Here is a 51,974-nt window from a genome sequence, read left to right as displayed (position 1 = left end):
TACTTAACTCATTGAATCTCAAGGAGTTTTCCGTTTCGACTGCGCCGGAAGTGGGGCGAATTATAGACGTCTGGGATCTGCCGTCAACGTCTATTTTCATATTTCTGTCACATTGGTCAAAAAAGCCCGCAAACACGAAGGCCGACCCCAAGGGGTCGGCCTTCGTTGCCCTGCCCTTCTACTTACAAGCTAGGGAAGGCGAACTGCGAAGCCTCGTGGCTCGCACGTTGCGGCCAGCGCTGGGTGATCGCTTTGCGACGGGTGTAGAAGCGCACGCCGTCCGGACCATAAGCGTGGAGGTCGCCAAACAGCGAACGCTTCCAGCCGCCGAAGCTGTGGTAAGCCACCGGTACTGGAAGCGGCACGTTGACGCCGACCATGCCGACTTCGATCTCGTCGCAGAACAGACGCGCCGCTTCACCGTCACGGGTAAAGATGCAGGTGCCGTTGCCGTATTCGTGATCGTTGATCAGTTGCATGGCCTCTTCCAGGCTGTTCACGCGAACGATGCACAGTACCGGGCCGAAGATCTCTTCTTTATAGATGCGCATTTCCGGAGTGACGTTGTCGAACAGGCAGCCACCGAGGAAGAAGCCTTCTTCATGACCGGCCACGCTGAAACCACGGCCGTCGACCACCAGGGTCGCGCCCGCTGCCACGCCGTCATCTACGTAACCGCTGACTTTGTCGCGCGCCTGACCGGTGACCAGTGGGCCCATGTCCAGACCGCACGAAGTGCCGGCACCGATTTTCAGCGCCTGAATCTGTGGCACCAGTTTCGCCACCAGCGCATCCGCAACCTGGTCGCCAACACACACGGCAACAGAAATCGCCATGCAACGCTCGCCGCACGAACCGTACGCCGCGCCCATCAGTGCGCTGACCGCGTTATCCAGATCGGCATCCGGCATCAGCACTGCATGGTTCTTCGCGCCGCCCAGTGCCTGCACGCGTTTGCCGCGCTTGGTGCCTTCGGCGTAAATGTACTCAGCAATCGGCGTCGAACCGACGAAGCTCAGCGCTTTGACTTCCGGCGCTTCGATCAACGCGTCCACGGCAGTCTTGTCACCGTGCACCACGCTCATCACGCCTTTCGGCAAACCGGCTTCCAGCAGCAACTGAGCGATCAGCAATGTCGAGCTCGGGTCGCGCTCGGACGGCTTGAGGATGAAGCAGTTGCCGCAGACGATCGCCAGCGGGTACATCCACAGCGGCACCATGGCCGGGAAGTTGAACGGGGTGATACCGGCTACGATGCCCAGCGGCTGGAAGTCCGACCATGCGTCGATGTTCGGGCCGACGTTGCGGCTGTACTCGCCCTTGAGGATTTCCGGGGCGGCGCAGGCGAACTCGACGTTCTCGATGCCGCGCTTCAGTTCACCGGCGGCGTCTTCGAGGGTCTTGCCGTGTTCTTCGCTGATCAGTTGCGAGATGCGCGCTTCGTTCTGCTCGAGCAGTTGCTTGAAGCGGAACATCACCTGGGCACGTTTGGCCGGTGGCGTGTTGCGCCAGGCCGGGAAGGCAGCCTTGGCGGCATCGATGGCTTTCTGGATGGTTTCGCGGGTGGCCAATGGCAGCTTGTGGATAGCCTGACCGGTGGACGGGTTGAACACATCAACCGCGCGACCGTTCTCGGTCACCAGTTCGCCATTGATCAAATGCGGGATAACGCTCATCGAAAACTCCTGATTTTTTGTTCAGCGGGCGCCCATTGAAGGGCGCCTTCTATATATAGGTAGCTTTGTGGGGGAGCCGGATGTCTTTGGCGCTCTTCAGAACGCCTTCGCGAGCAAGCTCGGCTCCCACAGGTTCTGCGTGGAATCAGTCGAGCTTGTTCAGCACTTCGCCGACCGCGTCGAACAGACGATCGAGGTCTTGCGGCTTGCTGTTGAAGGTTGGGCCGAACTGCAGGGTGTCGCCGCCGAAACGTACGTAGAACCCGGCTTTCCACAGAGCCATGCCCGCTTCGAACGGACGCACGATGGCGTCGCCGTCACGACCGGCAATCTGGATCGCACCGGCCAGGCCGAAGTTACGGATGTCGATGACGTGCTTGGAGCCTTTCAGACCATGCAGCGCGTTTTCGAAATGCGGCGCGACTTCAGCGACGCTCTGCACCAGGTTTTCTTTTTGCAGCAGGTCGAGTGCTGCCAGGCCAGCGGCGCAAGCCACCGGGTGCGCCGAGTAGGTGTAGCCGTGCGGGAATTCCACGGCGTATTCCGGCGTCGGCTGATTCATGAACGTCTGATAAATCTCGGAGCTGGCAATCACCGCGCCCATCGGGATCGCGCCGTTGGTGACTTGCTTGGCGATGCACATCAGATCCGGGGTCACGCCGAAGGTGTCGGCGCCGAACATGTTGCCGGTACGGCCGAAACCGGTGATCACTTCGTCGAACACCAGCAGGATGTTGTGCTGATCGCAGATCTCGCGCAGACGTTTCAGGTAACCCTGTGGCGGTACCAGCACGCCAGCGGAACCGGCCATCGGTTCAACGAATACCGCAGCGATGTTCGAAGCATCGTGCAGTTCGATCAGCTTCAGCAGCTCATCGGCCAAAGCGATACCGCCCTGCTCCGGCATGCCACGGGAGAACGCATTGCTCGCCAGCAACGTGTGCGGCAGGTGATCGACGTCCATCATCGCCTGACCGAACAGCTTGCGGTTGCCATTAACGCCGCCGAGGCTGGTGCCGGCGATGTTCACGCCGTGGTAACCACGGGCACGGCCGATCATTTTGGTTTTGGTCGCCTGACCTTTCAGGCGCCAGTAGGCACGCACCATTTTCACCGCGGTGTCGGCGCACTCGGAGCCCGAGTCGGTGAAGAACACGTGATTCAGATTGCCCGGGGTCAGCTCGGTGATTTTCTCGGCCAGTTGGAACGACAGCGGGTGACCGTACTGGAAGCCCGGCGAGTAATCGAGGGTGCCCAACTGTTTGGAGACCGCTTCCTGAATTTCCTTACGGGTGTGTCCAGCGCCGCACGTCCACAGACCGGACAGCGAGTCATATACCTTGCGGCCTTTGTCGTCGATCAGCCAGCTACCTTCGGCGCCAACGATCAAACGCGGGTCGCGCTGAAAGTTACGGTTGGCGGTGTACGGCATCCAGTGCGCGTCCAGCTTCAGTTGGCTGGCCAGTGGCGACTGAGCGTTTTCAGGCATGTTCATCGGGCAAAACCTCGCAGGGCATAAGCGTCAGGGAGATAAAAAGCGTTGTTGCAGCTAAATTGCCACGGCGATAAAGTCGGTGAAATCCAACTCTTCTAACCTTCAGTTAGAACTTTGCTAAACAATGAGAACAATAAAATGAGCAGCCGCCGCCCCGATCCGCTGGCCCAGGTCAGTGACTTTGATATTCGCCTGCTACGGATTTTTCGCAGCGTGGTCGAGTGCGGCGGCTTCTCGGCGGCGGAAACCGTGCTCGGTATCGGTCGCTCGGCGATCAGCCAACAGATGAGTGATCTGGAGCAGCGCCTCGGTTTGCGTCTATGCCAGCGTGGTCGCGCCGGGTTCTCGCTGACCGAAGAAGGTCGTGAGGTCTATCAATCGGCGCTGCAACTATTAAGTGCGCTGGAAAGTTTTCGCACCGAGGTCAACGGCCTGCACCAGCATTTGCGCGGTGAGCTGATCATTGGCCTGACCGACAACCTCGTCACCCTCCCCCACATGCGCATCACCCACGCCCTCGCGCAGTTGAAGGAACGCGGGCCGGATGTGCAGATCCAGATCCGCATGATTGCGCCGAACGAAGTCGAGCAAGGTGTGCTAGACGGGCGTCTGCATGTTGGCGTGGTGCCGCAGGCCAGTGCGTTATCGGGCCTGGAATATCAGCCGCTGTACAGCGAGCGTTCGCTGCTTTATTGCGCGGTGGGGCATCCGTTGTTTTATGTCGATGACAAGCAATTGGATGACGAGCGTCTTAACAGCCAGGACGCGATTGCGCCGACGTTTCGTTTGCCGGCGGATATTCAGGCGCATTACCAGGCGCTCAATTGCACGGCCAGTGCTTCTGACCGGGAAGGCATGGCGTTTTTGATTTTGACCGGGCGTTACATTGGTTATCTGCCGGATCATTACGCCAGTCTTTGGGTGCAGCAGGGGCGTTTGCGTGCTTTGAAAGCAGGGACGCGGTTTTACGATTTGAGTCTGGCATCGGTCACGCGCAAGGGGCGGCGCCCTCATTTGGTGCTGGAGAGCTTTTTGGAGAGTTTGGCGGCGACGCGTTGATCGGGATTGCGATGTTGGTGAAGTACAGCAAGATCAAGGGATCGCAGCCTTCGGCAGCTCCTACAGAGAAAATAAGTTGAGCAAGTGGACAGGTTTTTGCAGAGGGGGAGTTACTTCGTTCCTTTGATAAGAAGCCTTAAGCCATGCAGCCAGATTCCGCACCGTCCAGTGACTTGATCTACGGCCTCAACGACCGGCCAAAACCACTCGCCGCAACGCTCGCAGCGCTGCAACACGTGCTCGCCAGTTTCGTCGGCATCATCACTCCGCCGCTGGTGATTGGTTCGGCGCTCAGGCTGACCGCGTATTTGCCGTACTTGATCAGCATGGCGTTGATGGTGTCGGGCGTCGGCACCTTTATTCAGGCGCGGCGGCCGTTCGGGATTGGCGCCGGGATGATCTGTCTGCAAGGCACCAGTTTCGCCTTTCTCGGCGCGGTGCTGTCGGCCGGGTTTCTGGTCAAGCAACGTGGCGGCAGCCCGGAAGACATTCTGGCGATGATCTTCGGCGTGTGCTTTTTCGGCGCGATCGTGCAGATCGTCCTCAGCCGTTTCATCGGGCAATTGCGTCGAGTCGTTACGCCGCTGGTGACCGGGATCGTTATCACCCTGATTGGCATCAGTCTGATCAAAGTCGGTATCACTGATCTCGGCGGCGGCTTCAACGCGCCGGACTTCGGTGCGCCGGGCAATCTGGCGTTGGGCGTGTTCGTGCTGCTGACGATCATTTTGCTCAACCGCTCCAATACGCCGTGGGTGCGCTTGTCGGCGATCATCATCGGATTGGTGCTGGGCAGTCTGGCCGCGTGGTTCAGTGGGAAACTGGTGCCGCAGCCGTTGCCTGACTTGCCGCTGGTGAGTTTTCCTACCCCGTTCAAGTTCGGACTCAGCTTCGACTGGACAGCTTTCCTGCCGGTCGCGCTGATTTATCTGATCAGCACCATCGAAACTGTCGGAGATCTCACCGCCAACTGCATGCTCGCCCGTCAACCTATCAGCGGCCCTTCTTATATAAGTCGCCTGCGCGGTGGCGTACTCGGTGATGGCGTGAGCTGCATGATCGCCGCGACCTTCAGCGCTTTCCCCAACACCACGTTCGCGCAGAACAACGGCGTGATCCAGTTGACCGGCGTCGCCAGCCGTTATGTCGGCCTGTACATCGGCGCGATCCTGTTTTGTCTCGGCTTGTTTCCGATGATCGGCGCGGTGCTGCAACAGATTCCGAAACCAGTACTCGGCGGCGCGACTCTGGTGATGTTCGGCGCGGTGGCTGCGGCCGGGGTGCGCATCCTCGCGCAGTCGTCGCTGGATCGGCGCAGCATGTTGATCATCGCCACTTCGTTCGGCGTTGGTCTGGGCATCGCCGCGCAACCGAACCTGTTGCACCTGCTGCCGAAACTGGTGCAGAACCTGTTCGACTCGGCGATCACCAGCGGTGGCCTGACCGCAATCATCCTGTGCCTGTTGCTGCCGGAGTCGAAAACCGAAGCCACTGAAACCCACGCGCCGCTGAACAAGATCGAACAGGCGTAACGGTTTTATCATTTCAGGACTTGTCGGATCTCTGTGGGTGCGCTATCAACGCAACTGGTTGCACCCACAGACAAACCCGGAAGTGCCTATGACCTTTGAAGTCCCAGCCCATGGCGGCAAACCCGCCAGCCGCATTCGTCAGAAAAACGAAGAGACCATTCTCAAAGCCGCCGAAGACGAGTTCGCCCGTCACGGGTACAAAGGCACCAGCATGAACACCATCGCGCAGAATGCCGGGCTGCCCAAGGCGAACCTGCATTACTACTTCACCAACAAACTCGGTTTGTACGTGGCGGTGCTGAGCAACATCATCGAGCTGTGGGACAGCACCTTCAATACGCTCACGGCCGAAGACGACCCGGCCGAAGCGTTGACTCGTTATATTCGCGCGAAAATGGAATTCTCCCGACGACAGCCGCAAGCCTCGCGGATCTTTGCGATGGAAGTGATCAGCGGCGGCGAATGCCTGACCGAATATTTCAATCAGGATTACCGCGCCTGGTTCACTGGCCGCGCGGCAGTGTTTCAGGCGTGGATCGATGCCGGCAAAATGGACGCGGTTGATCCGGTGCACCTGATCTTTCTGTTGTGGGGCAGCACTCAGCATTACGCCGACTTCGCCACGCAGATCTGTCGCGTCAGCGGTCGCAGCAAGTTGACCAAGCAGGACATGGAAGACGCCGGCAACAACCTGATCCGCATCATTCTCAAAGGCTGCGGCCTCACTCCTTCTCTATAAGACGTTTATGCCTTTCACCCTCAGCGGTTTTTGCGAGTACCGCGAAGAGATTCGCAAAAGCCGCTTTATCACCTTCGCCACGCCGATCGGCAGCCCTGCTGATGCGCAGGCGTTCTTTGAACAGCACAGCGATTTGAACGCTTCGCACAATTGCTGGGCTTGGAAACTCGGCGATCAATATCGCAGCAATGACGATGGCGAACCGGGCGGTACTGCGGGGCGCCCGATTCTGGCGGCGATTGAAGCGCAGGATTGCGATCAGGTCGCGGTGTTGGTGATTCGTTGGTACGGCGGAATTCAACTGGGGACTGGCGGGTTGGCTCGGGCGTATGGCGGTGGTGCGAACAAGTGTTTGCAGACGGCGGCCAAGGTTGAGTTGATCAGTCGGGTGCCGTTGAGTTGTGCTTGCGGGTTTGCCGAGTTGGCGTTGGTGAAGTTACGCGTGGCGGATTTGGCTGGGTTGGTTGTTGAGGAGAATTTTACGGCGAATGGCGTTGAGTTGAAGTTGGCGGTGGGTGAGGCGCAGATTGCGGTGTTACAGGGGCAGTTGGCGGATTTGAGTCGTGGGCGGATTTTGTTGGAGCGGTAGAGCAAGATCGAAAGATCGCAGCGTGCCGCAGCTCCTACAGATCGATGGTTGTCGTTAATTTTGTGTCACGGCGTTTTTATGTAGGAGTTGCCGAAGGCTGCGATCTTTTGGGGCGACCCCGAAATTTCATATTCCACGAACTTGCCCACATCTGCTGTGCACCCGACTGTGGATAACCTGAGCACATAACGCTGTAACCCTTCTGTAACGTGGCTTTGCGCGGTTTGTTCACTTTTCGTTCAATTTGCCCGACGAAATGTAATTTCCAAGCAGAAACAATCAGTTAGCCGCGTTTATCACCATTAGAAGAAAGCACCACAGTGCTTATGCCCGGCGTTTCGGCTTGCGCACAATAACTGTGGAGCAACCTGTGGATAACCCGTTCATGACCGCCGCAGTTGCAGGTTCTGCCTAGCTCCCAAGGGTTTGCTCGTTTTTTGATCAGTTGCCGCCGGGCAAAACTAGAGCCCGATCAACACCTTTGCTCCGATTTGGTGCTGCAAATCCCGCCGATTTTCACCGCAATGCTCTACGCCGAGCGCTGCCACCCGCAGCCCGCTCGGGTTCCTGACTCAATGGCCAGGAAATTGCTTTATCCACAGGCACAACTCCAAGCAAGTCGAGCCTGTCATGCCAATTGCTTCTACTCCTGCGCGCCTGCAACTGCGCCACATCAGCAAACGCTACCCCGGTTGTCTGGCCAACGATGCCATCGACCTGAGCATCGCGCCCGGTGAAATTCACGCACTGCTCGGGGAAAACGGTGCGGGCAAAAGTACGTTGATGAAGATCATCTACGGCGTCACCCAGGCCGACGCCGGGGAAATGCTCTGGCAAGGCCAACGCGTCAACATTCGCAATCCGGCGCAGGCACGGCAGTTGGGCATCGGCATGGTGTTCCAGCACTTCTCGCTGTTCGAAACCCTCAGCGTCGCGCAGAACATCGCGCTGGCGATGGGCGCCAAGGCTGGCACGCCGAAACAACTGGAACCGAAAATTCGCGAAGTGTCGCGCCGTTATGGCATGGCGCTGGAGCCGGAGCGACTTGTCCACAGCCTGTCGATCGGCGAGCGGCAGCGCGTGGAAATCATCCGTTGCCTGATGCAGGACATTCGTCTGCTGATCCTCGACGAACCGACGTCGGTACTGACGCCGCAGGAGGCCGACGAATTGTTCATCACCCTGCGCCGTCTCGCCGCCGAGGGCTGCAGCATTCTGTTTATCAGCCACAAACTCGGCGAAGTTCGCGCGCTGTGTCATAGCGCGACGGTTCTGCGCGGCGGGCGCGTGGCCGGGCATTGCGTACCGGCCGAATGTTCCGATCAGCAATTGGCGCAGTTGATGGTTGGCGAAGCGGCGGCGTTGATTGGCGACTATCCGAAGGTCAGCGGTGGCGCGGCGTTTTTGCAGGTGGAGGGCTTGAGCTGGCACAACCCGGATCCGTTTGGTTGCTCGCTGACTGACATTGATGTGCAGGTGCGCAGCGGTGAAATCGTCGGCATCGCCGGAGTTGCGGGCAACGGCCAGGATGAGTTGCTGGCCCTGCTCAGCGGCGAACAAACCTTGCCTCGGGCGGAAGCTGCAACCATTCGATTCGCCGAGCAACACGTCGCCGATCTGCGCCCGGACGCGCGACGCAAATTGGGCCTGGCGTTCGTCCCCGCCGAGCGTCTCGGCCATGGTGCGGTGCCGGAATTGAGTCTGGCCGATAACGCTCTGCTCACCGCGTTCCAACAAGGCTTGGTCAGCCACGGTTTGATTGAACGCGGCAAAGTCGAAGCCCTTGCCCAACAAATCATTCAGCGCTTCGGCGTGAAAACCCCGGACGCGCAAACCGCTGCGCGCAGCCTGTCCGGCGGCAACTTGCAGAAATTCATCCTCGGCCGGGAAATCCTTCAGCAACCGAAACTGCTGATCGCGGCGCACCCGACCTGGGGCGTCGATGTCGGCGCCGCCGCGACCATCCACCGTGCGTTGATCGCGTTGCGCGATGCCGGCGCGGCGATTCTGGTGATTTCCGAAGACCTCGACGAACTGTTCCAGATCAGCGACCGCCTCGGCGCGTTGTGCGGCGGACGCCTGTCGGCGTTGCACAACACCGGCGACACGCAACTCAGTGATGTCGGCGGCTGGATGGCCGGCCAGTTCAACAACCCACCTTCTGCCGCCACGGTTTAACGGAGTTTTACTCATGCTGCTTTCCCTCGAACCCCGTGGCCAGCAATCGCGCGTGATGCTGTGGTGCTCGCCGCTATTGGCGGCGGCGCTGACGCTCGGTTGCGGCTCGCTGCTGTTTATCGCCCTCGGCCACGACCCGCTGCAAACCTTGCACACGCTACTGATCGCGCCGGTCAGCGATTTGTATGGTGTCTCCGAATTGCTGGTCAAAGCGCTGCCGATTCTGCTCTGCGCACTGGGCTTGGCAGTGGCCTATCAGGCGCGGATCTGGAACATCGGCGCTGAGGGGCAATTGCTCCTCGGCGCACTCGCCGGCAGTGCGTTGGCGGTGAACATCATCGACATGCAAAGCCGTTGGGCGCTGGTGTTGATTCTGCTTACCGGCACCCTCGCCGGCGCGGCGTGGGCCGGGCTGACGGCGTGGTTGCGCACACGCTTCAACGCCAACGAAATCCTCACCAGCATCATGCTCAATTACATCGCCCTGAACCTGCTGCTGTTCTGCGTGCACGGGCCGCTGAAGGATCCGGCCGGATTCAACTTTCCCGAGTCGGCGATGTTCGGCGACGCCAGCCGTTTGCCGTTGTTGATGGAGGATGGCCGCGTGCACGCCGGGGTGTATTTCGCCCTGCTCGCACTGGTCGCGGTGTGGGTGTTGTTGCAGAAAAGTTTTGTCGGGTTCCAGATCAAAGTGCTTGGGCTGGACAAGCGTGCGGCGGGGTTTGTCGGCTTTCGCGAGAAGCGTTTGATCTGGTTGGCGCTGTTGATCAGCGGCGGTTTGGCCGGGCTTGCCGGTGTCTGCGAAGTCACCGGGCCGATAGGTCAATTGGTGCCGCAGGTTTCGCCGGGGTACGGCTATGCGGCGATCACCGTGGCGTTTCTCGGACGCCTCAATCCAATCGGGATTCTGTTTTCCAGCCTGTTGATGGCGCTGCTGTACATCGGCGGTGAGAGCGCGCAAATGACGATGAACCTGCCGCAAGCGATCACCCAGTTGTTCCAGGGAATGATGCTGTTTTTCCTGCTCGCCTGTGACGTGCTGATCCTCTATCGGCCACGCCTGAATCTGCGCTGGGTGAAGCGCACGTCGACCACCGCCGTAACCGCTGGAGCGCTGTAATGGATATCGATCTGTTGAGCAATATTTTCTACGCCATGGTGCGTTGCGGCACGCCGCTGTTGCTAGTGGCGCTGGGTGAGCTGATTTGCGAGAAGAGCGGCGTGCTCAACCTCGGGCAGGAAGGGATGATGCTGTTTGGCGCGGTGATCGGTTTTATCGTCGCGCTGAACAGCGGCAACCTGTGGTTGGGCGTGTTGCTGGCGATGTTGGCCGGGATGCTGTTGTCGTCGCTGTTTGCGCTGGTGGCGCTGGTGTTCAACGCCAATCAGGTGGCGACCGGGCTGGCGCTGACGATTTTTGGTGTCGGGCTGTCGACGTTTGTCGGCGCGGCCTGGGTGGGTAAACCGCTGGCCGGTTTTGAGCCGTTGGCGATTCCTTATCTGAGTGAGATTCCGCTGATCGGGCGGATGCTGTTTGCGCAGGATCTGCTGGTGTATCTGTCGTTCGCGCTGTTTGCGCTGGTGGCGTGGGTGATCATCAAAAGTCGTGTCGGGTTGATCATTCAAGCCGTGGGTGAGAACCCGGATGCGGCCAGTGCGATGGGCTTGCCGGTCTTGACCGTGCGAACCTTGGCGGTGCTGTTTGGCGGGGCGATGGCCGGGTTGGCGGGAGCATACCTGTCGCTCGCGTACACGCCGATGTGGGCGGAAAACATGACCGCCGGGCGTGGCTGGATTGCTTTGGCGCTGGTGGTGTTTGCCAGTTGGCGGGTGTGGCGGTTGTTGCTGGGGGCTTATTTGTTTGGGCTCGCCAGCATCCTGCATTTGGTCGCGCAGGGGTTGGGGCTGGCGATTCCGTCGAGTTTGCTGGCGATGCTGCCGTATGTGGCGACGATTTTGGTGCTGGTATTGTTGTCGCGGGATGCGGTGCGGACGCGGTTGTATGCACCGGTTTCGTTGGGGCAGCCTTGGCAGGCGGGGCATTAGTGCGGTGATTTCAATGGCCCTATCGCTGGCAAGCCAGCTCCCACAGGTTCAGTGGTGATCACAAATTTTGTGCACGGCACAGACACTGTGGGAGCTGGCTTGCCAGCGATGAGGCCCTGACAGGCAACACCTGAGCAATGCCCCACGCCAGTTCGAAGACCAGAAAAACCAGCAGGATCGAACTGGCGCCATGGGCCAATGCGTACGCTTGCCAAGCCGCAAAAAGAAATCTTGCCACCGCGTCATACCGTCCATAAAGCGCCTGCGGATCACGAATCCGCAGCACCGCCCACACGCACACCACCGACCCCAACAGATTCGCCATCAACATATGTACAGTCTGAAACGCAGGCAGTTCGCCAGGCAAATCCAGCGCGCTCAACAACCCATGCACAAGCGCAAAACTCCACGGTGTGGCAAACGCCGCCGTGACGACCAAGTCATACCAGGCGCTGCCGCGCACCACGTGGCGATACTGCGTTGAAGTCCACATCATCCTTGCTCCAGAAATTCAGGGAGCAACCACGGTAAAGCCTGGAGTATGCTCCAAGGTCAATAGCCCTTTTGAGAGTCGCCATGCGCATCGGTGAATTAGCCCTGGCCAGCGCCGTCAGCCGTGACACCCTGCGTTTCTATGAGCAACGCGGGTTGATTGCGGCGCAGCGTAGCGCCAACGGTTACCGCGACTATCCACCGGAGATGGTGCAACTGGTGCTCTATATCAAAACCGCGCAGCGCCTGGGATTTACCCTCGGCGAGATCGGTGACAGTGTCGCGGCGTTGTGGAACGCGCCCGATCCAGACAACGCCGTGGCGCAACTTCTGCGCGACAAACTGCAACTGATCGAAACCCGCATGGGTGAGCTCGACGAGTTGCGGCAAGAGCTGCAACTTCGGCTCGGTCAGGCCTGTCCATTGAATCCATGATCCTCATTCATCAAGGAAGCCCCTCATGTCTGCAAAAAACGCACTGATCATCGGCGCCTCCCGGGGCCTTGGCCTCGGTCTGGTGAAAACCCTGCTGGCCGACGGCTGGCAAGTCACCGCCACCGTGCGCAATCCTGCCAATGCCGATGCGCTTCAAGCATTAGGCAAGGTGCGGATCGAGAAGCTCGACATGGACGATCAGCAAGCGGTGATCGCATTGAGCCAACAGCTCAAGGGCGAAACCTTTGATCTGCTGTTCGTCAACGCCGGGGTCAAAGGCCCGGCCGATCAGACCCCGGGCGGCGCGACATTGGCCGAAGTCGGTCAGTTGTTTTTCACCAACGCGGTGGCGCCGATCAATCTGGCGCAGCGGTTTGTCGGGCAGATCCGTGATGGCAGTGGCGTGCTGGCGTTCATGAGTTCCGGGCTCGGCAGCGTGACGGTTCCGGACGCGCCGGAGCTGGCGTTGTACAAAGCGAGCAAGGCTGCGCTGAATTCGATGACCAACAGTTTTATCACGCAGTTGGGCGAGCAGAAGATGACCGTGTTGTCGTTGCATCCGGGTTGGGTGAAGACGGACATGGGTGGCGAAGGCGCGGATCTGGATGTGGAAACCAGCACCCGTGGCTTGGTTGATCAGGTGAATGCGTACACCGGCAAGGGCGGGCATCACTTTATCAATTACAAGGGCGAAACCATTCCCTGGTAAAAACCGGTTTATGAATTCCCAGCAATACCTGTAGGAGCCGAGCTTGCTCGCGAAAGCGTCCTGTCAGCCACTGCAACTTTGCCTGACACGGCCTCTTCGCGAGCAAGCTCGGCTCCTACAAGGACTGCGGTGTGGTCTGGTGAGTGGTCGGGTTGGGCTTGCTCGATGCAACAATTTGTTTGAAACTGCGCACCTCGTCCCCGCGGCGACCCTGGATCAGCAGACAGGGCATCACTGAGCTGGCAACCCTGAACCCAATTTTCAGAGGAGCCGGCAACATGCCCGCGACCCGTACCTGGTTAAAAAATCCCCTCGCTATTTTCACCTCCAACGAGCTCGATGCCCGTGGCGGTCTAGTCGTGCAAGACGGTGTCATCGTCGAAGTGCTGGCTGCCGGCCAACAGCCGTCGGCGCCGTGCAATGAAGTGTTCGATGCCCGCGAGCATGTGATCCTGCCGGGCCTGATCAACACCCATCATCATTTCTATCAAACCCTCACCCGCGCCTGGGCGCCGGTGGTCAACCAGCCGTTGTTCCCGTGGCTGAAAACCCTGTACCCGGTGTGGGCGCGTCTGACGCCTGAGAAACTCGCCCTCGCCACCAAAGTCGCTTTGGCCGAGCTGCTGCTGTCCGGCTGCACCACCGCTGCCGACCATCACTATCTGTTCCCGGACGGTCTGGAAAACGCCATCGACGTGCAAGTCGAAACCGTGCGTGAACTGGGCATGCGCGCCATGCTCACGCGCGGTTCGATGAGCCTCGGCGAGAAGGACGGCGGCCTGCCACCGCAGCAGACCGTGCAGGAAGGTCAGGTGATTCTCGACGACAGTCAGCGCCTGATTCACGAGTACCACGAACGCGGCGATGGCGCGCAGATCCAGATCGCGCTGGCACCGTGCTCGCCGTTCTCGGTGACCCCGGAAATCATGTCGGCGAGTGCTGAACTGGCGAACAAGCTCGACGTGCGCCTGCACACACATTTGGCTGAAACCCTCGATGAAGAAGATTTCTGCCTGCAGCGTTTCGGCCTGCGCACCGTCGATTATCTCGACAGCGTCGGCTGGCTCGGCCCGCGCACCTGGCTGGCGCACGGTATTCACTTCAACCCGGACGAAATCGCGCGTCTCGGCGAGGCTGGTACCGGTATCTGCCATTGCCCGAGTTCGAACATGCGTCTGGCTTCCGGCATCTGCCCGAGTATTGATCTGACTGACGCCGGTGCGTTGTTTGGTTTGGGCGTGGATGGTTCGGCGTCCAACGATGCCTCGAACATGATTCTGGAAGCGCGTCAGGCGCTGTACATCCAGCGTCTGCGTTACGGCGCCGAGAAGATCACCCCGGAACGCGTGCTGGGTTGGGCGACCAAGGGTTCGGCGAGCTTGTTGGGCCGTACCGATATCGGTGAGATTGCCGTGGGCAAGCAGGCGGATCTGGCGTTGTTCAAGCTCGATGAGCTGCGTTTCTCCGGCAGCCATGATCCGATTTCGGCGCTGCTGTTATGCGGCGCGGATCGTGCGGATCGGGTGATGATTGGTGGCAAGTGGCGCGTAGTGGATGGGCAGGTTGAAGGCCTTGACCTCAAAGGCCTGATCGCCGATCACAGCCAGGCGGCACGCCAACTGATCGCCGGTACCTGATCCCCCTCCCCATATGATCGTTCCCACGCTCTGCGTGGGAATGCATCTCGGGACGCTCCGCGTCCCAGCAGCGGACGCAGAGCGTCCATGGCGGCATTCCCACGCGGAGCGTGGGAACGATCAATATCAAAGGCCGAGCAGGGACAGCATGATGAACGTCGCAAACAGCACAAAGTGCGTCATGCCTTCGATGGCATTGGTTTCGCCGTCATTGAGGTTGATCGCGCTGACGATCAACGTCAGGAAAATCATCACCGTCTGCACCGGCGTCATCGCCATTTGAAACGGCTGGCCGGTGTACAGCGCCATCGCTTCCATCACCGGCACCGTCAGAATCACCGTCGACAGTGACGCGCCCATCGCAATGTTCACCACCGACTGCATGCGGTTGGCCAACGCTGCGCGCAACGCGGTCAAAATCTCCGGCGCTGCTGAAATGGCCGCCACCAGAATCGCCGTGATCACCGGCGGCGCGCCCGTGCCTTCCAGGCCCAGATCGAGGGTCTTCGACATCACCTCGGCCAACGCGCCGATCACCACAATGCCAAACACCAGAATGCCGATCGACAGGCCGATGCTCGGTGCTTTCGCCTGCGCGTCCTGCGGTTCTTTCTTGCGGCGTTTATCCGGATAGCTGTAGCTGAAAAAGTAACTGTGCGGGCCGACCTGCATGCGCAGAAACAGCGCGTAAAGCACCACCATCGCACCGATGGTGAACGCCGAATAAATCTTCCAGTTGGCCTCGGGAATAAACTCCGGCACCACCATCGACACGCCCATGGCGGTGAGGATCATCACGCTGTAGCTGCGCGCGGAATCGTCGTTGTAGGACTGTTCGCCGTGTTTGATCCCGCCCATCAGCGCGGCGAGGCCGAGGATGCCGTTGATGTCGAGCATCACCGCCGAATAGATCGTGTCGCGCACCAACGTGGGCGACGCTTCGTTGCTCATCATGATCGCCAGAATCACCACTTCGACCAGCACGGCGGCGAGTGTGAGGATCATCGTGCCGTAAGGGTCGCCGACCTTTTCGGCGAGCAATTCGGCGTGATGGGCGACGCGCATCGAGGCGGCGACGATGAAGGCGATCAGTACCAGGCCGGCAGTCAGCGCGACGATCTGGCCGCTGTGCAACATCCAGTGTTCCAACGGATAGGCGACGCACGCGGCGATGACGGCCAGTAGCAGAAAACTTTCTTGCTTGAGGATGGTGAGCATGGACGGGCCTTTTACCGAAGAGTGCGAATGAGCTACTGACTGCGGGGCGGCGCTAACGTTTCGTTACACATTAGCGCACCAACTGATAGCGGTACTTTGCCCGGTGCACTTTTATTGGCCTTGAGGGCGCTATCGCGAGCAGGCTCACTCCTACAGGGGAACGCATTCCAAATGTAGGAGTGAGCCTGCTCGCGATGGCCGTTACGCGGTTTCGGAAAGTTTGTTGTCCTGTTGGTCAGCAATTTGCATTGGCCCTGACCACACACAACAAAATGGAGTTCGAATTCATGCAAATACGTCCGCTGCACAAACTGCTGTGCGCCGCCCTCGGTCTGGGGATCAGCCTGAGCGCCAGCGCTGCCGATCCGCTCAAGGTCGGTTTCGTTTACATCGGCCCGATCGGTGACCACGGCTGGACGTATCAGCATGAACAGGGGCGCAAGGCTCTCGCCGAGAAATTCGGCAATCAGATCACCACTAACTACGTCGAGAACGTCGCCGAAGGCGCCGACGCCGAGCGGGTGATCCGCAACATGGCCAAGGACAAATACGATCTGATCTTCACCACCTCGTTCGGCTACATGAACCCGACGCTGAAAGTCGCCAAGCAGTTTCCCAAGGTGACCTTCGAACACGCCACCGGCTACAAACAGGATAAGAACCTCGGCACCTATCTGGCGCGCACCTATGAAGGTCGCTACGTCGGCGGCTTCCTCGCGGCGAAGATGACCAAGACCAAAAAAATCGGTTACGTCGCTTCGTTCCCGATCCCCGAAGTGATCCGCGACATCAACTCGATTCAACTGGCGCTGAACAAATACAACCCGGGCACCGAGATCAAAGTGGTGTGGGTCAACTCGTGGTTCGATCCGGGCAAAGAGGCCGACGCGGCCAACGCGCTGATCGATCAGGGCGTCGATGTGGTGTTCCAGCACACCGACAGCCCGGCGCCGATTCAAGCCGCCGAACGTCGTGGCGTGTACGCGGTGGGTTATGCCTCGGACATGGCGCACTTCGGCCCGAAAGCGGTGCTGACCTCGATCGTCAACGACTGGGCGCCGCACTATATTCAGGCGACGCAAAGCGTGATCGACCACACCTGGAAGTCGCAGGATTACTGGGGCGGGCTGAAGGAAGGCACGATTGAACTGCCGATCAGCGATCTGGTGCCAGCGCCGGTGAAAGCCGAAGCCGAGCAGATCATTGCTGACATCAAGAGTGGTGTGTTCCAGCCGTTCACCGGGCCGATCAAGGATCAGGCCGGCGTGGAGAAAATCCCTGCGGGTGTGAGCGCGACCAATGCGGAACTGGCGTCGATGAACTACTACGTTGAAGGCATGAAGGCCGAGATGCCGAAGTAATCCATTTGACCCGAATCGTTCCCACGCTCTGCGGGGGAATGCCGCCCGGGACGCTCCGCGTCCCTGCCAAAAACAGACGCAGAGCGTCCATTGAGGCATTCCCACGCGGAGCGTGGGAACGATCTCCCGTATTTTTCAAGGATTATGTATGGATCAGCTTCCGATCATCGACATCAGCCCGCTCTATTCCGACGACGAAAACGCCTGGCCTGGGGTGGCCGAGCAGATCGACCTGGCCTGCCGCGAATGGGGCTTTTTCTACATCAAGGGCCATCCGATTTCAGCGCAGCGCATCGACGCTGTGCTCGATCACACCCAACGCTTCTTCGCCCTGCCCACCGCAGAAAAACTCAAGATCGACATCACCCAGACTCGCCACCATCGCGGCTACGGCGCCATCGCCACCGAGCAACTCGACCCGAGCAAACCCAGCGACCTCAAAGAAACCTTCGACATGGGCCTGCACCTGCCGGCCAACCATCCCGACGTGCTCGCCGAAAAACCGCTGCGCGGGCCGAACCGGCATCCGTCACAACCGGGCTGGGAAGCGCTGATGGAGCAGCATTACCTCGACATGCAAGCCCTCGCGCAAACCCTGCTGCGCGCTATGACTATCGCGCTGAACATCGAACGCGACTTCTTCGACAGCCGCTTCATTGATCCGGTCAGCGTGCTGCGCATGATCCATTACCCACCGCGCCACACCGCCAGTTCGGCCGAGCAACAAGGCGCCGGTGCGCACACCGATTACGGTTGCATCACCCTGCTCTATCAGGACAGCGCCGGCGGCCTGCAGGTGAAAAACGTCAAGGGTCAATGGATCGACGCGCCACCGATCGACGGCACTTTCGTGGTCAACCTCGGCGACATGATGGCGCGCTGGAGCAACGACCGTTATCGCTCGACGCCGCACCGGGTGATCAGCCCGCTCGGGGTGGATCGCTATTCGATGCCGTTCTTCGCCGAGCCGCACCCGGACACACGCATCGAATGCCTGCCCGGTTGTCAGGACGCACAGCATCCGGCGAAATATCCGACGACCACTTGCGCCGAATTCCTGCTGTCGCGCTTCGCCGATACCTACGCTTATCGCCGCGAGCAGGAAGCCGTTTGATGGATCGCTTGGTCAGGTTTTGCCAATTGTTTCGGCGAGCATCTGTAGAATGCCGTCATTGCACCTGATGAGAAAAGAATATGTACGACTGGCTCAACGCCTTGCCCAAGGCTGAACTGCACCTGCACCTGGAAGGCTCGCTGGAGCCCGAGCTGCTGTTCGCCCTGGCCGAGCGCAACAAGATCGCCCTGCCGTGGAACGACGTGGAAACCCTGCGCAAGGCTTATGCCTTCAACAACCTGCAGGAATTCCTCGACCTCTATTACCAGGGCGCTGATGTACTGCGCACTTCGCAGGATTTCTACGACCTGACCTGGGCGTACCTGCTGCGCTGCAAAGCACAGAACGTGATTCACACCGAACCGTTCTTCGACCCGCAGACCCACACCGACCGGGGCATTCCGTTCGAAGTGGTGCTCAACGGCATCGCCGCGGCATTGAAGGATGGCGAGCAGCAACTGGGCATCACCAGCGGTTTGATCCTCAGCTTCCTGCGCCACCTCAGCGAAGAAGAAGCCGAGAAAACCCTCGACCAGGCGCTGCCGTTCCGTGACGCGTTTGTCGCTGTCGGCCTCGACAGTTCCGAGATGGGCCACCCGCCGAGCAAGTTCCAGCGCGTGTTCGATCGTGCCCGTCACGAAGGCTTCCTGACCGTTGCCCACGCTGGCGAAGAAGGCCCGCCGGAGTACATCTGGGAAGCCATCGACCTGCTGAAAATCCAGCGCATCGACCATGGCGTGCGCGCCATCGAAGACGAGCGCCTGATGCAGCGGATCATCGACGAGCAGATCCCGCTGACCGTGTGCCCGTTGTCGAACACCAAGCTTTGCGTGTTTGATCACATGTCGCAGCACAACATTCTCGACATGCTTGAGCGTGGCGTGAAGGTCACGGTGAACTCCGATGACCCGGCGTATTTCGGTGGTTATGTGACCGAGAACTTCTACGCGCTGCATGAGCATTTGGGCATGACCCAAGATCAGGCCAAGCGTTTGGCGCAAAACAGCCTGGATGCGCGACTGGTAAAACCGTAAGCAACAGCGCAAAACCCTTGTAGGAGTGAGCCTGCTCGCGATAGCGGAGTGTCAGACACCGATGTGTTAGCTGACAGAACGCAATCGCGAGCAGGCTCACTCCTACATTGGATCGGTGTTAGCCGTTGGATTGGGTTTCGGTCAGCTCTTCGAGGGTTTTACCGCGCGTCTCCATCCCGAACAACCACACCACCCCCGCCGCAATCGCGAAGCACGCCGCGCCCAGCGCGAATACCCCGCCCTGCCCGGTTATCGGAAACACCAGCCCGGTCACCAATGGCCCGAGCAACGAACCCACACGGCCAATAGCCGAGGCGAAGCCCGAGCCGGTTGCCCGCGCCGACGTCGGATAAAGCTCCGGCGTGTAGGTGTAGAGCACCGCCCACATACCGAACAGGAAAAACTGCATCAACAACCCGGTGCCGATCAGCAGCGCCACGTTGCCGCCGAACACCGCGCTCTGCCCATACAGAAACGCCATCACCCCGCCGCCGAGCAGCGTAACGATGCACACCGGTTTACGCCCCCAGCGCTCGACCAGCCACGCCGCCATCAGAAACCCGGGAATCCCGCCCAACGAAATCAGCACCGTGTAATACACCGACTGCGTCACGGCAAAACCCGACTGTTGCAGCAGCGCACTCAGCCACGACGTCAACCCGTAAAAGCCCAGCAGGGCGAAAAACCACAGACTCCAGATCATCGTCGTGCGCTGGCGATACTGCGGTGACCAGATTTGCTTGAGCGCCGAAAAGAAGTTGCCCGGCGGCGTCACGGTACGCGGCAAGCGAATCGGTTCCGGCAGCGCCGCACCGCCGAGGGAGGATCGCACGCGCGCTTCGATGCCGTTCAACACCTTGTCCGCCGCTTCATCATGTCCAGCCTGTTCCAGCCATCGCGGTGATTCAGGAATGAAAAAACGAATGGCCAACACAAACACCGCCGGTATCGCCAACACCAGAAAGATGTCGCGCCAGCCAATCAACGGCAGCAGGAAGTACGAGAGCACGCCCGCCGCAACAAACCCCAGTGGCCAGAAGCCGTCCATCAAGGCGATATAACGCCCGCGCCGCTGTGCCGGAATCAGCTCAGAGAGCATCGACTGCGCGATAGGAAACTCCATGCCCATGCCGATTCCCAACAGGATGCGGAACAGCGTCAGCGCCTCGACCGTTTGCGCCGTCGAGCACAGATAACTGGCCACGCCCCACAAGACGATGCTCCACTGGAACACCGGTTTACGCCCGAAACGGTCGGCGAGCATGCCCGACAACGACGCGCCCAGCACCATGCCGAAAAAGCTCGAACTGGCGAGCAACCCGGCCTGCGCACTGCTCAGTCCGAACTCGGCCTTAATTGAGCCGAGCAAAAACGTCATCATCGCCAGATCCATCGAATCGAAGAAAAACGCCAAGGCAATGATGATGAAAATGATCCGGTGATAACCGCTGATCGGCAGGCGTTCCAGCCGCTCTGCCGCACTGAAGTGTCGAGTGTCCATGCCGCCTCCGCCCATCCGAAAAGTCCCCGGATCGAGTGTGCGCGATCGCGTTCAGGCGTTCGTGCTGGATGCGACCTGTTCGCAGCCGTGGGCGACGCGGCGACTGCTCTACAACGCCATTTCCAGCTCGGTCTCCCTGGCGAAGCGATGGATTTCGCGCTGCCCGGTGGCGGTCAATTGCAAGGCGCGGGAGTCGTGGGGCAAGGTCAGCCAGCCGGATTGCATGAACAACTGCAACAGCGCCGCGCCGAGGGTGCCGCCCATGTGCGGACGTCTTTCGCTCCAGTCCGGGCAGGCGCAGGCGACTTGCACGTTGCGATGGGCCAGCGCCTGAATGAAAACCCCGCGCTTGGCCAATTGTGTCGAACCTTTGTGCGTGACCACCACGCGCTGTTCGATCTGCTCGATCCAGCCGGCATCGAGCAAACGCTGATACAAATCGGCAGCGAGCGTGCCGCCGAGGTGGTCGTCGCAGAAACGTGCGCGCAGCAGTGAAGACGGCGCCGTCTGCGGTTTGGCAATCGGCGTTGCGCGTTTGAACACGGCGGGAATGTCGCGCGGTGCGCTGGCGATGGTGGCGCTGGCCAGCGCTTCGATCGCTGCGCCGACCTCGGGCGCCGACAGACGGAAAAAGCGCTTGCGCCCACGCACTTCGACTTTCAACAGGCCGCCAGTGGAGAGTCGCGCCAGATGAGCGCTGGCCGAGGACGGCGATAACCCCGCCAGCAACGCCAGCTCTTCGGTTTGCCGCGCCGAGCCATCCATCAAGGCCCACATCATCGCACTGCGCTTGGGGTCAGCCAGCAACGTGGCGATCTGGCTGATGCAAGGTGCATGTTCCATATATTCACTCCCTGTTGAATCGTATCGTCTACTGCTCGCAGACATCTTGACCACTAATGAGTCGTCGGCCAAGACGCGAAATACGCCATGTACCGGGGCCATGCTGGCCACTGACGCAATCTGCCTGGGCACTGAATCAGTCGCCGTTGCGCGCCCGTCACCCGTTCCCGGCGACGGGCGGTGAAGGTCTGTGGATCGGGGTGTCGGTACGGCATGAGGCGGCCGCTAGTATAAGCGGGTTACAGGCTGCGTCCCGCGCCGGGGCCTGCACGGGTGGTGATTGTTGCTGAGAGAAATTTCTCTATTTACCTGCGACTAATGATCAACTTTCGAGAAAGCGGGAAATTGACTACTCAATTCAGCGCATCGGCTGGCGAGCATTTCCCTCAGAAGGTTCACTGGCTTACTCAATTGAGCGCGATGGGCGCACAACAAATTCAGCGGAGCGCGCTCACATAACAGCTCCGGAAGCAGCACTTTGAGGCGTCCGGCGAGGACATCGGCGCCGACGTCGAGCCAGGATTTGTAGGCGATGCCTGCGCCGGCCACTGCCCACAGGCGCACGACATCGGCGTCGTCACTGAAACGGTCGCCACTGACCGTCAGCCCGACTTCGCGCTTGCCGTCGTGAAAACTCCAGTGGTCGTGAACCCGGCTGCCGAGCATGTACAGCAGGCAATTGTGTTGCGCCAGTTGTTCAAGCTGACGCGGTTCGCCGTGTCGGGCCAGGTACGCCGGGGAGGCGCAGAGTACGCGCCGGTTGTGCGGGGCGATCGGCATGGCGACCAGACTGGAATCTTCCGGTTCGCCATAGCGCAAGGCGATGTCCACGGGTTGACGGAACAGGTCGGCGATGCGATCACCGAGCAGCAAGCGCACGGTCAGTTTCGGGTGCTCGCGCTGAAACTCATCCAGCCACGGCAGCAACAAATTGCGACCGAAATCCGAGGGTGCCGATAACTGCAAGATCCCGCTGACCTGATCCTGCCCGCTGGCCAGCAAGCGCCGCCCTTCATCGAGGTTGCTCAACGCCGCCCGCGCGTATTCGAGAAAACCCTCGCCCTCGGCGGTCAGGCGCAAACTGCGGGTCGAACGCGCCAGCAGACGCGCGCCGAGTTGCTGTTCGATGCGCTTCAACGCCGCGCTGGCCACGGCGGCGGACATGTCCATCACCCGTGCCGCCGCCGACAGGCTGCCCAGATCCGCCGCCCGGACAAACAACTGCAAGTCATCGAAACGCAGCATTCCCAGCTCCGATTATCAAAAAAATATTGAAAGAGACTGCTGTTTTAGCCGGTTTTATCCCACAGAGAAATAGCTAATCATCCGCTCATCGAATTCATCCCGCTTCTCTGGAGCAGCGCATGTCCCAGCCATTCACCGCCATCGCTACCCTGATCGCCAAACCCGGCCAGCAGGACGCCCTCGAACAAGCCCTGCGCGCCTTGGTTGAACCGAGCCGCGCCGAGGACGGTTGCAGCCAGTACGACTTGCACCGCGACCTCGCCGACCCACAGGTTTTTTATGTGATCGAACATTGGGCCAGCGAGGAAATCCTCCAGACGCACAACGCCAGCGCGCATTTCCAGAATTTTCAGGCCACGGCCGGGCAGACCATCGAACACTTCGAGCTCAAGCGCCTCGGCGCGATTGCCTGATTCCTTCTTCTATTACCTGTACGGAGCCACTCATGAAAGCCATCGCCTATTACGTGTCCCTGCCGATCAGCGACGCCAAGTCCCTGCAAGACATCGAACTGCCAGAACCGGTCGCCGGCCCGCGCGACCTGCTGGTTGAAGTCAAAGCCATCTCGGTCAATCCGGTCGACACCAAAGTGCGGCAAAACGTGGCGCCGGAACACGGCGCGGCGAAAGTGTTGGGCTGGGACGTCGCCGGTGTGGTCAAGGCTGTCGGCAGCGACGTGACGCTGTTCAAGGCTGGCGACAAGGTTTTCTACGCCGGTTCCATTGCTCGGGCTGGCGGCAACAGTGAACTGCACACAGTAGATGAGCGCATCGTCGGCCATATGCCGAAATCCCTCGGTTTCGCCGAAGCCGCAGCGTTGCCGCTGACCGCGATCACCGCGTGGGAATTGCTCTTCGAACGTCTGCAAATCCGCGAAGGCAAAACCGATGAAGGCCAGAGCCTGCTGATCGTTGGCGCGGCCGGCGGTGTCGGTTCGATCCTTACTCAGTTGGCCAAGCAACTGACCGGTCTGAAAGTGATTGGCACCGCGTCCCGTCAGCAGACCAGCGATTGGGTGAAAGAACTGGGCGCCGATCTGGTGATCGATCACAGCAAGCCGTTGAGCGAAGAACTGAAACGCGCCGGGATCGACAACGTCACCCACGTCGCCAGCCTGACCCAGACCGATCAGCATCTGGATCAACTGGTCGAGGCACTGGCGCCGCAAGGCAAGCTGGCGCTGATTGACGATCCGAAGTCGCTCGACGTGAGCAAGCTCAAGCGCAAGAGCCTGTCGCTGCACTGGGAGTTCATGTACACCCGCTCGCTGTTTGAAACGCCGGACATGATCGAGCAGCACAACCTGCTCAATCGTGTGGCTGAGCTGATTGATGCGGGGACGTTGAAGACCACGGTGGGCGAGCATTTCGGTGTGATCAATGCGGCCAATCTGCGTCGGGCGCATGAGTTGCTGGAGAGTGGCAAAGCCAAGGGGAAAATTGTTTTAGAAAGTTTCTAAGAGCGAAAGATCGCAGCCTTCGGCAGCTCCTACAGTGGCTGGCGGGGGCTGCGCGCCCCTTTTTGCCGTCAGTCAGATGGCTGACCCTTGTCACAATTGCGATGGTATTCAGGACTACAATCGAAGCCTCTGCGGTACATCTTTTACGCAAAGGAGGTCAGCAATGAAGATCCTGATAAAAGAAGTGGCAAAGTCTCAATGGCAGGTTCGTCTCGACCAGCACGCCGTGACATTCCGCAGTGAAGCCGAAGCCCTGGCCTTCACCCGCACCCTCGAAGCGCGAATATTTGCGCCCCATCAGATTCCCGACCGCAGCCAGCAGCGCGCCGCCGGCTGAGTGTTTCAGACCTCGGCTTGAGCCTGCGCCAGCGCCCGGGCGTTTTGCAGACGCCGGGTCAGCATCGCGACGCACACCACCAGCAAACCGCAAACGCTGATGACAATCGCCATCGGCACGGCGGTGCCGTCGTGCAACACACCGACCAGAGCCGAAGCCCCGGCGGCGACGCTGAATTGCATGCAACCGAGCAACGCCGACGCACTGCCGGCGCGCCCGCCCTGCCCGTTCATCGCGCAAGCGGCGGCGTTGGGGCTGATGCAGCCGAGGCTCGACACGCAGATAAACAATGGAATCAGCAGCGGCCACAACGATTCGGTGTGCAAGGCGCTGACCGCCAATAACGTCAGGCCCGCTGCCAGATAAACCCAGACTGCACGCGCCAGCAGGAATGCCGGGCCACGCTTGGCCAATAGCCGCGCGTTGACCTGCGCTACCAGAATGAAGCCCGCCGCGTTGGTGCCGAACAGCCAGCCGAAATGCTCGGCGGGCACGCCATACAGTTTGATGAAGATAAACGGTGAGCCGGCGATGTAGGCGAACATCCCGGCGATGGCGATGCCGCCGGTCAGCGCGTGGCCGAGGTAAACGCGATCACTCAGCAGGCGTGCGTACTGGCGAAAGGCACCGGACAACGGTTGGCGCGGCATGCTCGCTGGCATGCTTTCCGGCAGACCGAGCGCGACCGCGAGGCCGGCCAGGGCGCTGAAACCGGTCAGCACCAGGAAGATCGACTGCCAGCCGGTGGTGTTGACCAGCAAACCGCCGAGCATTGGCGCCAGAATCGGTGCCAGCCCCATCACCAGCATCAGCTGCGAAAACACCTTCGCCGAGCCGACGGCGTCGCATTTGTCGCTGACCACGGCGCGGGAAATCACCATGCCCGCACAGCCGCCCAACGCCTGCACGAAGCGCGCGCCGATCAGCCATTCGAGGTTCGGCGCGTAGGCGCAGGCCAGTGAAGCGAGGGTGAACAGGGTCAAACCGACGAGCAGCGGAATGCGCCGCCCAAAGCGATCCGCCACCGGGCCGTAGGCCAATTGGCCGAGGGACAAACCGGCGAAATAGGCGGCCAGGGTCATCTGCACGTGTTTCTCGTCGGTGGCGAACGCCAGCGCCATCGCGGGAAATGCAGGTAAATAAAAGTCGATCGCCAAGGGCCCGAAGGCGGTCAAGGCACCGAGAATCAAAATGGTACGGAAGTTCATCAGGCATCCAGTCAGGCAAGTCGGCAGCCCGACAGTCTAGCTGCGGCTGGACGCCTTGAACATTCCGATAGCTCGCTAACTATAAAAACGGCAAAAGATCGCAGCCTTCGGCAGCTCCTACATGAATGCGTCCCCTGTAGGAGCCGATCTTTTTGTTTCTAGGCGAGTTTGACGGCGTAGCCCTCTTCGCTGATGACCTCGATCACCTGCTCGGCACTCAGCGCACTTTCAACGCCCACTTCTTTCGCCGCCAGATCGACGCGCACGCTGGCCGCCGGGTCTTTGGCCTGCACGGCGTTGGTGATGGCTTTGACGCAGTGGCCGCAGGACATGCCTTGAACGTTGAACACTTGCATGGAATGACTCCTTTGAGTGAGGTTGCCGGCAGTGTCGAGCTTGCCATGATGGCAAGGTCAAGTTCTGCAATCATCTGCCGGGCTGGCAATCGGCGCCGCGCTCGGCCAAGCTGCGTGCATCAATGACTTAAATTCAGGAGATTCAGCCATGCGCTGGTCAGCTTTCAGCCTGTTTGGCTTGCTCAGCCTCTTTGCCGCCGTCCCTCAAGTGCAAGCCGCCGGGGAGGATTACGCGGTGCTGATCATCTCCCGCGAGCGTCTGGAAGTGTCGACCTCCTGCGAGATTGGCGTGTATATCCAGGATCAGCTCTCGGCGCGGCTGCTGCAGGAGCAAAGTATTTCCTTCAACCTGCCGCCGGGCACCGTGTCGCTGCGCTTGAAGTTGCTGCCGGGGCAAGTCGCCGGTTGCAATCCGGGCATGCTTGCGCCGGGTTCGCAGGAGATCAAACTGCGTGCAGGGGATGTGCTGAAGTATCGCTTGGCGATGAATTCGGAAGGCGTCTACCTGAAACGCGCCGATCTCGAATACTGATTTATGCGCGTGATCGTTCCCACGCTCCGCGTGGGAATGCAGCCATGGACGCTCCGCGTCCCGATGCGTGACGCAGAGCGTCACAGGAGGCATTCCCACGCGGAGCGTGGGAACGATCACGGTAGGAAGATTGGCGCTTGACCTTGCCCGCATGGCAAGGTTGATCCTTGTAGGCATCTACTACAGGGAGTACGACCGATGTCCGATTCCATCACTTTCGATCTGCCGATTGCCGGCATGACCTGCGCCAGTTGCGCCGGGCGTGTCGAGCGGGCTTTGAGCAAAGTCAGCGGCGCCAGTGCCGTCAGCGTCAACCTCGCCACCGAGCAGGCCCGTGTGCAGGCGCCGGGCGACAGCCTTGCGGCCTTGATGGAAGCGGTCGAACGCGCCGGTTACAGCGTCCCGCAGCAAACTCTCGAACTGAACATCGAAGGCATGACCTGCGCTTCCTGCGTCGGTCGCGTCGAGCGCGCCCTGAACAAAGTCTCTGGGGTGAAAAGCGTCAGCGTCAATCTGGCCAACGAACGCGCCCACCTTGAATTGCTCGGTCACGTCGACTCACAGACGCTGCTCGACGCCGTCAGCAAGGCCGGCTACTCGGCCAGCGTCTGGCAAGCCGAACACCCGCAAACCGATAGCCAACAGCAGAAGCTCAAGCACGAACGCTGGTCGCTGATCTGCGCGATCGCCCTCGCCTTGCCGTTGGTGGCGCCGATGTTGCTGCAACCGTTCGGCATTCACTGGATGCTGCCGGCCTGGGCGCAATTCGCCCTCGCCACGCCGGTGCAATTTATCTTCGGTGCACGGTTTTACGTGGCTGCGTGGAAAGCCGTGCGCGCGGGCGCCGGCAACATGGACTTGCTCGTCGCCCTCGGCACCAGCGCCGGTTACGGTTTGAGTCTCTACGAATGGGCCACCGCTGCCGGGCGCATGCCGCATCTGTATTTCGAAGCGTCGGCAGTGGTGATTGCCTTGGTACTGCTCGGCAAATACCTCGAGAGCCGCGCCAAACGCCAGACCGCCAGCGCCATCCGCGCCCTCGAAGCCTTGCGGCCGGAACGGGCGATTCAAGTGCTCGACGGCCGCGAACAAGACGTCGCCATCAGCGCCCTGCGCCTCAATGATCTGGTGCTGGTCAAACCCGGCGAACGCTTCCCGGTCGATGGCGAAATCATCGAAGGCCAGAGCCACGCCGACGAAGCGCTGATCAGCGGCGAGAGCCTGCCCGTGCCGAAACAACCGGGCGACAAAGTCACCGGCGGCGCAATCAACGGTGAAGGTCGCTTGTTGGTGCGCACTCAGGCACTCGGTGCCGAGACAGTGTTGGCGCGGATCATTCGCTTGGTCGAGGACGCCCAAGCGGCGAAAGCACCGATCCAGAAACTGGTGGATAAGGTCAGTCAGATTTTCGTGCCGACCGTGTTGCTGATTGCCCTGGCCACGTTGATGGGCTGGTGGCTGTACGGCGCGCCGCTGGAAACCGCGCTGATCAACGCGGTCGCCGTTTTGGTTATCGCTTGCCCTTGCGCACTTGGCCTCGCCACCCCGACCGCGATCATGGCCGGCACCGGCGTCGCCGCACGTCATGGCATTCTGATCAAGGACGCCGAAGCGCTGGAACGTGCCCATGAAGTCAGCACTGTGGTGTTCGACAAGACCGGCACACTGACCTCAGGCACGCCGCGTATCGCCCATTTCAGCGCGGTAGATGGTGACGAAAATACCCTGCTGACACTGGCCGGCGCCCTGCAACGCGGCAGTGAACACCCGCTGGCCAAAGCGGTGCTCGACGCCGCTGCTGAACGCAATCTGCAGGTGCCGGATGTCAGCGACAGCCAGTCGCTGACCGGTCGCGGCATCGCCGGTAATCTCGCTGGCCGACGTCTGGCCTTGGGCAATCGGCGCATGCTCGACGAAAGTGGTTTGAGCGCCGGCAACCTGAGCGAATCCGCCCAAGCCTGGGAAGCCGAAGGCCGCACATTGTCGTGGTTGATCGAACAAAGTCCGGAACCGAAAGTGCTCGGATTGTTCGCCTTCGGTGACACCTTGAAACCCGGCGCGCTGGAAGCCGTGCAGCAACTCGCCGCACGAGATATCCACAGCCATTTGCTGACCGGCGACAACCGTGGCAGCGCTCGCGTGGTCGCCGAAGCGCTGGGCATCAGCAATGTTCACGCCGAAGTGCTGCCCGCCGACAAAGCCGCCACCGTCGCCGAATTGAAAAAAACCGGCGTGGTCGCGATGGTCGGCGACGGCATCAACGACGCCCCGGCACTCGCCGCTGCCGACATCGGCATCGCCATGGGCGGCGGCACCGACGTCGCCATGCACGCGGCGGGTATCACTCTGATGCGCGGCGATCCACGGCTGGTGCCGGCGGCGCTGGAAATCAGCCGCAAGACCTACGCGAAAATTCGTCAGAACCTGTTCTGGGCCTTCGTCTACAACCTGATCGGCATTCCGTTGGCGGCGTTCGGCTTCCTCAATCCGGTATTGGCCGGGGCGGCGATGGCGCTGTCCAGCGTCAGCGTGGTGAGCAATGCGCTACTGTTGAAAACCTGGAAACCCAAGGATCTGGAGGAGCACCGATGAACATCGGTCAAGCGGCCAAACACAGTGGCCTGAGCGCGAAAATGATCCGCTATTACGAATCGATCGGCCTGCTTAAAGCGGCCCATCGCACCGACAGCGGCTATCGCGTCTACGGCGACGATGACCTGCACACCCTCGCCTTCATCAAGCGTTCGCGTGACCTCGGCTTTTCTCTAGAAGAGGTCGGCAAACTGCTGACCCTCTGGCAGGATCGCCAACGCGCCAGCGCCGATGTGAAGGCGTTGGCGCGTCAGCACATCGACGAGCTGAATCAGAAGATCCGCGAACTCGGCGAGTTGCGCGACACCCTGCAAGACCTGGTCGAACACTGCAATGGCGACCATCGCCCCGACTGCCCGATCCTCAAGGAGCTGGCGTCGGGCTGCTGCGCACAACCCGCGCGCGCTTCAGCGCCAACAGTTTCACCGTGAGCAATGTGCAAAGCGGAATGCCGTGGAACAACATGACCACGGCACCCGGCGTCCACCACGCGTAGAAAGGCGCGGCGATGAGCATGCCGATGCCGAAACCGGTCATTTGCAGCAGGGTCAGCACGCTGAAAATTGGCAGGCGCAAGTGCTCGGGCTCGCGTTGCAGACGCGACATCAACCCAACTTCGGAAAAACCGTCGCCCAGCCCCGCCGGCAATGAAAACAGCAGCAATCCGTAGAGGCTGTGCTGCTGAAACATCAGGATGAAACCGCAAGACATCAACGCCACACCGAAGAAAAACCGCCGCTCCAGATGGATATTGTCCGAGCCTTTGAGGCGACTGGCGATGCGCGCGCCGAGCAGTTTGCCGCTGGCCCACACGGCGAGCATCAGGCCCAGCGTGGTGCTCGCCGACTCGGGTGTTAGCAGTTTTGAGATGATCGGGAAACCGACGTTGTGCGCGGCGCTGCCCAAGGTGTCGGCCATCGTTACCGCGAGCATCGCAGCAATCACCGGCGCACTGCGCAAACCGTGTTTGAGCGCAGACCATTCGCCGCGTTCGGGTTCTTCGTTGTCCGTCGGTGTCTCGAAGCGCAACGGTACGATCAACAGCGCCGCGAGCAGATAGGTCACGGCATTCAGGGCGAATACCGTTTCAAATCCGAATGCAGCTACCAGCAAACCCGATACGAGACTGCCGCCGACCATCGCTGCTGATGAGGCCGAAGTGATCCAGGCGTTCGCTTTGAGCAGTTGGTTGGCGGGGATCAAACGCGGCAGCTGACTGTTGAGGCCGATGGCGAACATCGAATTGCCCAGGCCGAGGCCGAAGGCAATGAGCGGCAATAACCAGACCTGCTGGCTGACCGGCACGATTAATAGCAAACCGAGCACGCTGGCGCGCAACAGGTCGAAGGCAATCAGCGGCGCGCGACCGCTCCAGCGCCGGTAAAACGCAGTGCCGATGAGGCTGGCAAAAATCCCGCCGCCGACGCGACTGGCGAGGAAGATGCCGACGCTCATGGCGCTGTTGCTGAGCAGGTAGACGTAGGTGGCCAGCGCGACCATGTTGAGGAATGCGCCGAAATCGGAGATCAACCGGGCGGTGATGATCAGTTGGGTGTTGCGTTGGGTACTCACATACGATCCTTGTAGGAGCTGCCGAAGGCTGCGATCTTTTGATCCTGTTCTGATCGATCGCCAAGATCAAAAGATCGCAGCCTTCTGCAGCTCCTACAAGGGATTGGTGGTGTGCTGAAGACAAAAAACCCGGCCGAAGCCGGGTTTCTGTTCAAACGATCACTGCATCCACGGGGGTGGCGGTGGTTCTTCTGATTTGCCCTTAGGCTCGTCATCCGCCGCACGGATCGCTTGCTTGCGCTCTTCATCAAGCCGCGCCGCTTCGATCTCGCGGATAACCCCGCCGACATCGGCCAGCTCTTCCGGCTCGTCGAACTCACCGGTCAGCACACTGTTCGGGTGCAAGGTGCCGGCTTCGTACAGCGCCCACATTTCTTTCGCGTACTTGGTCTTCTTCAACTCCGGCGCAAAGCGACCGAAGTACGAAGCCATGTTGCCAACGTCACGTTCAAGCATGCTGAACGCGTGGTTGTTGCCGGCAGCATCGACCGCTTGTGGCAGGTCGATGATCACCGGGCCGGTCGGTGTCAGCAGCACGTTGAACTCGGAAAGGTCACCGTGCACCAGACCGGTACACAACATCAGCACGATCTGCGAAATCAGGAACGCGTGATATTCACGGGCCTGATCGGCTTCCAGTACCACGTCATTAAGACGCGGCGCCGCATCGCCGTATTCATCGGCCACCAGTTCCATCAGCAGCACGCCTTCGAGGAAGTCGAACGGCTTGGGCACGCGCACACCGGCGCCAGCCAGACGGAACAGCGCCGCCACTTCGGCGTTCTGCCAGGCGTCTTCGGTCTCTTTGCGACCGAATTTCGAGCCCTTGGCCATCGCGCGCGCCTGACGGCTGTTACGCACCTTGCGGCCTTCCTGATACTCGGCTGCCTGGCGGAAACTACGTTTGTTTGCCTCCTTGTAGACCTTGGCGCAACGTAACTCGTTGCCGCAGCGCACCACATAAACAGCTGCTTCTTTACCACTCATGAGTGGTCGCAGCACCTCGTCAACCAGACCGTCTTCGATCAGCGGTTCAATGCGTTTTGGAGTCTTCATCAGCTTTTATTGTGGGTCCTTTATTACCAAACACGCGAATGTCACTCGTTATACGGCAATCCTCGCAGTACGGGGAGGGGTTGCCGACCTGTGAACGTTGTCGATGCACACACTGTGCCGGATTATTCAGGGCCAACCTGCGTAGACCGCAGCGAATCATAGCTGACAGCGTGGTACTTGTTGGTATCGGCCGGTGAGGGCATTTGCGACAGAATCTGACATTTGTGGTTTCGCCTTTTTACCCTCACCCCAGCCCTCTCCCGGAGGGAGAGGGGGCCGACCGAGTTGTCTGGCGTTATACATCGACCTGAAACACCGCGTCGATTATGGATTGGGCAAACTGAAACATATGGATTCGGCTAACTGAATAACCGCGTCGAATTTTGGATTCGGTAAAGCACTATCAGGTCGGCGTACCTCGCAAGCATCCCCCAATCAGTCCCCTCTCCCTTTGGGAGAGGGCTAGGGTGAGGGGCTCTTCTAGCGTTCGATGATCGCGGTAACACCTTGCCCGCCAGCGGCACAAATCGAAATCAGACCGCGCCCCTTACCCGCCGCCTCCAGCAGTTTGGCCAGGTTGGCGACGATGCGTCCACCGGTTGCGGCAAACGGATGCCCCGCCGCCAGCGAGCTGCCCTTCACATTCAGCCGACTACGATCAATCGGCCCCAACGGCGCATCCAGCCCCAACCGGGATTTGCAGTATTCGGGATCCTCCCAAGCCTTGAGCGTACACAACACCTGCGCCGCAAACGCTTCATGAATTTCGTAGTAATCAAAATCCTGCAAGCTCAGCCCGTTGCGCGCCAGCAAGCGTGGCACCGCATACACCGGCGCCATCAACAAGCCCTCGGCACCGTTGACGAAATCTACCGCCGCCGCTTCACCATCGCGCAGGTAGGCAAGGATCGGCAAGCCGCGCTCCTTCGCCCACTCTTCACTGCCGAGCAGCACCACCGAGGCGCCATCGGTGAGCGGTGTGGAGTTGCCTGCCGTCAGCGTGCCTTTGGCGCTTTTCTCGAACGCGGGTTTCAGCGCGGCGAGTTTTTCCAGGGTCAGATCCGGGCGCAGATTGTTGTCGCGGGTCAGGCCAAGGAACGGTGTCATCAGATCGTTGTGCCAGCCTTCGCTGTAGGACGCCGCCAGTTTCTGGTGACTTTCGAGGGCCAGTTGATCCTGCTCTTCACGCGGAATGTTCCAGGTCTGCGCCATCAATTCGCAGTGCTGGCCCATCGACAGGCCGGTGCGAGGTTCGCCGTTGCGCGGGAATTCCGGGATCAGGTGTTGGGGCCGCAGTTGCAAAAAGGTTTTCAGTTTGTCGCCGGTGGTTTTCGCGCGGTTGGCTTGCAGGAGGATTTTGCGCAGGCCTTCGCTGACGCTGATCGGCGCGTCCGACGTGGTGTCGACGCCGCCAGCGATGCCGCAATCGATCTGGCCGAGGGCGATTTTGTTGGCGACCAGCAATGCGGCTTCCAGACCGGTGCCGCAAGCTTGCTGGATATCGTAGGCCGGAGTGGCTGGCGACAAACGCGAGCCGAGGACGCATTCGCGGGTCAGGTTCATATCCCGTGACAATTTAAGCACCGCGCCCGCCACCACTTCGCCGATGCGCAGGCCGTGGAGGTTGTAGCGTTCGATCAGGCCTTCGAGCGCGGCAGTGAGCATCACCTGATTGCTGGCCGTGGCGTACGGCCCGTTGGAACGGGCGAAAGGGATACGGTTACCGCCAATGATCGCGACGCGGCGCAGCTGACTCATGAATAACTCCTTTTGACTGATCAAGAAAACACACAGAACCCTGTGGGAGCGAGCTTGCTCGCGAAGAGTCCGGCACATTCACTATGTGCAGGGGCTGACCGGACGCTTTCGCGAGCAAGCTCGCTCCCACAGTTTCCGCATTTATCTGCCAGACCTGCTAAACCTCAGTGTTCTAGCGTAGGCCCTATTGCGTGGATCGAACGATTGATTGCCATCGGTAGTCCACACTTTGAACCCCAACTTTTGGAGAGCGTTCCATGTCTGACCGCTATATCGACTTCGCCAACTCGTCCTTCGGCCATCGTCTGGTCGGGGCGCTGGGCCTGCCGTCGCCGGTGCGACTGGAGCGCTGGCAGGCTGGACGCCTGCGGCCGGTGGAAGGTGCGCTGCTGATCGGTGGCGGGCCGCTGGCCGAGCGCGTCAGCACGTTCGCCAACCGTCTGACCGAAAGCATTTACCGCTACGGCGAGCAACCGGCGACCGCCACCGAATGGATTCCCGGCCATGGCCCGAAACTCAAAGCGGTGGTGTTCGACGCCAGCGAATTGCAGCACACCGACCAGCTCAAGCAACTGCGCGAATTCTTTCAGCCGCTGATGAAGAATCTTGAGAGCAGCGCGCATCTGGTGATTCTGGGCCGCGCCCCGGAAACTCTCCGCGATCCATTCGCCTCCAGTGCACAACGCGCGCTCGAAGGTTTTTCGCGTTCGCTGGCCAAAGAACTGCGCAGCGGCGGCACGTTGCAACTGATCTATGTCGGCGAAGGTGCCGAGGATCAACTGGAAGGCCCGCTGCGGTTTTTCCTCTCGCCGAAAAGCGCCTTTGTCTCCGGACAAGTGATTCGCCTGACTGCGTGCGCCACACAAGTCACTGACTGGACACGTCCGCTGGCCGGTCGCAAAGCGCTGGTCACCGGTGCGGCACGCGGTATCGGCGCATCGATCGCTGAAACCCTCGCCCGCGATGGCGCGGAAGTGATTCTGCTCGACGTGCCGCCAGCGAAAACCGATCTCGAAGCCCTCGCCGCCCGCCTCGGTGGCCGCGCGATCACCCTCGATATCTGCGCCGAAGACGCCGCCGCACAGTTGACCGAACGCCTGCCGGACGGCCTCGACATTCTGGTGCACAACGCTGGCATTACCCGCGATAAAACCCTGGCCAACATGACCCCGGAATTCTGGGACGCGGTGCTCGCGGTCAATCTCAACGCGCCGCAAGTACTGACCAAAGCGCTGCTCGACAACGGCACGCTGCACGACAATGCGCGAGTGATTCTGCTCGCCTCGATCAGCGGCATCGCCGGCAACCGCGGGCAAACCAACTACGCCGCGAGCAAGGCCGGTTTGATCGGTCTGGCCCAAGCGTGGGCGCCGACGTTGCTGGAGCGTGGCATCAGCATCAACGCGGTCGCCCCCGGTTTTATCGAAACGCAGATGACTGCGCACATCCCGTTTGGTCTGCGTGAAGCCGGGCGGCGCATGAGTTCGCTGGGCCAGGGCGGCTTGCCACAAGACGTCGCCGAAGCCGTCGCATGGCTGGCGCAACCGGGCACCGGCGCGTTCACCGGTCAGGCGTTGCGGGTTTGTGGGCAAAGTGTTTTGGGGGCTTAAGGCATGAGCATCAAATGGCACACGCTGGAACGCGAACCGAGCCTGCCGGGGCTTTACGCACGGGCCGCGACGCGACGCAAAATCACCGGCACCACCCTGCCCGACAGCGGTTTGCGCTGTTGGGTCGATGTCGATGGCAAGCGCCTGGCGGACTATCGCAAGGTCTGCGGCTTTGCCGATGACGGGCTGTTGCCGCCGACTTATCCACACATCCTCGCGTTCGCGTTGCAGATGCAATTGCTCACGGCAAAAGAGTTTCCGTTTCCGCTGCTGGGGCTGATTCATCTGAGCAATCGCATTCGCGTGTTGCGGCCAATGGGCGGGATCAGCCGCGCGCAGGTCAGCGTGCGTGTGCACAACTTGCAACCGCATCCCAAAGGCGCAACGTTCGATGTGCTGACCACGCTGGACGATCAACTAGGGCCGTTGTGGGAAGCGGAAAGCCAAATGCTTTGTCGCGGAGTGAAACTTGAGGGCGAACCGGTGGAACAGCACTGGGAGCCTGCGCAAGCATTAAGCGAAGTGGCGCAGTGGAAAGCGCCGGCGGACATTGGCCGGCAGTACGCCAAGGTTTCCGGTGACTACAACCCGATTCACTTGAGCGCGGCGAGTGCCAAGCTGTTTGGTTTTCCTACGGCCATTGCTCATGGCTTGTGGAACAAGGCACGGACATTGGCGGCGCTGGCCGATCATTTGCCCAAGGCCAATCTGGAAATCACTGTGCACTTTCGCAAGCCCGTAAGACTGCCTAGTGAGGTGACGTTGCTGGCGAGTGCGGCGGGGTCGAGTGGTGAGTTGCGATTGGTGGGTGCGGAAGATCTGGAGCATATGGTTGGCCTGTGGCAACCGATCGCGCAATAAACGCAGAACCCTTGTGGTGAGGGGATTTATCCCCGTTCGGCTGCGAAGCAGTCGTGAGTCCATTCAATGCGGTGTATCAGAAAGAAACTGATTGCTGATCTTGGGGCGGCTGCGCCACCCAACGGGGATAAATCCCCTCACCACAGGGTTGAGGTGGCACAGAGGGTTGTGTCGATCCCGGAAACGGGGAAATTTGACCTGTTAATTGTGTATATATCACTTAAGTTTTCGCGCCTCCCCTCCCGCCCAATGAAAAAACCCAAGCCTTGATTTTCAAGGCTTTTTTTTGCGCGTTTATCACCTCGGTATTAGTCCTAAGGCGCAGCAAACGGCCCTCTATATAAAGGCGTTAATACCAACTTGAGAATGGCGAGAACCCGCGCCTGGACTGAGATTGCAGCAACGGGCGAAGACATTGCCGGCGACATGAATCGGCGAGTCATCGAAGGCAACGAACGTTGTGACAGGTGCAAGGAATCTCGATCATGAAAACTCAAGTCTGGTCAAAATCTGCAATCGCTTTGGCAGTGGTTCTCTCTCTCGGTCTCGCCGGTTGCAGCAGCGGCGGTGGCGGCCATCACAGCAGCTCCGGCAGTTCTGCGCCGGCCAGTGGCTCCGCCGGTACTGACGGGGCTGCGGGTGGTTCCGGCAGCGGCACCGATGGTACGGCCGGCAGCGGTGGTACCGGTGGAACCGGGACTGACGGCACGGCCGGCACAGGTGGTACTAACGGCACTGGCGGAACTGGCGGTACAAACGGCAACAACGGCACGGACGGTACGGCTGGCACTGGCGGAACCAACGGCACAGGCACCACCGGCCCAGCGGGTCCGACCGGCCCTGCAGGTCCCGCCGGCCCTACCGGACCAACGGGTTCTACTGGCGAAACCGGTTCCACTGGCCCAACCGGGCCTACGGGTCCAACCGGACCTACCGGCCCGACCAATCCAACTGACCCGACTAATCCGACCACTACGCCTTTGGTCACCACCAACCTGATTCAGGATGTCGGCAAAACCGTCTCCGGCGTCGGCGATGGCGTTGGCCAGGTGGGCGATTCGCTGAGTAAAGTGCCGGTTGTCGGCGGTGTGGTTCAAAGCGCAGTCAACACCACCGGCAATGTGGTCAGCACGCTCGGCGATGGTGTGGCCAACGGCATCGGCAAACTGGGCACCACTGACAATGGTCTGGGCGTTACCGCCGCATCGGTCGGTGGAGTAGTTTCAGATGTCGGCAATGGTGTTAAGGATCTTGACGGCAAATTGGTGACCGCCACCAGCAGCGTTCCAGTCGTCGGTGGCGTGGTGACCAAAGTCGCACCGATTCTCGGTAGCGTTGGTGACAAAGTGACCATGATTGGCGACACCCTCAGTGCCGCTACCACCACCGGCCCGCTTGGCTCGCTGACCAAAGGCGTCGGCGACAAACTGGTACCGGTGATTGCCATGACTGAAAGCATCACCACCAAAGTCGGCGGCGCAACCGGCCTCGGCTCGCCACTCAATGGCCTGACCCAGCAACTCGGCGCAACTGTAACCGGCCTCGGCAGCAAAGTGACTGCCACCGGTAATGGCAACCCCGTCACTAACACCGTCGGCGGCGCGCTGAGCAATGTCGGCAGCGCAGTGGGCAAGGCCGGTGGCCTGGTATCAAGCGGCACCGGTGGTGGCGATTCCGGCGGCATCGGTGGCGGACTTGGCGGCATCGGCGGCGCGCTCGGCGGCACCGGCCTGCTGCAAACCGTCGGCGGCGCGGTGGCCAATGTTGGCAGCGGCTTGAGCACTGGCAACAGCGCACTGGCAGCTCCGGGCGGCACCGTCGTCTCGGTCGGCAATACCGTCGCCTCGCTCAACACGGCTCTGGGCGGTTCGGGCACACCGATCACCGCACCGACCGCAACCCTGGCAACCATCACCAACACCGTCAGTACAGGCATTGCTCCGGTCACGGCAGCCGTCACCAGCCTGACGCAAAATGTCGGCGCAGCGACCGGCCTTGGCAGCCCGGTCTCCAGCCTCACCGCACAAGTGGGCGGCGCAGTCAGCAATCTGGGTGGCGGCATCGCCGGTGCCACAAGCAACCCGGTTCTCAGCGCCGTCGGTGGCACCGTCGCCAGCGTGGGCACCACCGTCGGCGCTGTCGGAGGCCTGGTCAACGCCGGCACGGCGGGCGGAGGTACTGGCGCGACAAACCCGGTCACTTCACTGGTCAGTAACGTCGGCGCCACCGTCGGCAATACGGTCAACACTGTCGGCGGCACTGTCGGCGGCGTACTCAACACAGTCACCAGCACCGCTTCCGGCGCTGGCGGCACCGCCACCGGTGGTGGTCTGGGTGGCGTACTCGGTGGTCTGACCGGCGCCCTGGGCGGCAACAAACGCTAAATTGCACCTGGCCGATTCGACGGCCTCACCTACAGCGCCTACGCTTGGTTGAGGGCGGAAGATTCCTACGAGTCTTCCGCTTTTTTCTTAGGAAAAATCAGCCCGGTGCTGTGATGACCACGGAGTGTCCTATGCGCGTAATGGCGTCTTTGCTGTTCCTCAGCCTCAGTTCCACTGCCCTCGCCGACACCCTGCCGACCTTCCTCAACTCCAACGAAACCATCCGCAACCTGCCCGTGCCCAACCTGCCGGCCGATGCCTATCGCCCGAACGCCGCGCCCGTGCAAGTCCCGGATCCCGGCGCTGCCGCCGCGCAGCCGTTGATGATGAGCACCAAGATCAACCTGAAAACCGTGCAGATCGAAGGCGGCACGATCTACCCGCTCACTGAACTGGCAGAAAACTACAAGCCCCTGATCGGCCGCGAAACCAGCCTCGCCGATCTGATCGAAGCCACGCGCAACATCACCCGCCGTTATCAACAGGACGGCTACCTGTTGTCCTACGCGTTCCTGCCGCAACAGAAATTCGACGACGGCGTGGCGCGGGTGGTGTTGGTGGAAGGTTACGTACGCGACGTACAAGTCGAAGGCGACGTCGGCCGCGTCAGAGGTCTGCTGGATAAATTCATCACCAAAATCCAGGCCGAACGCCCGCTGACCCGCAAGACTTTCGAACGCTACACCACGCTGATGACACGCATCCCCGGCGTCACCATTCAGGCGCAAGTGCCGCCACCGGGCACCACCGACGGCGCCACCACCCTGATCGCCCAGGCCAGCCGCAAGCCGTTCACCAGCACACTCAGCACCACCGAAGACAACCGCAACGGCACGCAGGCGTTGCTCGGTGTCAGCAGCAATTCGCAAACCTCGATGGGCGAACAACTGACCCTCAGCGGCCTGTTCCCGCCAGGTGACGATGACGAACATTACTACCGCGCCGACTACAGCCAATTCCTCGGATCCGAGGGCACACAACTGGCCCTGTCCGCCTCACGCTACCGCGCCGACCCCGGCACCAACCTGCGACTGGACAACGGCCTGGAACTCAAACCGCACCGCGAAAACGACCGCTACTCGGTCGGCTTCACCGTTCCCCTGATCGCCGCCTCCAACGAACTGCTAACAGCCGGCTCGCGCCTCTACGCCGTCAACGACAAAACCCGCTACAACGTCGTCGGCTACCCGCTGAGCGTCGAAGAACGCACCGACATCCGCGCCCTCGCCTTCGAAGGCGACTGGCGCAAAGCCGATGCCCAACAACTGCGCATCCTCAGCGCCGGCCTCTACCAGGGCCTCGACAGCATGGGCGCAAAAACCAACAACACCGCCATCGACCTCGACTTCTTCCGCGCACGACTGTCCGGGGTGCAGAGCGATAAATTCTTCGACAACTGGCAAGGCGTGCTCTCGGCCGCCCTGTACTGGAGCGACGACAGCGTGCCCGACAGCGAACGCGCGGTATTTGGCGGACAGAATTTCGGTCGCGGCTATCCCGATGACCAAGCGTCCGGCGACAAGGGATGGGGCGTGGCGTACGAGGTCAACTACAGCTACAACCGCGAAGGAAGCTGGGTGCGGATACTGCAACCGTATGTAGTGCTGGATCGCTCGCGCAGCTGGTTCAATCAACTGCCGGTGCAGGCGAACAGCTTGTCCTCGGCGGCGCTGGGATTACGGTTTGGCGATGCCAAGTACTACAACATCGCGCTGGAAGCGGCGAAGGCAATGTCGGATGAAGCACTCGATACGTTTAACCGGCGGACGCGATATAGCATCAGTTTTAGTTATCAGTTGTAGGGGGCGGTGCTTAGGAGGGCGTTTTCGCGAGCAGGTTCGTAGAGCCTGTTTTTGTTCGCAATCAATACCGGTCTTGAGGCAAAAAAAACGCCATCCTCATCTTTCGGACGGCGTTTTTCTTTCCAGACGTCAGTCAACCGTATCTACCGACACAGGTGTCAGTTGAATCTCGAACTGGAAAAGCCTTGAGGATGGGCCGACGTTACCGACTCGGTCTTCATATATGTAATAAAAGAAAAAAGCCCCATCACCGTTGTCTTCAACTGACGCCCTTGGAATCTTTATTTGAATCGGTGCAGAGGTATCATCATCTACAACATGTCTGTCGACATAAATTCCGGAGTTACGGCTTCCGTAATAACCCATGCAGACATCGCCCTGCTTAACATCTGCAGGGGTGGGAATGATCATAGTGATATCCCCAAGAGCATCCAGAATTTTGCGCGTGACAACACCCTTGATGATCTCAGATGGCGGAACCGCCGCAATACCAGGATTACCGTAATTGGGGGCAACTCTGTCAATTACAAACTCTGAAGTATCAGATTTGTGGGCATTACCCAAATAGTGAACCATATAAGACAAACGAAATAATCCCATCGTATCCGTGAAAGCACCCGCCAGTGTCATTTCAAATTTGACTGGAGGCGGAATGGGTACGTCCATCCAATGAGAAACCAGTTCGGAACCGTTTTTTAACAAGACCATAAATGCGTCACCCTGCGCTAGCCCCGGAGGTAGCCACAGATCCTCCACAATCACCCTGCAATCCTTGCCCTGACGACTCCTTTGTAATTTAGTCGCCTTATCACCCGGCAGTGCTGGCAACAGGTTTTCAACCACAGGCGCCTTACGGGCTTGTTGACTGACGGGCACGGACACCACATCCAATTCTCTTAGAACGGCCTCAGCGTCGGATAACAACTTCTGCTCAGACATCACTTGATTTCCTTTTCAAAGAATTTACCAAGCCTTCCAGGACTAATTCCCTGCAGAAAAGCTGGCGAAAACAGATCTCAGTGAATACCAAACGCAGGCGACTGCCTACTGTCAGAAATTACAGGTCTAACTACCGCTCGTCGTAGTTCACGTTTGTGCGCTAAAGAAAATTACGATACCCACCTACTGAATGGAGCCCCCCCCTGTGAGCTGCCGAACGCTGCGATCTTTTGATGTTGTTTTTAAGAGCAAGATCAAAAGATCGCAGCCTTCGGCAGCTCCTACAGGTTGGGGATATTCAGGTAAAGATTAGTCGGCTCTCAGGCCGCCTTCGCGATCAAGCTCGGCTCCTACGAAGATCAAAAGCCGAACGTGCCGTGCTTCTCACCACTCAATAAGCCGAGTGTCCGCTCGCCTGCTTTTGATCTTGAGCTCGGAGCCCGTCGGCAGGCTGAGTGGAGGGATTGATCCGGGGTGGGAGCGCAGCGACCGTTTGGCGCAGCCAAACACATCGAGAGGAGGTGCAGCGAAGCAAACCGTAGGCGATGAACCCCGGATCAATCCCGCAGCGAAGGAACCCGAGCCCAAGCGAGGGCCGAACGTCAGGGCAAAGCGTTTTGGTTACTTTTGGGCGTCTGCAAAAGTGACCCGCCGTAAGGGCGGAACCGTACTAAGCCCCACCCCCACCAACGGATATACCCCCAAAAACTCACCCCCGCCCAACCCCCCTAGGCTTGGGAAACAAATTATCCAAAGTCTCAAACAACCTCACGTGATAAATCGGCTTGCGAAACAGATCCACCACCTGCAACCGCAGCAAATCACTGACATCCTCCATATCCGCATGCCCCGACATCACAATCACCGGCAAATGCGCCCGCGACGTATGCTCACGCAAGCGCTTGATCAACGACATCCCCGACTCCTCAGGCATGCGCAAATCGGTAATCACCAACGCAATATCCGGATGCCGCGTCAAATGATGCAACGCCAACTTCACCGACGTCGCCGTATGACACACAAACCCCTCACCCTCCAGCAACTCAGCCAGCTCCAGCAACGCATCCTCCTCATCGTCAACCAGAAGCAACTGTTGGCGCGGCAGCGAGGAAGCAGTCATGGGCAATCCCTGAAAAACCGAAAGTGAACCCGAGTGTAGCGCGTCATTCGCCCATCATCGCGATCAAGGCGTCTGCACCGGAGCCGCTGGCGGGGTTCCGCCCAAGGACGTCAGCACACTGCTGAAAATGGCATAGACCTTCGCTCCTATCGGCGTAACGAACACCACAACCACCACAGCAACCATCGCCACCACAATCGCATACTCGATGGCCGACGCCGCCTCGGTGCTCCCCAGGAACGAGCGCACACGAGCAATCACATATTCAAGCAACATGGCTATTCTCCTTCGCGCCAACCACTGGCCGGACACGGAAAATCCAACAGCCTCGTCAAAGCCTGAGCCCGCTATTCGTCAGCGCGCACAGGCCATGAAAAAGGAAGAGTGAGTTCGATCAGATACCGGGCTTGGTCTGCGCCGTACCGCCAAGCTTGGTCAGAATGACGTTGAAAATCGCCAGTACCTTATCGCCGACAGGTGTCACAAATACCACGACAACCACGGCGACCATCGCCACAACAATCGCGTATTCAATAGCCGACGCCGCTTCGTCGCTTTTGCAGAATGTCCGGGCATGCGCCCGCAGATAGTCGAGAGTCATACGAAACATACGTCCACTCCTTCGCGCCTTTGGCGCCGATGTCACGCTACAGCGGCAAGGTTCCACCGTGCCATTTGAGCATTGTCAACAAACCCCCTCCCAACAACTGTAAGAACGGATTAATCACAAAGGATTAGTCCATTGGTGATCGGCCGTTTCCTGCTGTTAATTGGCCAACACCCCTACTTTAGTCAGTTATTTGTCTGTCACTAATGGCGTTTTGGCTTGGATCAGCTAGCGTGGAAATAGCGAAATAGTTGAATGTTCATAGCTGCCGGATTGCGAAATCTCTCGTTGAAAAATGCGGTGGGTCGTGCAGCAGGAAAGGGAGAGCCGTCATGAACAGTCGCGTCACCATGGGCCTTGCAGCAGTGTTGTTGCTCGGCGCCGTTTTTGTCGGTTACTGGGGGCTGGTGCTCAGCCGTCAACCGGCCCCTGTTGCCGAGGCGCCAGCCGCGCCGAACGTCACCGTTGAAAAAACTGTCGCGATCGCCGAAGACCAGACCCGCCAACCGGTGGTGGTTCTGCTCCACGACGTGCCGCCATTCACGCCGCTGAGCGCCGCCGACGTCACCGTGGAAAAACTGCGCAGCGCCCCGGCCGGCAGCTTGAGCAGCGTCGATCAAGCGGTCGGCCGCACACCGTGGCGGCACCTCAGCGCCGGCACCTGGCTGAATGATGAAAGCTTCTCCGCCGGTGGCTCACTGGCACGCATGATCCACAGCGATGAACGCGCGCTCACCGTGGCCGTCGATGAAGTCATCAGCGCTGCCGGGCAATTGCTTCCCGGTGACTACGTCGATGTCCTCCTCTACCTGCGCCAGGACGGCAGCAACTTGCAGCAGTCGGCGCAGATTGTTTTACCGGCCATGCGCGTGCTCGGCGTCGGTGATCAATACGGCCTGACCAACGACGGCCAACCCGCCTCCCCCGCGCTGAGCGCCGACGAAAAAATCAAACAGGATCAGCGCCGCATCGCCGCACGCACCGTGGTGCTGGCGGTACCGGAACAACTGCTCAGCCGGATGATGCTCGCCACCCAGGTCGGCACGTTGCGTCTGGCCGTGCGCAGCAGCGAAGAACAACGTCTGGCGAAATACTGGGCTGGCGAAAGTCAGGCACCCGGCCACATCGACAACGCCAACAGCCAACTCTTCCAGTTCACCCAACTGGCCCTCGGCGCGGCGCCAAAAGTGCCGTCCAGCGGTGGCTCCGGCACAGTTGCACGGCCGGCGGTGGAGATCATTCGCGGCAACCAGATCACTCAACAAACCCCATGATTGCGCAAGGATCCAAGTGCATGCCGAGTCGTTGCTGGCCGACCTTAAAACCAATGCTGCAGGCCATGTTGTTGATGGGCCTGTCGATGGACGCCGTGTGGGCGGCCACCGGTAATTGCTCGGCACTCGGGCGCATGCCGCCGGTGATCGAGATCGGCGAGGGCTTTCAACAGGATGTGCAATCACCGGTGGCGATCACGCGGCTGGCGATTGGCGACCCGAAGATCGCTGACGTGCACGCCAACGGCAGCTCGTCTTTTCTGCTCACCGGCGTCGCGCCCGGCGCCACCAGCCTGATGGTCTGGACGTCGTGCTCCAGCGAACCGCGCCAGAGCATGGTGTTCGTGCAAGGCGCCGCCACCGCCGCACTCACCGGTGCCAGCCTGCCGCCGTCAGAAGATCCGACCCTGCCGTCGCAAGTGCAGACCGACATTCGTTTCGTCGAAGTCAGCCGCACCAAACTCAAGGAAGCCACCGCCTCGTTGATCGGCGTACGCGGTAACTTCCTGTTCGGCTCGCCCGGCACATTGCCGAATATTGATGGTGTGCCGCAGCCACGCTTGCCGGTGAACAACGGTCTGTTCAACTTCTCGTGGATCGGCGGCAAGACCATGGCGATCATCAATGCGCTGGAAGGCAGCGGCTTCGCTTACACCCTCGCGCGGCCAAGTCTGGTAGCGCTGAGCGGGCAAAGCGCAAGCTTCCTTGCCGGCGGCGAAATCCCGATTCCGGTGCCCAGCTCCGGCAGCGACACAGTGACCATCGAATACAAGGAATTCGGTATTCGTCTGACGCTGACGCCGACCGTGATCGACCGTAATCGTGTCACCCTCAAAGTCGCACCAGAAGTCAGCGAACTGGATTACGCCAACGCCATCAACATCGGCGGCACCCCAGTGCCCGCGCTGACCGTGCGCCGCACAGACACCAGTGTGTCGCTGGCCGACGGCGAAAGTTTCGTCATCAGCGGTTTGATCAGCACCACCAACACTTCGCAGGTGAACAAGTTTCCGGGCCTGGGCGACATCCCGGTGCTGGGCGCGTTTTTCCGTGATTCGCAGATCAAACGCGAAGAGCGCGAACTGCTGATGATCGTCACCCCGCACTTGGTGCAGCCGCTGGCCGCCGACGCGCAACTGCCGTCGTTGCCGGGGGAAAAACTGCGCAACTACGACCCGAATTTCTATCGCATGTTCTTCCTCGAAAACGGCAACTTCGACAAGCGCAGTGGGTTGTCCCAATGAGCCAGAGCCTGAGCCAGACGTTCCTCGCCATCACCCGCAACAGCACCGATCTGGAATGGCTGCAAAGCGCCCTCGCGCCGCTCGGCCAAGTGGTCAGCGCCGGTGGCGGCAGCCTCGATGAATTGCTCGCACTGGTCGATGTCACCTTCGCCAACCTGGTGTTCGTCGGCCTCGATCGCGAACACGTCGTGGCGCAGAGCGCGCTGATCGAAGGTGCGCTGGAAGCCAAACCGATGCTGGCGATCGTCGCCCTCGGCGATGGCATGGACAATCAGTTGGTGCTGAATGCGATGCGCGCCGGCGCACGGGATTTCGTCGCCTACGGTTCGCGCTCCAGCGAAGTCGCAGGATTGGTGCGGCGCCTGAGCAAACGTCTGCCGCCGGTGGCACCGAACACGCAACTGGGTGGCCTGACCGTGATGTATGGCGTGCAGAGCAGCTCCGACGGCGCACTGCTGGCCAATCACATGGCGATGGTCGTGCAAAAGAGCGGTCAGCAAACCTTGCTCCTCGACCTCGGTCTGCCCCGTGGTGACAGCCTCGCGTTGCTGGGGCTGGAGAGCTCTTTCCACTTCGGTGATGCCCTGCGCCACCTAAGACGCCTCGACGCCACGCTGATCGACAGCGCTTTCACCAGCGCCGAAGCCGGGCTGCGCATCCTCGCTTACGCCAGCAGTGACGAGCCGCTGGAAACCACCAGCGCGGCCGAACTGTTCATGCTCCTCAGCGCCCTGCGTCAGCACTTCCAGCACATCGTGGTGAACCTCACCGGGCAAGCCGACAGCGAAGCCTTGCGCACTTTTGTCAGCCATTGCGACAAGCTGCTCTGGTACACCGATCAGAACGTGCTCAACTGCCGACGCAACCTCGCCGTGCTCAATAACTGGCGCGAGAAAGGCATGAAACTCGACCACGGCCGACTGCTGATCGACCGCTATTTAAGCAACGTCGCGCCGGATGCGGAAACCCTCGGCAAGACCTACAACCTGGAAGTTATCGCGGTTCTGGCGGCCAACGCCGAAGTCCGCCTCAACGCAAAAAATCAGGGCGTCAGCCTGTTCGAACTGGCGCCGCGAGAAAAACTCACGCAAAGCCTGCGCGCCCTCGGCGAACGTCTGGCGAAACGCTCCGAAGGGCTGGCGAAACCGAAAGTCACCTGGTTCGGGCGTCTGCGAGGCAACACATGAGCAGCGAAAAACTCTTCGGCTCGCCGCAACGCGGGGCGGTGGGCAACACCGATCACGAAGGCCTGAAACTGGTGCTGCACCGCTACATCATCGATGCCATCGAAGAGTCGGGGAAAAACCTGCTGGAGGGTTCGCGCCAGCAACTCGCGCAATTCGTCACCGACAAAGTCGCCGAATACATCGCCCGTTTGCACCTGGCGATCTCGCGTTATGAGATGGAGCGGCTGGGCGAAGAAATCGTCGACGAGCTCACCGGGTTCGGCCCGCTGGAAGTGCTGCTGCGCGATCCAACGGTGACGGAAATTCTGGTCAACGGCCCGCACCGGGTGTTCATCGAACGCGACGGCGTGCTGCATCAAAGTGACCTGCGTTTTATCGATGCGCATCACGTTGAACGGGTGATGCAGCGGATTCTCGCGCCGCTCGGTCGGCGTCTCGATGAGTCGTCGCCAATGGTCGATGCGCGCCTGCCGGATGGCAGCCGGGTCAACGCGATCATTCCGCCAATTGCCCTCGACGGCCCGTGCCTGTCGATTCGGAAATTTCGAAAGGACATGCTGAAAAGCAGCGACCTGATGGCCATGCAAACCATTGATCTGCAGATCTTCGAATTCCTCCAGGACGCTGTCGGCAAGCGCTGCAATATTTTAATCAGCGGCGGTACCGGCACCGGCAAAACCACGCTGCTGAACATCCTCAGCCAATTGATCAACCCGCACGAACGTCTGGTGACCATCGAAGACGTCGCCGAATTGCAGCTCGGCCACCCGCACGTGGTGCGCCTCGAAACCCGTCCGCCGAATGCCGAGGGCCACGGCGAAGTGAAGGCCAGCGACCTGATCCGCAACGCCCTGCGGATGCGCCCCGACCGCATCATCCTCGGCGAGATTCGTGGGGTCGAAGTGGTCGATGTGTTGACCGCGATGAACACTGGCCACGACGGTTCGATGAGCACCGTCCACGCCAACAATGCGCAGGATGCGCTGCTGCGTCTGGAGACGCTGGTCGGCCTGACCGGTCGCGCCATCGCCGAGCGCACCTTGCGCCAGATGATCTGCGCGGCGCTCGACGTGATCATCCAGTTGACGCGCATGCCCGATGGGCGCCGCTGCGTCAGCGAAGTGGTGGAAGTGGTCGGCATCCGCGAAGACGTCTACGTCACCAACACCCTGTTCCGCCTCGACCGCCGCACCGGTTTCGGCTTCCTCCGTGAAGCGGTCAATCCGGCGGGCGACAAGTTGCGCCACGAGACTCATCTGGGCTGACGGCAAGGAGCACGGAGCATGCTGGGATCGGTCATTCTCATCACCTTGTGTCTGGTTTTGCTCGGGCTGTCGATCCGTTTGTTTCTGCACGGCATACGCAAAACCGCCAACGAAAAAGTCCTCGGTCGACTGGCCGCCGGGCAACCGCAACTGGCCGAAGAAAAACCGAAATGGGTGGGCCTTGAGCGGATGTTTTTGCGCGCAGGTTTAGGCCGTCCGACCGAGCGTTTTGGTTTGTGGATGAGTCTGTGGGCGGTCTCCATTGGTCTCGGTTATCTGTTGTTCGACTGGGTTGGTTTGCTGGTGATGCTGGTCGCTCCGCCACTTATTTTGCGCCTATACATCGCCTTCCTTTATCGGCGCCGAATCAAGCGCATGATCGAGCAGCTGCCGCAGTTACTTGATCACACCGTGCGCAGTTTGAAGTCCGGGCGCACCTTGAGCGACGCGGTCATGGGCGGCATCGAAGCCAGTGATGATCCGCTGAAAAAAGCCATGGGCCGGGTGCAGCGCAACGTACAACTGGGGGTCAATCTGCCTGACGCCGTCAGCGACTTTGCCGAGCTCTACGAGCAGGACGAACTGCGCATGTTCGCCCTCGGCCTCAAGGTCAATCACCGCTACGGCGGCAACGCCAGCGAGCTGCTGGAGAACCTGATCAAACTGATCCGCGAACGCGATCAGGGCGCCCGCCAATTGCGCGCCCTCACCGGAGAAACACGGATGACTGCGTGGGTGCTCGGCTCGCTGCCGATCATCCTCGTCAGCTATTTCATGCTGACCAATCCCGGTTACATGCTCGGCATGTGGCACGACTCGGGCGGCCACACCATGTTGATCATCGCGGCGCTGTTGCAAGTGTTCGGATGCCTGGCGCTGTGGCGCATGTTGCGGAGTGTTTGAAATGCTCTATCTCGCCGCCCTGATGTTATTGCTTGGCGCCCTGCTGCTGGTGGCCAACCACTTGCTCACCGAGCGCCGTCGCGTGCGCCAGGTCAACCAGCGCTTGCAAGGGCATCTGGTGCGCGAAAACCGATTCGGCAACTGGTTGCGCGCGTTCGGCAACACGCGATTTGGTCGGCGCTCGGTGACCATCGACAGCGAAACCCAGATCCTGCTCAGCCGCATTGGCTGGCGCCGCGCCAACGAGCGCGCGCTGTTCGCCGCCTGCCAGATCGGTACGCCGTTGCTGACCTTAGGACTGGCGATTTTTTTACAGGAAGTGTTTTTCCCCCACGCCGACAACCGCTGGATCATGCCGATGCTCGCCGCCGGCGCCGGTTACTTGTTGCCCAAACGCCTGCTTGCCTACGCGGCCGGGCGTCGGCAGAAAATCATCTCGGTGGAAATTTCCACGTTCATTCCGCTGCTGCGCATCCTCTTCGAATCCGGCATGGCGGTGGAGCAGGCACTCCGCGTGCTGAGCATCGAGGGGCAAAAACTGCTGCCGGAACTGACCAGCGAACTGCGCCTGATCCTCGTCCGTGTCGACTCCGGACTGGAGCTCGGTCAGGAGCTGAACAAAGCCGCGGTGATGCTCGCCGTCGACGAATTCACCGACACCTGCGTGATCCTTCAACAACTGATCCAACAGGGCGGCGGCGCGATGAAATCGCTGCTGGCGCTCAAACAACTGCTGGATGACCGGCGCCTGACACGCTTGCAGGAATACATCTCGAAGATGTCGGCAAAAATGTCGGTGGTAATGATGTTGTTTCTGTTCCCGGCGCTGCTGATCGTCCTCGCCGGCCCCGGCTTCACTGCGATTACCCGGGCGTTTGCATCCTGAATCCGACTCATGGAGCGTGTTTGATGAAAGTACTGATAGTCATCGCCAGTCTGCTGCTGCTCGGCGGTTGCGCCACCAACGGCCAGGCGCCGTGGACGTCGCTGCTGTCGCCGTCCAGTTGCAGCAAACTGTCGTCGGAGCAGGAACTGGCGCTGAACCTGGCCGACGACCTGGCCAACGACGGCAAACTGCACGCCAGCCTCGCCAACCTCGAAAGCCTGCCGGACAACCTCAGCGAAGTGCGCCTGCGCAAAGCCAAGGTCTATCGCCTGCTCGGCCGCAGCGAAGCCGAACCGCTTTACCGCAGCCTCGTCGGCGGCTGCCTGACCGCCGAAGCCGAACACGGCCTCGGCCAACTCTATGCCGCGCGCGGCGACAACGGCCAGGCCCAGGCGCACCTGCAACGTGCCGTGCGCCTGGCGCCCACCGACGAAAAAATCCGCAACGACCTGGGCGTGGTCTACCTCAACCAACTGCGCCTGAACGACGCCAGCTTCGAATTCCTCACCGCCCTCGAACTCAAGCAAAACAACCAACTGGCGGCGCAGAACCTGGTCACCTTACTGCTCTACCAGAACAACTGGCCGCAAGCCGCCGAAATCGTCAGCCGCGCCAAACTGACCCCGGATCAATTCACCGAAGCCCAGGAACGCGCGGAAAAACTCAAAGCCCCGGTCAAAGCCAAACCCGTGCCCGGCAACCAGGTCGCGGTCGTCGCCGACCCACTGCCGTCCTCGATCAAATAAGGAGACAGCCATGAACCCCGTCAAAGGCCTGTGCTACCTGACCCTGCTCAGCCTGCCCCTCAGCGCCCACGCCATCGACGCCGGCCCCGCCTCGGCGCAACAACAGGAAACCGAAGGCTGGCTCGTCCTGCAAAGCCGCAACCAGGCCGCCTCGAAAAACCCACAACCGGCCACCGCCACCGAGCGCGAACTGGCGATGCAGCGCTGGATCAAAAAATACAAATACGAAATCCCGGATTTGTATGACCCGGATGCGGGCGGGAAGATTGAGACCAAAAATTAGAAGCGGGGCGACCATCCGACCGCTTTCGCGAGCAGACTCGCTCCCACACTCGATCGCATTCCATCTGAAAGAACCCGGTCAACTGTGGGAGCGAGCCTGCTCGCGAAGAACGATGACACGGTCTTACGCCTGCGGATCAACCCGATCCAGCGCACGATTCACCGTCAGTTCAGCAAGCATCACAATCTGCTGAATCGCCAACGCCGTACTCCTCTGCAAACCACTCAACTCATTCGCAAAATTACTCGCCATGGCACTCGCCGAGGCCAGTGATTCGCATGCGTGGGCGAGCAGGCTTTCGGTATCGACATTGGGATGGACGAGAAACATCGTGCTGGGTTGGTAGGCTTTTTCGGGTGCTGGGCTGAGGTAGAAATCGAGGGCGCGTTTGATGGCTTCGCGGTTTTTGATTTGATCGTCGGCGCGGATGGCTTCGCCGAGTGGGGTGGTGACGTCGTGCGGGGGATCGGGAATCACTTTGTCCATGAAAAGCTCCTACTTCCTAGTGAGAGCCAACTCTTGCCGTTTCCACACGACAAAAGGTGGCAGCTGTACGCAGGGTGGAAAACCGATAAGTAGGCAACCGGCCAGACCAAAGTCTGCCCACGCACAGCCGCCGCGACACAGTTTGCAGACGAAAGAAGACGCCGACAATGATTACGGTAGCGATGCAATGCATCTACTTGATACAGGTTTCCACTCCTGGTCGCTGAATTGGCAGCGACAGGCAGAGACTAGAGCGCGCGCGTCCGACGGACAACCTGAAAACCCTGTGGGAAGGTTCGACAAATTTCACACACTTTTAAACAGCCAAAAGCAAACCCTCACTCTAGCCCTCTCCCGGAGGGAGAGGGGACTGATCAAGGTGTTTGGGCAAGTTACGCCGACGTGAAATACCGAGCCGAACTTGAGTTTTAAAGACTGAATCAAAAGCCCCTCACCCTAGCCCTCTCCCAGAGGGAGAGGGGACTGACCGGGGTGTTTGGGCGAGTTACGCCGACGTGAAATACCGAGCCGAACTTGAGTTTTAAAGCTTGGATCAAAAGCCCCTCACCCTAGCCCTCTCCCGGAGGGAGAGGGGACTGACCGA

The 51,974-nt window shown here is 60.2% G+C and carries 48 protein-coding genes; 31 read left to right on the top strand and 17 right to left on the bottom strand.

All coding sequences use genetic code 11. The annotated features are described in order from the left end of the window. Nucleotides 1-182 precede the first annotated feature (182 nt). Nucleotides 183-1,676, bottom strand: a complete 1,494-nt coding sequence (locus KFS80_RS26015) for a CoA-acylating methylmalonate-semialdehyde dehydrogenase (protein WP_053116963.1) — start codon at nucleotides 1,674-1,676, stop codon at nucleotides 183-185. A 145-nt stretch (nucleotides 1,677-1,821) separates the two neighbouring features. Continuing rightward, nucleotides 1,822-3,171: an omega-aminotransferase AptA gene (gene aptA / locus KFS80_RS26010; RefSeq protein ID WP_212546374.1), complete on the bottom strand. Its 1,350-nt coding sequence runs from the start codon at nucleotides 3,169-3,171 to the stop codon at nucleotides 1,822-1,824. A gap of 138 nt (nucleotides 3,172-3,309) precedes the next feature. On the opposite strand from aptA, the gene KFS80_RS26005 reads away from it, so the two are divergent. From KFS80_RS26005 to KFS80_RS25975, 7 genes are all read left to right on the top strand, one after another. Further along, nucleotides 3,310-4,230, top strand: coding sequence for a LysR family transcriptional regulator (locus KFS80_RS26005; protein WP_053116962.1), 921 nt, complete (start codon nucleotides 3,310-3,312; stop codon nucleotides 4,228-4,230). 143 nt (nucleotides 4,231-4,373) lie between these two features. After that, nucleotides 4,374-5,762, top strand: a complete 1,389-nt coding sequence (locus tag KFS80_RS26000; protein ID WP_212546373.1) for a uracil-xanthine permease family protein — start codon at nucleotides 4,374-4,376, stop codon at nucleotides 5,760-5,762. 88 nt (nucleotides 5,763-5,850) lie between these two features. Further along, on the top strand, nucleotides 5,851-6,501 hold the full coding sequence (locus tag KFS80_RS25995) for a TetR/AcrR family transcriptional regulator (RefSeq protein ID WP_008088675.1): 651 nt from the start codon (nucleotides 5,851-5,853) through the stop codon (nucleotides 6,499-6,501). Between the two features lie 7 nt (nucleotides 6,502-6,508). Beyond that, entirely contained in the window at nucleotides 6,509-7,090 is a 582-nt protein-coding gene (locus tag KFS80_RS25990; RefSeq protein ID WP_212546372.1) for an IMPACT family protein, read from the top strand. A gap of 630 nt (nucleotides 7,091-7,720) precedes the next feature. Then, a complete protein-coding gene (locus KFS80_RS25985) occupies nucleotides 7,721-9,268 on the top strand; it encodes an ABC transporter ATP-binding protein (protein WP_212546371.1) in 1,548 nt (515 codons plus the stop codon). A gap of 13 nt (nucleotides 9,269-9,281) precedes the next feature. Further along, nucleotides 9,282-10,388 (top strand): ABC transporter permease, encoded by a 1,107-nt coding sequence (locus KFS80_RS25980; protein ID WP_212546370.1) that lies wholly within the window; start codon nucleotides 9,282-9,284, stop codon nucleotides 10,386-10,388. Then, on the top strand, nucleotides 10,388-11,314 hold the full coding sequence (locus tag KFS80_RS25975) for an ABC transporter permease (protein WP_008088667.1): 927 nt from the start codon (nucleotides 10,388-10,390) through the stop codon (nucleotides 11,312-11,314). The genes KFS80_RS25980 and KFS80_RS25975 overlap by 1 nt, the downstream gene beginning before the upstream one ends. A gap of 58 nt (nucleotides 11,315-11,372) precedes the next feature. Here KFS80_RS25975 and KFS80_RS25970 read toward each other — a convergent pair whose 3' ends face one another. Further along, on the bottom strand, nucleotides 11,373-11,807 hold the full coding sequence (locus tag KFS80_RS25970) for a hypothetical protein (protein ID WP_212546369.1): 435 nt from the start codon (nucleotides 11,805-11,807) through the stop codon (nucleotides 11,373-11,375). Nucleotides 11,808-11,890: 83 nt separating this feature from the next. On the opposite strand from KFS80_RS25970, the gene KFS80_RS25965 reads away from it, so the two are divergent. From KFS80_RS25965 to KFS80_RS25955, 3 genes are all read left to right on the top strand, one after another. After that, entirely contained in the window at nucleotides 11,891-12,241 is a 351-nt protein-coding gene (locus KFS80_RS25965) for a MerR family transcriptional regulator (protein WP_212546368.1), read from the top strand. Nucleotides 12,242-12,266: 25 nt separating this feature from the next. Continuing rightward, nucleotides 12,267-12,950, top strand: a complete 684-nt coding sequence (locus KFS80_RS25960) for an SDR family oxidoreductase (RefSeq protein WP_150709029.1) — start codon at nucleotides 12,267-12,269, stop codon at nucleotides 12,948-12,950. A gap of 278 nt (nucleotides 12,951-13,228) precedes the next feature. Continuing rightward, nucleotides 13,229-14,587, top strand: a complete 1,359-nt coding sequence (locus tag KFS80_RS25955) for an 8-oxoguanine deaminase (protein ID WP_212546367.1) — start codon at nucleotides 13,229-13,231, stop codon at nucleotides 14,585-14,587. 126 nt (nucleotides 14,588-14,713) lie between these two features. Here KFS80_RS25955 and KFS80_RS25950 read toward each other — a convergent pair whose 3' ends face one another. Beyond that, nucleotides 14,714-15,805, bottom strand: coding sequence for a calcium:cation antiporter (locus tag KFS80_RS25950; protein ID WP_034154762.1), 1,092 nt, complete (start codon nucleotides 15,803-15,805; stop codon nucleotides 14,714-14,716). Between the two features lie 287 nt (nucleotides 15,806-16,092). Between KFS80_RS25950 and KFS80_RS25945 the strand changes: the two genes are divergently transcribed. From KFS80_RS25945 to KFS80_RS25935, 3 genes are all read left to right on the top strand, one after another. Then, entirely contained in the window at nucleotides 16,093-17,166 is a 1,074-nt protein-coding gene (locus KFS80_RS25945) for a BMP family ABC transporter substrate-binding protein (RefSeq protein ID WP_212546366.1), read from the top strand. A 148-nt stretch (nucleotides 17,167-17,314) separates the two neighbouring features. After that, nucleotides 17,315-18,280: a 2-oxoglutarate and iron-dependent oxygenase domain-containing protein gene (locus KFS80_RS25940; protein WP_212546365.1), complete on the top strand. Its 966-nt coding sequence runs from the start codon at nucleotides 17,315-17,317 to the stop codon at nucleotides 18,278-18,280. A gap of 80 nt (nucleotides 18,281-18,360) precedes the next feature. Then, nucleotides 18,361-19,314, top strand: coding sequence for an adenosine deaminase (locus KFS80_RS25935; protein WP_008082147.1), 954 nt, complete (start codon nucleotides 18,361-18,363; stop codon nucleotides 19,312-19,314). Nucleotides 19,315-19,432: 118 nt separating this feature from the next. On the opposite strand, the gene KFS80_RS25930 is transcribed toward KFS80_RS25935, so the two are convergent. The 3 genes from KFS80_RS25930 to KFS80_RS25920 form a co-directional block, all read right to left on the bottom strand. Further along, nucleotides 19,433-20,815, bottom strand: a complete 1,383-nt coding sequence (locus tag KFS80_RS25930) for an MFS transporter (protein WP_212546364.1) — start codon at nucleotides 20,813-20,815, stop codon at nucleotides 19,433-19,435. A 108-nt stretch (nucleotides 20,816-20,923) separates the two neighbouring features. Beyond that, on the bottom strand, nucleotides 20,924-21,658 hold the full coding sequence (locus KFS80_RS25925; protein WP_053116947.1) for an ArsR/SmtB family transcription factor: 735 nt from the start codon (nucleotides 21,656-21,658) through the stop codon (nucleotides 20,924-20,926). Between the two features lie 315 nt (nucleotides 21,659-21,973). After that, the gene (locus KFS80_RS25920; RefSeq protein ID WP_053116946.1) at nucleotides 21,974-22,903 is read right to left on the bottom strand and encodes a LysR family transcriptional regulator; all 930 of its coding nucleotides are present in this window, start codon (nucleotides 22,901-22,903) and stop codon (nucleotides 21,974-21,976) included. Between the two features lie 119 nt (nucleotides 22,904-23,022). Between KFS80_RS25920 and KFS80_RS25915 the strand changes: the two genes are divergently transcribed. From KFS80_RS25915 to KFS80_RS25905, 3 genes are all read left to right on the top strand, one after another. Beyond that, nucleotides 23,023-23,316 carry a putative quinol monooxygenase gene (locus KFS80_RS25915; RefSeq protein WP_212546363.1) on the top strand — a complete coding sequence of 98 codons (294 nt, stop codon included), beginning with the start codon at nucleotides 23,023-23,025 and terminating at the stop codon, nucleotides 23,314-23,316. Between the two features lie 32 nt (nucleotides 23,317-23,348). Then, the gene (locus KFS80_RS25910) at nucleotides 23,349-24,362 is read left to right on the top strand and encodes a zinc-binding alcohol dehydrogenase family protein (RefSeq protein ID WP_212546362.1); all 1,014 of its coding nucleotides are present in this window, start codon (nucleotides 23,349-23,351) and stop codon (nucleotides 24,360-24,362) included. A 163-nt stretch (nucleotides 24,363-24,525) separates the two neighbouring features. Further along, on the top strand, nucleotides 24,526-24,699 hold the full coding sequence (locus KFS80_RS25905) for a hypothetical protein (protein ID WP_172680068.1): 174 nt from the start codon (nucleotides 24,526-24,528) through the stop codon (nucleotides 24,697-24,699). A 5-nt stretch (nucleotides 24,700-24,704) separates the two neighbouring features. On the opposite strand, the gene KFS80_RS25900 is transcribed toward KFS80_RS25905, so the two are convergent. Both KFS80_RS25900 and KFS80_RS25895 read right to left on the bottom strand, forming a co-directional pair. After that, nucleotides 24,705-25,907: a multidrug effflux MFS transporter gene (locus tag KFS80_RS25900; RefSeq protein WP_053116943.1), complete on the bottom strand. Its 1,203-nt coding sequence runs from the start codon at nucleotides 25,905-25,907 to the stop codon at nucleotides 24,705-24,707. A gap of 158 nt (nucleotides 25,908-26,065) precedes the next feature. Continuing rightward, nucleotides 26,066-26,263, bottom strand: coding sequence for a cation transporter (locus KFS80_RS25895; RefSeq protein ID WP_025111719.1), 198 nt, complete (start codon nucleotides 26,261-26,263; stop codon nucleotides 26,066-26,068). A 148-nt stretch (nucleotides 26,264-26,411) separates the two neighbouring features. Between KFS80_RS25895 and KFS80_RS25890 the strand changes: the two genes are divergently transcribed. The 3 genes from KFS80_RS25890 (at nucleotide 26,412) to cueR (ending at nucleotide 29,818) form a co-directional block, all read left to right on the top strand. Further along, nucleotides 26,412-26,795, top strand: a complete 384-nt coding sequence (locus KFS80_RS25890) for a hypothetical protein (protein ID WP_053116942.1) — start codon at nucleotides 26,412-26,414, stop codon at nucleotides 26,793-26,795. 198 nt (nucleotides 26,796-26,993) lie between these two features. Beyond that, a complete protein-coding gene (gene cueA, locus KFS80_RS25885) occupies nucleotides 26,994-29,387 on the top strand; it encodes a heavy metal translocating P-type ATPase (RefSeq protein WP_212546361.1) in 2,394 nt (797 codons plus the stop codon). Continuing rightward, on the top strand, nucleotides 29,384-29,818 hold the full coding sequence (gene cueR, locus KFS80_RS25880; protein ID WP_212546360.1) for a Cu(I)-responsive transcriptional regulator: 435 nt from the start codon (nucleotides 29,384-29,386) through the stop codon (nucleotides 29,816-29,818). The genes cueA and cueR overlap by 4 nt, the downstream gene beginning before the upstream one ends. Here cueR and KFS80_RS25875 read toward each other — a convergent pair. From KFS80_RS25875 to KFS80_RS25865, 3 genes are all read right to left on the bottom strand, one after another. Then, the gene (locus KFS80_RS25875) at nucleotides 29,751-30,959 is read right to left on the bottom strand and encodes an MFS transporter (RefSeq protein WP_212546359.1); all 1,209 of its coding nucleotides are present in this window, start codon (nucleotides 30,957-30,959) and stop codon (nucleotides 29,751-29,753) included. The two genes, cueR and KFS80_RS25875, sit on opposite strands and share 68 nt — an antisense overlap. Before the next feature lie 159 nt (nucleotides 30,960-31,118). Next, nucleotides 31,119-32,015 carry a PA4780 family RIO1-like protein kinase gene (locus KFS80_RS25870; protein ID WP_053116938.1) on the bottom strand — a complete coding sequence of 299 codons (897 nt, stop codon included), beginning with the start codon at nucleotides 32,013-32,015 and terminating at the stop codon, nucleotides 31,119-31,121. A gap of 480 nt (nucleotides 32,016-32,495) precedes the next feature. Next, nucleotides 32,496-33,773 (bottom strand): acetyl-CoA C-acetyltransferase, encoded by a 1,278-nt coding sequence (locus KFS80_RS25865; protein WP_212546358.1) that lies wholly within the window; start codon nucleotides 33,771-33,773, stop codon nucleotides 32,496-32,498. A 257-nt stretch (nucleotides 33,774-34,030) separates the two neighbouring features. Here KFS80_RS25865 and KFS80_RS25860 point away from each other — a divergent pair, with 257 nt between their 5' ends. The 4 genes from KFS80_RS25860 (at nucleotide 34,031) to KFS80_RS25845 (ending at nucleotide 40,430) form a co-directional block, all read left to right on the top strand. Then, entirely contained in the window at nucleotides 34,031-35,383 is a 1,353-nt protein-coding gene (locus tag KFS80_RS25860) for a 3-oxoacyl-ACP reductase (RefSeq protein WP_212546357.1), read from the top strand. Nucleotides 35,384-35,386: 3 nt separating this feature from the next. Beyond that, entirely contained in the window at nucleotides 35,387-36,244 is an 858-nt protein-coding gene (locus tag KFS80_RS25855) for a MaoC family dehydratase (RefSeq protein ID WP_212546356.1), read from the top strand. A gap of 485 nt (nucleotides 36,245-36,729) precedes the next feature. Continuing rightward, nucleotides 36,730-38,628 carry a collagen-like triple helix repeat-containing protein gene (locus tag KFS80_RS25850; RefSeq protein ID WP_212546355.1) on the top strand — a complete coding sequence of 633 codons (1,899 nt, stop codon included), beginning with the start codon at nucleotides 36,730-36,732 and terminating at the stop codon, nucleotides 38,626-38,628. A gap of 131 nt (nucleotides 38,629-38,759) precedes the next feature. After that, a complete protein-coding gene (locus KFS80_RS25845) occupies nucleotides 38,760-40,430 on the top strand; it encodes a ShlB/FhaC/HecB family hemolysin secretion/activation protein (protein ID WP_212546354.1) in 1,671 nt (556 codons plus the stop codon). 129 nt (nucleotides 40,431-40,559) lie between these two features. On the opposite strand, the gene KFS80_RS25840 is transcribed toward KFS80_RS25845, so the two are convergent. The 4 genes from KFS80_RS25840 to KFS80_RS25825 all read right to left on the bottom strand — a co-directional run bounded on the left by KFS80_RS25840 (nucleotide 40,560) and on the right by KFS80_RS25825 (nucleotide 43,090). Further along, entirely contained in the window at nucleotides 40,560-41,369 is an 810-nt protein-coding gene (locus KFS80_RS25840) for a hypothetical protein (protein WP_159813473.1), read from the bottom strand. A gap of 709 nt (nucleotides 41,370-42,078) precedes the next feature. After that, complete coding sequence (locus KFS80_RS25835; RefSeq protein ID WP_053116932.1) at nucleotides 42,079-42,489, bottom strand: response regulator; 411 nt, start codon at nucleotides 42,487-42,489, stop codon at nucleotides 42,079-42,081. A gap of 63 nt (nucleotides 42,490-42,552) precedes the next feature. Beyond that, a complete protein-coding gene (locus KFS80_RS25830) occupies nucleotides 42,553-42,765 on the bottom strand; it encodes a Flp family type IVb pilin (protein ID WP_159813475.1) in 213 nt (70 codons plus the stop codon). A 118-nt stretch (nucleotides 42,766-42,883) separates the two neighbouring features. Next, entirely contained in the window at nucleotides 42,884-43,090 is a 207-nt protein-coding gene (locus KFS80_RS25825; RefSeq protein ID WP_053116954.1) for a Flp family type IVb pilin, read from the bottom strand. Between the two features lie 338 nt (nucleotides 43,091-43,428). On the opposite strand from KFS80_RS25825, the gene cpaB reads away from it, so the two are divergent. Genes cpaB through KFS80_RS25785 form a run of 8 tightly spaced genes read left to right on the top strand, consistent with a single transcriptional unit; the run spans nucleotide 43,429 to nucleotide 50,884 of the window. Continuing rightward, the gene (gene cpaB, locus KFS80_RS25820) at nucleotides 43,429-44,370 is read left to right on the top strand and encodes a Flp pilus assembly protein CpaB (RefSeq protein ID WP_212546353.1); all 942 of its coding nucleotides are present in this window, start codon (nucleotides 43,429-43,431) and stop codon (nucleotides 44,368-44,370) included. A gap of 20 nt (nucleotides 44,371-44,390) precedes the next feature. After that, nucleotides 44,391-45,614 carry a type II and III secretion system protein family protein gene (locus tag KFS80_RS25815; protein WP_212546352.1) on the top strand — a complete coding sequence of 408 codons (1,224 nt, stop codon included), beginning with the start codon at nucleotides 44,391-44,393 and terminating at the stop codon, nucleotides 45,612-45,614. Further along, nucleotides 45,611-46,801: a CpaE/TadZ family protein gene (locus KFS80_RS25810; protein ID WP_053116928.1), complete on the top strand. Its 1,191-nt coding sequence runs from the start codon at nucleotides 45,611-45,613 to the stop codon at nucleotides 46,799-46,801. The genes KFS80_RS25815 and KFS80_RS25810 overlap by 4 nt, the downstream gene beginning before the upstream one ends. Continuing rightward, on the top strand, nucleotides 46,798-48,066 hold the full coding sequence (locus tag KFS80_RS25805; RefSeq protein WP_053116927.1) for a TadA family conjugal transfer-associated ATPase: 1,269 nt from the start codon (nucleotides 46,798-46,800) through the stop codon (nucleotides 48,064-48,066). Before KFS80_RS25810 ends, KFS80_RS25805 begins: the two co-directional genes overlap by 4 nt. An 18-nt stretch (nucleotides 48,067-48,084) precedes the next feature. Then, nucleotides 48,085-48,969 carry a type II secretion system F family protein gene (locus tag KFS80_RS25800; protein ID WP_212546351.1) on the top strand — a complete coding sequence of 295 codons (885 nt, stop codon included), beginning with the start codon at nucleotides 48,085-48,087 and terminating at the stop codon, nucleotides 48,967-48,969. Nucleotide 48,970: 1 nt separating this feature from the next. Further along, a complete protein-coding gene (locus KFS80_RS25795) occupies nucleotides 48,971-49,855 on the top strand; it encodes a type II secretion system F family protein (RefSeq protein ID WP_212546350.1) in 885 nt (294 codons plus the stop codon). Between the two features lie 23 nt (nucleotides 49,856-49,878). Next, entirely contained in the window at nucleotides 49,879-50,601 is a 723-nt protein-coding gene (locus tag KFS80_RS25790; protein ID WP_212546349.1) for a tetratricopeptide repeat protein, read from the top strand. A gap of 10 nt (nucleotides 50,602-50,611) precedes the next feature. Beyond that, nucleotides 50,612-50,884 carry a DUF3613 domain-containing protein gene (locus KFS80_RS25785; protein ID WP_053116923.1) on the top strand — a complete coding sequence of 91 codons (273 nt, stop codon included), beginning with the start codon at nucleotides 50,612-50,614 and terminating at the stop codon, nucleotides 50,882-50,884. Nucleotides 50,885-51,007: 123 nt separating this feature from the next. Here the strand turns inward: KFS80_RS25785 and KFS80_RS25780 are convergent, their stop codons facing one another. Further along, nucleotides 51,008-51,370, bottom strand: coding sequence for a DUF6124 family protein (locus KFS80_RS25780; protein WP_212546348.1), 363 nt, complete (start codon nucleotides 51,368-51,370; stop codon nucleotides 51,008-51,010). Between the last annotated feature and the right edge of the window lie 604 nt (nucleotides 51,371-51,974).

Origin of the sequence: Pseudomonas rustica, assembly GCF_018336155.1 — a bacterium.
Lineage (GTDB): Bacteria > Pseudomonadota > Gammaproteobacteria > Pseudomonadales > Pseudomonadaceae > Aquipseudomonas > Aquipseudomonas rustica.
This window is presented reverse-complemented; position numbering and strand designations above follow the sequence as displayed.

Bases quoted from the DNA above. Each gene is read 5' to 3' on its own strand.
- KFS80_RS26015 (WP_053116963.1), bottom strand. From the start codon at position 1,676: ATGAGCGTTATCCCGCATTTGATCAATGGCGAACTGGTGACCGAGAAC.
- aptA (WP_212546374.1), bottom strand. From the start codon at position 3,171: ATGAACATGCCTGAAAACGCTCAGTCGCCACTGGCCAGCCAACTGAAG.
- KFS80_RS26005 (WP_053116962.1), top strand. From the start codon at position 3,310: ATGAGCAGCCGCCGCCCCGATCCGCTGGCCCAGGTCAGTGACTTTGAT.
- KFS80_RS26000 (WP_212546373.1), top strand. From the start codon at position 4,374: ATGCAGCCAGATTCCGCACCGTCCAGTGACTTGATCTACGGCCTCAAC.
- KFS80_RS25995 (WP_008088675.1), top strand. From the start codon at position 5,851: ATGACCTTTGAAGTCCCAGCCCATGGCGGCAAACCCGCCAGCCGCATT.
- KFS80_RS25990 (WP_212546372.1), top strand. From the start codon at position 6,509: ATGCCTTTCACCCTCAGCGGTTTTTGCGAGTACCGCGAAGAGATTCGC.
- KFS80_RS25985 (WP_212546371.1), top strand. From the start codon at position 7,721: ATGCCAATTGCTTCTACTCCTGCGCGCCTGCAACTGCGCCACATCAGC.
- KFS80_RS25980 (WP_212546370.1), top strand. From the start codon at position 9,282: ATGCTGCTTTCCCTCGAACCCCGTGGCCAGCAATCGCGCGTGATGCTG.
- KFS80_RS25975 (WP_008088667.1), top strand. From the start codon at position 10,388: ATGGATATCGATCTGTTGAGCAATATTTTCTACGCCATGGTGCGTTGC.
- KFS80_RS25970 (WP_212546369.1), bottom strand. From the start codon at position 11,807: ATGTGGACTTCAACGCAGTATCGCCACGTGGTGCGCGGCAGCGCCTGG.
- KFS80_RS25965 (WP_212546368.1), top strand. From the start codon at position 11,891: ATGCGCATCGGTGAATTAGCCCTGGCCAGCGCCGTCAGCCGTGACACC.
- KFS80_RS25960 (WP_150709029.1), top strand. From the start codon at position 12,267: ATGTCTGCAAAAAACGCACTGATCATCGGCGCCTCCCGGGGCCTTGGC.
- KFS80_RS25955 (WP_212546367.1), top strand. From the start codon at position 13,229: ATGCCCGCGACCCGTACCTGGTTAAAAAATCCCCTCGCTATTTTCACC.
- KFS80_RS25950 (WP_034154762.1), bottom strand. From the start codon at position 15,805: ATGCTCACCATCCTCAAGCAAGAAAGTTTTCTGCTACTGGCCGTCATC.
- KFS80_RS25945 (WP_212546366.1), top strand. From the start codon at position 16,093: ATGCAAATACGTCCGCTGCACAAACTGCTGTGCGCCGCCCTCGGTCTG.
- KFS80_RS25940 (WP_212546365.1), top strand. From the start codon at position 17,315: ATGGATCAGCTTCCGATCATCGACATCAGCCCGCTCTATTCCGACGAC.
- KFS80_RS25935 (WP_008082147.1), top strand. From the start codon at position 18,361: ATGTACGACTGGCTCAACGCCTTGCCCAAGGCTGAACTGCACCTGCAC.
- KFS80_RS25930 (WP_212546364.1), bottom strand. From the start codon at position 20,815: ATGGACACTCGACACTTCAGTGCGGCAGAGCGGCTGGAACGCCTGCCG.
- KFS80_RS25925 (WP_053116947.1), bottom strand. From the start codon at position 21,658: ATGGAACATGCACCTTGCATCAGCCAGATCGCCACGTTGCTGGCTGAC.
- KFS80_RS25920 (WP_053116946.1), bottom strand. From the start codon at position 22,903: ATGCTGCGTTTCGATGACTTGCAGTTGTTTGTCCGGGCGGCGGATCTG.
- KFS80_RS25915 (WP_212546363.1), top strand. From the start codon at position 23,023: ATGTCCCAGCCATTCACCGCCATCGCTACCCTGATCGCCAAACCCGGC.
- KFS80_RS25910 (WP_212546362.1), top strand. From the start codon at position 23,349: ATGAAAGCCATCGCCTATTACGTGTCCCTGCCGATCAGCGACGCCAAG.
- KFS80_RS25905 (WP_172680068.1), top strand. From the start codon at position 24,526: ATGAAGATCCTGATAAAAGAAGTGGCAAAGTCTCAATGGCAGGTTCGT.
- KFS80_RS25900 (WP_053116943.1), bottom strand. From the start codon at position 25,907: ATGAACTTCCGTACCATTTTGATTCTCGGTGCCTTGACCGCCTTCGGG.
- KFS80_RS25895 (WP_025111719.1), bottom strand. From the start codon at position 26,263: ATGCAAGTGTTCAACGTTCAAGGCATGTCCTGCGGCCACTGCGTCAAA.
- KFS80_RS25890 (WP_053116942.1), top strand. From the start codon at position 26,412: ATGCGCTGGTCAGCTTTCAGCCTGTTTGGCTTGCTCAGCCTCTTTGCC.
- cueA (WP_212546361.1), top strand. From the start codon at position 26,994: ATGTCCGATTCCATCACTTTCGATCTGCCGATTGCCGGCATGACCTGC.
- cueR (WP_212546360.1), top strand. From the start codon at position 29,384: ATGAACATCGGTCAAGCGGCCAAACACAGTGGCCTGAGCGCGAAAATG.
- KFS80_RS25870 (WP_053116938.1), bottom strand. From the start codon at position 32,015: ATGAAGACTCCAAAACGCATTGAACCGCTGATCGAAGACGGTCTGGTT.
- KFS80_RS25865 (WP_212546358.1), bottom strand. From the start codon at position 33,773: ATGAGTCAGCTGCGCCGCGTCGCGATCATTGGCGGTAACCGTATCCCT.
- KFS80_RS25860 (WP_212546357.1), top strand. From the start codon at position 34,031: ATGTCTGACCGCTATATCGACTTCGCCAACTCGTCCTTCGGCCATCGT.
- KFS80_RS25855 (WP_212546356.1), top strand. From the start codon at position 35,387: ATGAGCATCAAATGGCACACGCTGGAACGCGAACCGAGCCTGCCGGGG.
- KFS80_RS25850 (WP_212546355.1), top strand. From the start codon at position 36,730: ATGAAAACTCAAGTCTGGTCAAAATCTGCAATCGCTTTGGCAGTGGTT.
- KFS80_RS25845 (WP_212546354.1), top strand. From the start codon at position 38,760: ATGCGCGTAATGGCGTCTTTGCTGTTCCTCAGCCTCAGTTCCACTGCC.
- KFS80_RS25840 (WP_159813473.1), bottom strand. From the start codon at position 41,369: ATGTCTGAGCAGAAGTTGTTATCCGACGCTGAGGCCGTTCTAAGAGAA.
- KFS80_RS25835 (WP_053116932.1), bottom strand. From the start codon at position 42,489: ATGACTGCTTCCTCGCTGCCGCGCCAACAGTTGCTTCTGGTTGACGAT.
- KFS80_RS25830 (WP_159813475.1), bottom strand. From the start codon at position 42,765: ATGTTGCTTGAATATGTGATTGCTCGTGTGCGCTCGTTCCTGGGGAGC.
- KFS80_RS25825 (WP_053116954.1), bottom strand. From the start codon at position 43,090: ATGACTCTCGACTATCTGCGGGCGCATGCCCGGACATTCTGCAAAAGC.
- cpaB (WP_212546353.1), top strand. From the start codon at position 43,429: ATGAACAGTCGCGTCACCATGGGCCTTGCAGCAGTGTTGTTGCTCGGC.
- KFS80_RS25815 (WP_212546352.1), top strand. From the start codon at position 44,391: ATGCCGAGTCGTTGCTGGCCGACCTTAAAACCAATGCTGCAGGCCATG.
- KFS80_RS25810 (WP_053116928.1), top strand. From the start codon at position 45,611: ATGAGCCAGAGCCTGAGCCAGACGTTCCTCGCCATCACCCGCAACAGC.
- KFS80_RS25805 (WP_053116927.1), top strand. From the start codon at position 46,798: ATGAGCAGCGAAAAACTCTTCGGCTCGCCGCAACGCGGGGCGGTGGGC.
- KFS80_RS25800 (WP_212546351.1), top strand. From the start codon at position 48,085: ATGCTGGGATCGGTCATTCTCATCACCTTGTGTCTGGTTTTGCTCGGG.
- KFS80_RS25795 (WP_212546350.1), top strand. From the start codon at position 48,971: ATGCTCTATCTCGCCGCCCTGATGTTATTGCTTGGCGCCCTGCTGCTG.
- KFS80_RS25790 (WP_212546349.1), top strand. From the start codon at position 49,879: ATGAAAGTACTGATAGTCATCGCCAGTCTGCTGCTGCTCGGCGGTTGC.
- KFS80_RS25785 (WP_053116923.1), top strand. From the start codon at position 50,612: ATGAACCCCGTCAAAGGCCTGTGCTACCTGACCCTGCTCAGCCTGCCC.
- KFS80_RS25780 (WP_212546348.1), bottom strand. From the start codon at position 51,370: ATGGACAAAGTGATTCCCGATCCCCCGCACGACGTCACCACCCCACTC.